Source organism: Lachnoclostridium sp. An138 (assembly GCF_002160765.1).
Taxonomy (GTDB): Bacteria; Bacillota; Clostridia; order Lachnospirales; family Lachnospiraceae; genus Laedolimicola; species Laedolimicola faecalis.
Genome location: NZ_NFLF01000009.1, coordinates 1 through 57671 on the forward strand (window position 1 = coordinate 1; position 57671 = coordinate 57671).

Below are 57671 nucleotides of genomic sequence, written 5' to 3' on the forward strand. Positions count from 1 at the left end.
TGCGATTCCGTGCGCTTATGCGGTATTAGCAGTCATTTCTAACTGTTATCCCCCTGTATGAGGCAGGTTACCCACGCGTTACTCACCCGTCCGCCACTCAGTCAAATATCTCTTCATCCCGAAAGAATCAAAGATAAGTGCTTCGTTCGACTTGCATGTGTTAGGCACGCCGCCAGCGTTCATCCTGAGCCAGGATCAAACTCTCATGTTAAAGTTTTCTCCAGGTCAGAAATCGCTTCTGGCAATCTCTTTCCCGTTTACTGTTATAAATAGGTTTTGTTCTTTGAACAATTCTCTTAAGAATTTTCAAGGATTCTTAGCACTGTTCAGTTATCAAGGTTCGCTGTGCATCTCTCAGACGCAACTTTGACATTTTATCATGTCCGTTCCTGTTTGTCAACAACTTTTTTAACTTTTTTGAAGTTTTTGTTGTTTCCTTTTCAAGAACTCGTTGTCCCTCGAGACAGCTTAGTTAATTTACCACACTGGGAAACAAATGTCAACAGTTTTTTTCATTTTTTTATTTTTTTATTTTGCAGGAAATATTGAGAACCGCCTGGCTTTACTATCAATCTCAAAGACTGAGAAATTATGATATTATTATCATTTCAAAGGATATAACTTAATCTTATTGATTTTAGCTTTAAACTTATGCAAATCACTGCTTTTAAATCGTTTTCCATGTGCCGGGTAAATATACTCTACGTTTTCGCTCAATAATACTTGCCATGAATTTTCAAACTCTTTTTTATTTTCTATCCATATCGTTATCCTGTGTAGACTTGGCACACCGTTCATAGCGGCATCTCCACAGAATATCATGTTTTTCACCCTTAAAGAAATAGAGTCTGTCGTATGTCCTGGCGTAAATAATATTTTGCCAGACAACATCCTTTCTATTTCAGCAATATTATCTTTTGTTATACTAATCAGTCTGTTTGCGTAGGTTTCATTTACTGCAGGAAAAAGATGTTTTCCTTTACCCACTATTTTCATAATGTAACAGAAGAGCAAAGCTAATCTGCTGCTGCACCCCCCATTGAAAGAATTTTGCCCTTTGGCTAAAACTGAAAATGCCTTATCGCTTATAATACAAGTAATATTTAAATGTTTATCCAATACTTCTTTCAAAAAGCCTGCGTGGTCATCATGAGCGTGTGTCAGAAAAATATATTTGACATCATCCCATGAAATTCCTTGTCGTTTCATAGATGAAGTACACTTCTGATAACTATTTTCATATCCAGTATCAATCATTACATACCCATCTTTAATTCGATAAAGATATGTATTCATAACTCTGTTCCCTACATTATATATTTTCATATATGTTCTCCTATGTTCTCCGGCAAATTCATACCTATCGCTTTTTACTTCCGTCCACGCTGTAGGTTTGGATTTTCCAGTAAATCCGACTTCTGTGCAATTCTTTTCCGCGCTCTCCCTCCCTGTCTGCCCGACAAATGGAAATTTGCCCAATAAGCAGAGATTATCTTACATATATTTCTTTTCGATTAAATCCAACACTTCTTTAAATTCCGTTTCAGTTAATAATTTGACCCAGCGCCCATAATGCATTTCTTCAAATCCGGCTTCGTACGTTTTCTCTGAATTTGGGCTATCTAATAAAAAGAGTGCTGGCACACTCTCTCCCATTATTCGCTCATATCCTGTTTCGCAAAGTACACCCTTATATACAATTTTCAAACCATCCCGCCCTTTCACCAATTACGATTTGTCTCTTTGCATTTATCATACTACCACAATTCCGAGAGCGTGGAAACAGCCTGTTTTCAGGCCGATTTCCTATCTTTCGGATATACGGGGCGGGCGGTCATTTAGGTGTAGACTTAAAGTAGTTCATCGATGGACAGCACCTTGAAAACAGAATATGGAGGACACTGGATTTAGGATCATAATAGTTCCAACCGCTGACACTCTGCAAAATATCAAAAGGCACTGACAGCTTTTGACCAATCACAATCTATGCTGTCAGCACCTCCGCTTTATGCTCTTATTTCTTTATACCTTAATTATTCATTCTTTTTCTCGTCCGGGCGCAGGATGTACAGCGTCTTCCCTTCCTTGATCGTCTCCAGCACCTGGATATCCCGGAGCTGCATTTTATCCGTCTTCAGCGGATTGCGGTCCAGAATTACCATATCGGCCAGCTTGCCCGCCTCCAGCGTGCCTTTCCGCTCCTCTTCATGATAAGCATAGGCGCCGTGGATAGTTACGCCTTTGAGCGCCTCATAGACGCCGATACACTGTTCCTGTCCGATGGGCTTCCCGCTTCTCGTAACGCGGTTTACCGCGCACCATACCGTGTGCAGCATATCCGGCTCCACCACCGGAGTATCCTGATGGAAGTTGTAAATCAGCCCCCGTTCCATGGCAGCCCGGGCCGGACTGATATGCGCGCCCCGCACAGAGCCCAGATTTTTCAGATGCACGTCTCCCCAGTACCAGGTATGCGCCACGAATATGGACGGAATCATGCCGAGCTCTTTCATTTCATCCAGCTGGTCGTCTCCCACGGTCTGGCAGTGAATCATGACAGGCCGCAGGGCCCGGATTTTCTCCGGATTTTCAGGGGTCTTTGCGGCAGCTTTTTCAAAGGCTGCCAGATACTGGCCGGAGGCCGCGTCTCCATTGCAGTGGGCCAGGAGCTGATACCCTTTCTCCACAGCCGTCTCCACCCAGCGGTCTGTCTCCTCCTGCGTGTGGGCCGGGTAGCCGCAATAAGTCTCTTCCCCCTCATAAGGCTTCCGAAGCCATGCGGAGCGTCCCTGGGGCGAGCCGTCAAGAATGAGCTTCGCTCCTCCGATTTTCAGCCTGTTATGGTACTTTTGATAATATTCCGGATACTCTTCAGCTGTCTTTTCCAGATCGTCCGCCAGCACATAAGACACCACATCCAAATGGAACACCTGCTCTTTTGCGCACTCTGCCAGCTTCTGAAAACCGGAGGCATTGGTGGAGCCATCCTGCACTGTGGTGATTCCGTATTTCAGGTAGATCTGCTGCGCCTTTTCCAACTGCCGCGCGAAATCCGCCTTCACTCTGGAGAACACCGGAATCAGAACCTTCACCATAGCCGGGACTTCCTCAATGTAGCCATTCGGCGTCCCATCTTCCTCCCGGCCGAATTTTCCGCCCTCCGGGTCCGGCGTATCCGCTGTAATCCCGCACTCCCGCAGAAGCACGCTGTTCGCCACACACATATGGCCGGAAGTATGCAGGATGCAGACAGGAATGGTGTCGGACACCCTGTCCAGGACCTCTTTCGTGGGATGCTGCTGCTCGTCCAGAAAATTATGGTCATATCCGTAGCCCACCAGAACCTCTCCTTCTGCCAGCCGCTTTTCTTTCAGCCAGTCAGAAAGCGTCACCGCCAGGTCCTTAAAGCTGGTGCATTTCCCCAGATTCGCAAAATCCGTATACTGGGCCAGCATGGCAATATGACTGTGGGGATCGATAAAGGATGGCATCAGCGTCTTTCCTTCCAGATCGATCTCTTCCGCGCCCGGCAGACACTGCCGCCGCGCCTCCGCAAGCTCTCCCACATAGCTGATTTTTCCGTCAGTGACCAGAACCGCCTCCGGCGCGTCCGTCTCTTCCCGCATGGTGACGATATCTCCGCCATAATATAATTTCTGCATGAAACCCGTTCTCCTTTCCCGTCATTCTGTCTGCGCTGTCCAAAAAGGCTGACGCAGGATCATCATCTTATGTATCAGTATACACAAATTTGGTCCAAAGACACAGTCTCTGGACCAAATTTTTAGAAAGCCGCAGTCTGCGGCTGAACCGGATTTATTTCAGCTCGGGCCAGTATTCCTTATTGGCCTCAATCATATCATCCAGGATCTCCTTTGCCACTTTCATGCTCGGCACTGTCTTGTTCAGGGTAAACGCCTGCAGCACCTTTTCATAGGAGCCTTCGATGCAGCCCTCTACCAGCAGTTTCTCGCTGTTTAACTGCTGCATCATCAGACCCTGCTGGAACAGCGGGATCTCATTCTGCGCGATAACCTCCGGTCCCTTCTTTCCGATATAGGCCGGAACCTCGACCATAGCGTCATAGGGCATGTTCGGGATCGCGCCGCGGTTCTCGGTGATAACCAGGAAACGGGCCTTCGTATCATTCTTCAGCGCAATCGCCAGATCGGCAATCCAGTCGCCGTGGCTTCCCGCGTAGAATACGCTCTCGTCGATCTCGCCGGTTGCCAGATATCTGTCGATTCCGTCAAAGAGATTTTTCTCTCTGGTCTCCATAACCTCGTTGGCGCGGGTATGGGTCGGATCGGAATGCTCTACGAATTCCTTCTGCTGCAGATAATAGTTCAGGTAGGTATTCGGCAGGGTCTCCGGGAAATTCTGCATGATCTCATAAACGCCCTTCCATACATAATACCAGCTTCCCTTTGTGTGGCGGTTTCCACCGCTGCTGCCGCTGCTGGTCAGAGCCTGCTTATCCTTTAAGTAAGCCGCCGGAAGCAGAATCTCCTGCTCCATAATGTAGTCGCGCAGCTTCGGCATCACATCCTCGCCCTTGTACTCGATGGAGGTAAACCAGCCAAAATGATTCAGTCCGTAATAATCATATACCAAATCCTTTTTATTCACCTCAAGCGCCGCAGCTACCACATCAATGATGGCAATAGGCATGTCACAGATGTTGATAATACGGGCGTTCGGACGCAGCTTTCTGCACGCCTCGGATACGATGGACGCCGGGTTGGAATAGTTCAGAATCCAGTAGGTGGGTTTCGCGTATTTCTCCACATCATCAATCACTTTGATCATGGGGAAGATGGTACGCATGCCGTATGCCATTCCGCCGCAGCCGCAGGTCTCCTGTCCCACACAGCCGTGCTTCAGCGGAATTTTTTCGTCCATCTCTCTCATGGCGTATTTTCCCACACGCATCTGGGCAAAGATGAAATCTGCGTCTGTGTATGCTTCCTTCTCATCATAGGTAACGGTAAGCTTGATTCCGCTCTTCAGATCCTCTTCCAGAATCCATTTTACCAACACGCCCAGCTTGTCCTGACGCTCTCTGTCAATATCAAAGAGACGGATCTCGTCTACTTCCAGCTCGTCCTTGCGGAGCGCGATTGATTTCACAATTCCGGGTGTAAAGGTACTTCCGCCGCCGACAATAGTAATAATCATTTATTTTTCCTCCTGACTTCTGTTTTAAATGGTTTTCAGGTAATCTTCCACTGCGTTCCGCAGCTCGGCAACCTGCAGGCCGATGATAATCTGGATATCGTCGCCCTTCTTTACAATACCGCTGTTGGGCACCTTGTTAATCAGCTCATCCTTTAAGAGAGAGGGTTCCTTCACATTTACTCTCAGGCGGGTAAAGCAGTTCTCTGTGCTGTTGATATTCTCCTTGCCGCCAAGTCCTTCTACCAGACTTGCCACATTGGCTGTAAGAGCGCTTGCCTTGGAGCTCTTACCGGTTTCCGCAGCTGTGGGAGCGATGCCTTCCGCTTCCGCAAGGGCCGCGTCCACATCCTCGCGTCCCGGAGTCTTCAGGTTGAACTTCTTAATAAGGAAAGTGAACAGTACAAAGTAAACAACAATCTGAATCACAGCAAGCACATACATCATGGGCCAGTTTGTCTTCTCCGTACCTGCGGCCAGGTTGGTCAGGAAGGAAGTGATAATATTTCCTCCGCAGAACGCAGTTACGTTAAAGATCTTCAGCAGCGCGATAAACAGGCCGGCAATCGCCGCATGCAGTACAAACAGCACCGGAGCCGCAAAGATAAACATGAAATCGATAGGCTCCGTAATACCCGCGATACAGGAAGTAATTACCAGCGGAATCAGGGTCGCGCGGACACGCTTCTTGTTTTCCGGACGGGCTGTGTGAATAAACGCCGCCACAATACCGATATATCCAAACATCTTGGTGAAGCCGATTGCCATATAATAAATGCTGTCGGACATCTGCGTCACATTCGGCATGTTCAGCTCTGTCATGGCGATGGCATAAGCTCCCGCCACAGTGGTATCGCCGAGCTGAAGGACTCCGCCCAGGTCAGAGAACTGGAACGGTGTGTAAACCAGGTGGTGAAGACCCGTCGGAATCAGCAGTCTCTCCAGGAAACCATACAGGAAGAGGCCGAAGGCTCCGCTGCCGCTGATAACATTTGCCAGCGCAGAGATTCCGGACTGAACTACCGGCCATACCAGGTTGCTCAGAGCGCCGAATACCATGGACACGAAAATCATAATCAGGAAAGAGAAGCGCACGCCGGAAAACATCTGCATGGCGCCGTTGAACCTCTTATTGTAGGTGCGGTTAAATACATACGCCGTCAGACAGCCCAGGATAATGCCGCCGAACACGCTCATATCCACGCACTGGATGCCCAGGATTTCAGTCTGACCCGTTCCCACAAGGCCGAGCATCTCATTGGGCTCTGCCAGCTGTCCCATGGTGCTCAGGAGCACGTTGGAAGTGGTCAGATACATCAGATAGGACATCAGTCCGATAATGCCTGCGTGATGCTTGTCTTTCTTCGCCATAGCCGCCGGAATACCGATGACAAACAGCACGGCCAGGTTGTTGACAATAACATAGATAGTCTGATACATCAGATTTCCAAGAATCTGAATCGGAGCCCATTTCAGGAACGGCAGAGCTCCCGAAATAGCTGAATTGGTGAGCAGCGCGCCGATTGCCAGGATCAGGCCGCCCACAGAAAGATACATCAGTGGCTGCAGCATGGCTTTGGAAAAGTTCTCCAAAGCTCCCATAATCTTTTTCTTCATAACAGTATTTCTCCTTTGAAACTTTTTTAACTCTTTAAAAGCTGTTTAAAAGCCATAAACAGCTAATAAAATATCTTGCTCAGATGTACCAGCAGGTACACCTCTTCCTGGGCGTTCAGGGTATAATCAAAATTATCCCGGATATACTCCTTTAGCCTCTCCATACACTTTCTGTTCTGCTTATGCTTTTTCAGAAGCATCTCATGAAGCCCTTCCATATCGTCGTCGGTCCACTGCACCTGCTGAAAAATGCGCTGTGCCAGAAATTTCAGATGAGTGGTCAGACGCACCGTGTCAATCTGGTCCGGGTCCAGCTCTACTCCGTAGGTATCACGGATAATATCCATGCATCCTTTGGTAAGCTTCAGAGTATTATAGGTCATCTCGCGGTTCATGGACGCGCTCGCGAGCTGCAGCGCAATATAGCCCGCCTCATAATCCGGCAGCCGCACACCGCAGCGGAGCTCGATCTGATCCAGGGCCCATCTTCCCGCTTCAAATTCCCTGGGATAGAGAAGCCGGGTCTCTGCCAGCATCAGATAAGGCAGGTCAATTCCCTGCTCATATCGTTCGATGGCAAAGCAGATGTGGTCAATCAGCGACACCAGCAGCTGATCTTTCAGCTCCAGCCCTTTCCCCCGCGCATATTTCAGAATATCTTCCGCCGCGCGGATCGCATCCGGTCCCGCATCCTTCATGAGCTGCAGAAACTTTGTCTGAAACTCACTCTGTATGTAATAGGTTTTTTCTATCTTCCGCTCATCGATGGTATCTCCGGGCTTTTTGGCAAAGCCTACTCCGGAGCCGACCAGAACGACCTCACGCCCGTCCGGCTGTACCGCCGACACAGCATTATTGTTATATACCTTTACGGCTTCCATCTCACTTAAAGTCCCCACTCGCTCAAAGATTTTACCGGCTGCATTCAATTACGGTATCAACATTCTTTTTCACCTGCTGTCCGCCAGCCAGCGTTTTAAACTGATACTGTCCGGGATTCAGAAGGATCAGCATGGTAGTCATATCGATTCCCTTCTTCTCCATAAACGCGGCGTCAAAACGAATCAGAGGCTCTCCCTTCTTCACCTGGTCTCCCTGGGAAACCAGAGCCTCAAAGCCCTCTCCCTTCAGAGCAACCGTATCAATGCCGATATGCACCATCAGCTCAAGTCCATCATCCCTTGTCATGCCAAACGCATGAAGCGTCTCCGCCAGCATGGACACTGTTCCGTCACAGGGAGCCGCAATCACACAGTCCTCCGGAACAATGGCAATTCCATCTCCCAGCGCCTTTCCGGAAAATACCGGATCGTTAACCTCCTCCAGGGGAATACAGCGTCCGTCCGTCATAGCTGTAAGCTCCAGACCTGTTTTTTCCAAATCAGGTTTTTTCTTAAAAAACTGAAACATTCTCATCCTCCCTTTTGCCTGCGCGCCTCCCTGTCCCTGGCAGTCCGGCCGAAACTGCCGCACAAAAAAGGCATGAATCCTCCTCCGTAGAGAAGAGAACTCATGCCTGATTTAACAGTAACACGCATCTCAAATTTTGTTATCATTATAGTAATTGCAGCAGTAAATGTCAAGTAAATTTTGTATCATTCTTCTTTTTGTCAGTTTTAACAATTTTATTTCCGTGTTTTTGTGCAATTTACCTTATACAATCGCAAGCACCCCGGAAACAATCAGAAGCACATACGTCAGTTTCAGGAACGTCTCCTGATCAATCCGCTTCACCAGTTTTGTCCCGGCCCAAATCCCGGCAAACAGCGGAATCATTCCCACCAGACACAAAAAGATCACCTGGGAATTGAAATAGCCGGACTGAATCTGATTTCCTGTAATATAGCAGCCGATAGTCACCCAAAGCATGGCCATAGTGGCCCGGAACTCCTCTTTCTTTTTCAGAGCGGAAGAAGCATAAATAACGAGCAGAGCTCCGCCGGACACAAACATTCCGTGAATCACGCCGGCCGCCAGAATCACGCACAGCATCCCCGCCGTTCGAAGCGGAAATCCCTTTTTCTTTACAGATACAGACGCCGCAGACGCAGGAAGCCCGTCCGCCTGTCCTGTCTCCGCTGTCTGCGGATTTGTCTGCTGATTTTCTTCAGTCTGCGGAGCTTCCGCCCCCCGCACCCGGGACAATCCGCTTTTCTTCATCAGCCTCTGTCCGAACAGCTTCCACAAGGCAATGCAGAGAATCATGACGCCATACAGTGTCAGAAGCTGCTGAATCGGGAACGCCTCAAAAATTTTCATTCCCGCAAACATTCCCACCACCATGAGAACCGCCATCTTCCCAAACTCTTTCCAGTTAATATGCCGGAAACCGGTCAGAACAATCAACAGGCAGGAAAGCTGATCAAGAACCGCCAGAACCGACTTGGCCTCGTCCACTCCAAGAAGCTGCATACTGGGCGGCATGGCCAGAAGCGTTCCCGCAAAGCCTGTGATAGCCTGAATCAGATTTGCCCCAAACAAAATCAGGAAAAACAGAATTTCTCTCCATGTCACTGTCATATCTTCTCCCTCCCGTGCGTCCCGGGCGGTCTATCGCCGCCCGCTTTTCGACAGTCTGTAAAAGCTCTGCCTTTTTGAAACACAGCAAAAAAGGCACAACCAAAATATATGCCTGCGCATATTTTCCGGTCATGCCTGATTTAACAGTAACACTCTGCGGTTAATGATAAACGGTTTCCCTGCGTTTGTCAAGAAGGCTTTTATTTTTCCTTTCCCACATACTCCCGAATCTTCTGATCCAGCTCCGGAAGAGCCTTCTTCAGCGATACCAGTTTTCCATCTTTTATAAAGCCATGGCGGGAAGAAGCCTTTGTGCAGATTTCTCCCGAATCCACATTCACGAACTCATACCCTAGTTCCAGAACCGCTCCGTTGTATTTGGTGACAAATACACGAATCTCCGCCTCATCGTCAAAACGGAAACTCTTCTTATAATCGACAGAGATGCCCGCCACGGGCGACTGAATCCCCTGCTCCTCCATTTCCCGGTAGCCCAGTCCCAGCAGGTCCATGAAGCGTACCCTCGCTTCTTCCATCCACTTTACATAATTGGAGTGATGGATGATTCCCATCTGATCTGTCTCATGATATTGCGCTCTTCTCTTGTAGACAAACATGTTTCTCGTCCTTTCCTTTTATCATACCGTACATTACAGAAGGCCAAACAAGATATTTTCCCGGTACAGCCATGTAAGTATCCGGCTGTCTGATATCATGGCAAACATTTCTTCTCCCCAGTTGGTAGGCGAAAAGACCGTAACCACAAAAAAGAAAATCCAGACCACCAGCAGACCTTCCCCAAATCCAAAGACCAGGCCAGCCAGCTTATTGATGCCGTGAAGCACCGGGAGCTTTGCCGCAAGCCCCAGCGAAAACGCAATGCCGCGCACCAGGACTCCCGCCAGCAGAAGTGTAATCAGAAACGCGAAGGTCTGCAGAATCTGTTCAGCCAGATATCCGCTCACCGCGTCTCCCAGCCCAAGCATCTGCAGCGTATCCAAAAGCTCTGCGTCGCTGGCATTGATGCTGTTCTGAAGCATGGTATAAATGCCGGTATGTTCCTTCAGGAACTCTGCCACAAGCGGCGATGCCACAGAAGTGAGAACCAGCGTAAGCACCAGGCTCACAATTCCCACCAGTTTTTTGATAAATCCCTTTCGATGTCCGTCCCAGGCAGCCAGTATCAAAAAGACCACCACTGCAGGCAGCAACCAATTCATATGTTTTTCTCCTTATTTCAGCTTGATAGTATCTGTCCGATCCGAAAACACAACGACATATCTCTGGAAGCCAGACGTTTTATACAAATCCGCAATAGCAGTGTCAAAGGCCCCCGCATATTTCAGCACTCCCTGCCCACTGTAGATCTCACACTCTGTATCTCCGTAAAGGATCAGCATATTTCCGGAGAATTTAGCCTGCGTATATTTTAAATCCGTCCGCAGAGACAGCGTCAGCCGTCCGGAAGTATCATATACATTTACCTGATATCGTCCTTCCTCTTCTTCTGTCTGCCGGCTCCTCTCCGTATTCTCCGTCTTTTCCGCATTTTCTGTATTCTCTGTACTCTTCCCGGTCTCCGTATCCTCTTCCTCTGCCGCCGTATCTTCTGCCGCCGCTTCGTCTCCAGAGCTTCCGGGGTCTTCCGTTCCCGCCTCTGCGTCTCCACTTTCGGCGTCTTCTCCGCTTTCAGCGTTTTCGGCGCTTCCAGTTTCTTCCGCGTCTTCTCCTGCGCTGTCGTTTCCCGTGTCTTCCGTATTCTCTGAAGCCGCCGCAGGCTCCTCCATCTCTTCCGGATTCTGGGATTCTTCTGTAATGATTCCTACCCGGTCCTCTCCGAAAAAGACGCTTAGTATCTCAGCATTTACCGCGACTGCGGAGGCTTCCTCCGGAATCTCCGCTCCCTCATAATAGATAATCCCCTGCTCGGAGACTGCCGCGCATACGGAGCTGCTCAGATACTCCACTCTTGGAATAATCATATCCTCATAAACCACAGAGGACACAATTTTATCTACAAAATTGGCTCCCACCGAACCAAAATTATAAAAAACGATGCAGCTTCCCGCTGTGCCCCCCTGCACCTGCAGATAAGATACAGCCAGCTTCGTTCCATCCGGGGAAACGCTGATGGAAAGAGGCTGCCCGGTTTCATCCAGGCTGCATCTGGATTCTGCCAGCATATTTCCCTGCGCGTCATAGAGATAAATCCAGGAGACATCACTGCCGTTCAGCAGCAGAGCCGTAACCCCCTGGGAAGACACGCTGACCTGCTGAATCGGGAGCAGTGTGGTAATCTGTGTCAGAAGTCCCTGCGTATTGAATACATAGACTTCATTTCCCTGCTGGTCCGCAACAGCCGCCGAATTTCCGCATATATCCAGAATCGGATACTGCATATTATAGGTCTGGCTCCAGACCGCTTCATTCCGGGAATCAACACATGAGATTCCATCCCGGCTGTATCTGAGAAGGCGTCCATTGTATTCCGCATACTGTGTATTGACCGAACTTGTCTGCTCCACGGAGGAAACCACCTCGTAATCTGTATAAGTCCGGTTTCGGGACCAGATCCAGACGCCAAGAACGATTACCGCCGCAACAACCGCGGCTGTCAGGAAACGGATTCCCAGACCCGCGCGGTGCCGAAACAGCTTTTTCTTATATTCATCCATTTCGCCGTCTCCATGGGGAGGCGTTTTGTAAAGCTGCGTAATATTTGCCATTCGCCCTTTATCCTTTGATTTTTTCCTATATGATAGCATAAATCAATCACGGAAGCAAAAGTTTTTGTCCCACCAGAATATGGTCGCTGTCTTCTATCCCATTCAGACTGCAGATGGCATCTATCTGGTCATCCCGGCCGTAAATCTTACGGCTGATCTTCAGAAGGGTGTCCCCCTGCTGCACCGTATAGGTTTCCGGCGCCGTATTCTCAGACGTATCCTCCACAGCTGTCTCAGACGCCGCTTCCTCATCCGTCACTTCTTCTGCCGGTTCCTGTACCTGCGTACTCTCTCCGGAATTTTCTTCCGCCGGTTCCTGTACCTGCGCACTCTCTCCGGAATTTTCTTCCGCTGGTCCCTTTGTCTGCGCGGTATCTCCGGATGCACTATCTGCGGTCTGGGCCGCCGTATCATCCGCCGATGCGTCTGCATCTGCACCGTCTGCCGCGTCTTCTGAATCTCCCGCACTACTTTCAGAAGTGTCCCCTGCTTCCGTCTCCGCCGCCGCAGAAGACGCTTCTACCGCCGCATCGGACAGTTCGCTTCCATCTGCTCCGTTTTCCATGCCCGCACCTGCCGCGGCCTCCTGGTTCTCCAGAGCCCGGGAAATATCGCTGAGGGCCATTTCCAGCCCCTCCATTTTTTCATAATTATTGATCAGAGTAATTCCTATCACCAGCACAACCATCACAAGAAAGGTGCTGGCCGTATAGAGAAAGGTCATGACTCGTTTCTGGCCCGACAAATCCTTCTTTTCCTGTACGATAGCCCGGAAACTCTTAATCGCCCGATCTTCAAACTGCTCCCGGTCGTCGATGCTTTCACCGTCTCCCGTGTCTATCATATAGCGCTGCATCGCCTCATTACGCTCATAAAAAATGTAGTAACCTTTCTGGCGCGTCAGCCTTCCATTTTCATAAGCAAAGAAATCCTCGTCTCCGTCTGTAGGCTCCGCCACCATCAGAACCTTGTCCACACCGCCAAAATAATTGACATGTATCTTCGCCAGCCCCGGGTCCAGATCCATGGGATAGCCGGGCACAGAAAGAAACCAGCCCAGAATATCCTGCGCCGGAAAATATTCTTTAATCGTGCTGTAAACTTCAGCCCAAACCTCATCCGTGAAAGGGATTCCCCCTTCGCTGTACTCCAGATCTTTCAGCGCAACCGCGCTCTTGATAAACAGATAGGGAATTCCTCCCATACGCTCCGAATCGCCAAGCAGCACCGCTATCCGGCTGTTCAGCGCTTCTTCTTTCGCAAACCGTTTCAGATATGTAATCACATAATCCTCTATATAGATTTTCCGGTTTTCTTCCGGCTCTCCAATCTGCCGGACATTCTTCGGCAGATCCAGCTTCCGTTCCGGGCCGGTTTCCTTTGCCTTCTCTTTATAAACGAATTCAATCATGCTTTCACCTCATCTGCCCTCCATATTTGCCGGCCATATCTGGACATGCCCCGGCTGATTATCTGAATCATAGCACAGAGGTTCCGCGTGATTTATCGTATTTCGTCGAAGGAAACGGAATTTTTTTCGACATATTTTCTTCTGTTCCGGACTCCGCAGAGAGCTTCCGGGCTTTCTGTATTCCTGCAAAGCGCTATACTTTTTCTGGTTTTAATGTTAAAATAGATTCCGGCATAAAAGCGGCAGTCTTTTTCCGCAGATCCTGCAGCCGCTCTCAAAGAAATAAAACATTAAAACATCCGAAAGAAGGAATTCCCTTTGCAATTTCATTTTAACAAAAAACAACTGATCCGATGGTTTTATTACATCATCGGTATGCTGATTCTGGCCATGGGACTGACCCTGAACGCAGAATCAAACCTCGGAAGCTCTCCGATCATCTCCATTCCCTACACCCTCTCGTTTCTCTGGCCTGTAAGTTTTGCGAATCTGACTCTGGCCCTCTATGTTCTCTTTGTAATGCTGGAATTTATTCTGAAGGGGAAAAACCGGCGCTGGACCGACATCCTGCAGATCCCGCTCAGCATTGTCTTCACTCGTTTTCTGGACCTGTTCACAGCATGGTTTGATTTTACAGATTCCAGCTTTGCTTTGCGGCTGGCTGTTCTGACGGCTGCAATTATCCTGACAGGCGCCGGAGCCGCTCTGACTGTGGATATGAACCTGATCGCCAATCCTGGAGACGGTTTCGTGCAGGCTGTGTCCATGCGGATCGGAAAAGATCTGGGTACGGCAAAAAATCTTGTGGATATCAGCTGCGTTATTGTTTCCACGCTCATTGGTTTTGCGGCCGCCGGAAGGCTGGTGGGCGTGGGCCTCGGCACTCTCATCGCCATGATTGGCGTGGGACGCGTGATTGCGCTGTTTAACCACCTGTTTCAGGAGAAACTGAAGCGGCAGGCATTTCCCGGCTGAGACATGGCGGTGCCTGCGGAAAACTTCACGCGCAAAAAGCTCCCGGCGGTCTGTTTTGTGCAGACCCGCCCGGGAGCTTTTTATTCTTACCTCTTTTTTCTCTTATATCCGCTGTCCGCCGGTTTTATTTGAGCCAGTCTTTGATCTGCTCGTATACGCCGTTTCCATCCAGCTTATACTTCTCAAGCAGCTTTACAGCGGGACCGGACTCGCAGTAGGTGTCGTATACACCGATCTTCTTCACCGGAGTCGGCAGCTTCTCGCTTAACAGATCGCATACTGCGCTGCCCAGACCGCCGATTACGGAATGCTCCTCAGCCGTTACGACCTTGCCGGTCTTCTTCGCGGAGTTCAGGATAATCTCCTCATCCAGAGGCTTGATGGTGTGGATATTGATAACCTCTGCGGACACGCCGTCAGCAGCCAGCTTCTCAGCCGCTTCCAGAGCGCTGTTGACACAGAGACCTGTAGCCACGATCGTCAGATCGGTTCCCTCTCTCAGGAGAATTCCCTTTCCAATCTCAAATTTATAAGTAGCCTCGTCATTGAATACCGGAACTGCCAGTCTTCCGAAGCGGAGATAAACCGGTCCTACATATTCTGCCGCAGCCTTTACCGCCGCTCTCGCCTCTACATCATCTGCGGGGCAGATAACGGTCATGCCGGGAATCGTGCGCATCAGAGCGATGTCTTCATTGCACTGATGGGTAGCTCCATCCTCTCCTACGGATACGCCTGCATGGGTAGCTCCAATCTTCACGTTCAGATGGGGATATCCCACCGCATTGCGCACCTGCTCGTAAGCGCGGCCTGCCGCGAACATGGCAAATGTGCTGCAGAACGGAATCTTTCCGGTGGTAGCGACGCCTGCGGCGATCGCCATCATATTGGACTCTGCGATTCCGCAGTCAAAGAAACGATCCGGGAACGCCTTTTTGAACACGCCGGTCTTTGTGGCTCCTGCCAGGTCGGCATCCAGCACTATTATATTGGGATTCTCTTCGCCAAGCTCTTTCAGAGCGTTGCCGTAGCTCTCTCTCGTTGCAATCTTCTTTACTTCTGACATAATGCTTCACCTACCTTCTCCAAATCTGCCATTGCCACTGCGTACTGTTCATCGTTGGGCGCCGATCCGTGCCATGCCGCGTTATTCTCCATAAAGGATACGCCCTTGCCCTTGACCGTCTTCATGATAATCACTGTGGGCTGTCCCTTTACCGTCTTCGCCTCTGCGAAAGCGGCTCTGAGCTCATCGAAATCATGTCCGTTCACATTGATTACATGGAAACCGAAAGCCTTGAACTTCTCGTCGATCGGATACGGAGAGTTAACCTCGTCAATGGTTCCGTCGATCTGGAGATTGTTATTATCCACGATCACGCACAGGTTGTCCAGCTTCTTCGCGCTGGCAAACATGGAAGCCTCCCATACCTCGCCTTCCTGGAGCTCGCCGTCTCCCAGCAGGGTATACACACGGTAGCTGTCGCCAAATACCTTCGCGGAAAGCGCCATACCCACAGCCGCGGAAATGCCCTGGCCCAGAGAGCCGCTGGACATGTCAAGTCCCGGTGTGTGCTGCATACAGGGATGTCCCTGCAGATGTGAACCGATCTGACGCAGCGTCGTCAGGTCTTCCTTGGGAAAGAAGCCCCGCTCAGCCAGCGCAGAATACAGTCCCGGCGCCGTATGGCCCTTGGAAAGCACGAAGCGGTCACGGTCCGGCTTCTTCGGGTCCTTCGGATCAATATTCATCTCCTCAAAATACAGATATGTAAACACATCTGCTGCCGACAGGGAACCGCCCGGATGGCCGGACTTTGCGCTGTGAACGGCAGTAACGATGTCCTTACGGACTTCGTTAGCCATCTTTTGCAGTTCTAAATTCGTCATGTTTGTCCCACCTTTTAATATTTTTTTCACTCTCCGCCACGCAGAAATACCTTCCTCCCCACGCCGGCGAAATAAGCTTCTTTTTATAGTATACCGGGAGAAATCAGGCTGGTCAAGCGGTTCTTTCCCCAAATATTTTCCGTCACCATGCCCTGGGCGTAAATCCCAGGCCCAGATAAGCAGCCGCGCTCAGAACGCTCCAAATCACAACGGCCGCCAGCACTCCCCAGAGGATTTTATACTGTCCTTTTCTTTCCGTCTCTCTTCTCTGTCCCTTGATAAAATCCATTACAGTTCTATTCTTCCCTCCAGCGCGCGCAGAAGAGTTACCTCATCGATATATTCCAGATCGCCGCCTACCGGCACGCCGCTGGCGATTCTGCTGACCTTGATGCCTGTGGGCTTAATCAGTTTGCTGATATACATCGCCGTGGTCTCGCCCTCCAGGCTGGAATTCGTCGCGATAATAACCTCATCCACATCTCCCTGCAGGCGCGTCATCAGCTCCTTCAGCCGGATATCGCCCGGTCCGATACCCAGCATTGGGGAAATGGCCCCGTGCAGCACGTGATAAACCCCATCGTATTTTCCGGTCTTCTCATAGGCCGCCAGATCCCGGGTGTTCTCCACCACCATAATCATCCGGTGGTTCCTCCTGGGATTGCTGCAGATAGGGCAGAGCTCCTGGTCTGTCATCGTAAAGCACTCCCTGCAGTAGCGCACATTTTTCTTCGCGTCAATAATAGAATCCGCCAGAGCCTGCACCTTTTCCACAGGCATATTGACAATGTGAAAGGCCAGACGCTGGGCGGTCTTGCTCCCGATCCCCGGGAGTGAGGAAAGCTGTTCAATCAGCCTGCTGAGCTGACTTCCATAGTAATCCATCAGAACGGAAAGCCTCCGCCCAGGCCCCCGGTCAGCTTCGACATCACTGCAGCGGAATCTTCCTCCTGCTGCCGCAGAGCCTGATTCACCGCAGCCATAATCAGATCCTCCAGCATCTCCACATCATCCGGGTCCACTGCGTCGGGATCAATTTTTACCTTTGTAAGCTCTTTCTTTCCGGATACAGTCACCTCTACCGCGCCGCCTCCCGCAGCCGCCGTATACTCCTTCTCCTCCAGCGCCTTCTGGCTCTCCTCCATCTGGCGCTGCATTTTCTGCGCCTGCTTCATCAGATTATTCATGTTTCCGGGCATTCCCATGCCTCCGGGGAATCCACCTCTTTTTGCCATCTTACAATCCTCCTATTCGTCTTCGTATTCGATCTCTGTATGGATCACCTGTTCTATATCGATCGCGCCCACGTCCTTATGAGGGTCCGTCTGCGCGCAGGCTACGAGGATTTCCATCTCTTTCCCCGTATCCTGCAGAATCACATTCCGTATCTCACGGAGATGCGCTTCTTCCTTTAAAAATGCCTCGCCGGTAGGCGTAGCCGCGATAATTCCCAGCTTTCCTCCTCCCAGCGCTTTCAGTCTGGCTCCCTTCAGATACGTGCGCAGAAGGGGATGGAGACGGTTCGTTACCTGATGCCAGTTTTTTACCACAGCCTCCACATCCTCCGGAAGCGCTTCCGGCGCAGGAGGCGGCGCTTCCGTCTCCACCTGTGCCGGAAAAGCCTCCCGTCTGTGTCCCTGCTGTCCGGAATTCTGATACAGATAAGCGCCGCCTGACGCGATTTCCTCCAGGCTCTCCTCCAGCTGCCGCTCCAGAATCCGGATTCGATCCAGGATTACATCCGTATTTGTCTCCATGGCAGGCCGGCAGAGCTTGATAAAAGCCACTTCCACCAGGACCCTTTTCTGGGACGCGTACCGGATCTGCCCCCCGAGCTCGGAAAAAATCCGGATATACCGCATCAGCGTATCCGTCTCAATCATCCTGGCCTCCTCCTGAAGCCGTTTCAGATTCTCCGTGGAGACGTCAAGCACATCTTCCATATTGTCTGAGGTCTTCAGCAGAAGCAGATTCCTGAGATACCAGGTGAAATCCGTCACAAACTGCGAAAGCTCCCGGCCCTGGACCACCAGTTCCTCGATCTGCTCCATGACTCCCGGCAGATCCTGGCTAAGCGTCAGGCGCAGCAGCCTGCTGTAGACTTCTGTGTCCACCGCCCCCAGCACATCCAGCACGTGGTCGTAAGTCAGCTCCTGGTCAAGATAAAAGGCGATGCACTGGTCCAGAAGACTTAACGCGTCACGCATGGAGCCATCCGCTGCCTTTGCGATATAACGCAGAGCCTTCTCTTCTGTCTGCACGCCTTCTCTTTCAGTCAGCTCCCGGAGCCGGTCCGTGATCACGTCCGCCGTAATCCGCCGGAAATCATACCTCTGGCACCGGGAAAGAATCGTCACGGGAATCTTGTGGACTTCCGTAGTCGCCAGAATAAAGATCACGTAGGACGGCGGCTCCTCCAGGGTCTTGAGAAGCGCGTTAAAGGCCCCGATGGAAAGCATATGCACCTCGTCTATGATATAGACCTTGTATTTCCCTTCTGTGGGAGAATAAGCTACCTCTTCCCGGATCTCGCGGATATTATCCACGCCGTTATTGGAGGCCGCGTCGATCTCTATCACATTCATGGAAGTGCCTGCCGCAATAGAGCGGCAGGCCGCGCAGGTTCCACAGGGATTTCCATCTACCGGGTGCTCACAGTTCACTGCCTTGGCGAAAATCTTGGCCACTGTGGTCTTTCCGGTGCCTCTGGTGCCGCAGAACAGATAGGCATGGCCGATTCTGTCTGCCTTTATCTGATTTTTCAAAGTAGTTACGATATGCTCCTGGCCCCGGACCTCGCTGAACTCGGAAGGCCGGAACTTTCGGTAAAGGGCCATATACGACATCGGTCAAATCCCCTTATCCGGAAGCCGCCGCGGAACAGGTTCCGCGGCAGTCTCCCTTTTTGCTGTCTTTTTAATCTCCAAAACTGATTCCAATCATCTTCGCCTCGGAAATGATGGAAGAATTCGGATCGATGAACTTCAGCTTGCCCGCGGATTCTTCCAGCGGAACTCTTACGCATTCATTGTTCACGATACCGATCATGTAGCCGTAATCGTCGTCCACGATGGCCTGCGCCGCTGCCGCGCCCAGTCTTGTGGAGAGCACACGGTCATAGGGGCAGGGGCTTCCGCCTCTCTGGGTATGGCCCGGAACCGTCACCCGGACCTCTGTGCCCAGGCGCTCTGTAAGCTGGGCCGCGATCTCGTAGGATACGGTCGGATACTGATAAGTCTCCATGAACTTCTTCAGTTCCTTCTTGCTCATCTCGGCCCGCTCCTTCGGGATGGCTCCTTCCGCCACCGCAAGGATGGTGAAGCCCTTCTTCTGCTTATTGCGGGCCTCTATCGCCTTGCAGATGCTGTCAATGCTGTAGGGAATCTCAGGAATCAGGATGATGTCCGCTCCGCCCGCGATTCCTGCGTACAGCGTAAGCTGTCCCACCTTATGACCCATTACTTCCACGATGAACACGCGTCCATGGGAGGCTGCCGTCGTATGGATGCAGTCAATCGCCTGGGTAGCGATGTCTACCGCGCTCTGGAAGCCGAAGGTCATATCCGTTCCCCAGATATCATTATCAATGGTTTTGGGCATATGCAGGATATTCAGGCCTTCCTCCCGCAGAAGGTTGGCTGTCTTCTGGGTTCCGTTTCCTCCCAGGATCACAAGGCAGTCCAGACGCAGCTTGTGGTATGTCTGCTTCATGGCCTCTACCTTGTCCAGTCCGTTCTCATCCGGGACTCTCATCATTTTAAACGGCTGACGAGAGCTTCCCAGAATCGTGCCGCCCTTTGTCAGGATTCCCGAAAAATCTCTGGGCGTCAGCATCCGGTAATTTCCGTAAATCAGGCCCTTATAGCCCTCCTCAAATCCATAAAGCTCCACCTCGTCCAGTGCGTTGCACACTCCCTTTACGATGCCGCGCATCGTCGCGTTCAGTGCCTGGCAGTCTCCGCCGCTGGTCAGCATTCCGATTCGTTTCATACAACATGCCTCCATCTCTTTATATTTCGTCCATGCAGTTTCTCTTCACGCACCGTATTCTTCCCCCGCCTGCATGGCATCCCGGCATCCGGCTTCTCCTTCCGTTTTCCCGGGAATTTTAATAATTGAATTTTATCATAAAAAGCCAGAGGGGGCAAGCCCGCATGTGGACTGAGAGTGGCGGGATTTTGCACTTCTGAATCATGTTCTTACGGTCTGCGCAGCATGTGCGCGGACCTGAACTGAACTGTTGCAGCAGCAAATACAGCAACAAATGTAAAAACCCGCAAGGGAATGTCTTGAAAATTTTCTCCGGATATTGTATGATAGATAGCAGTCTGGAGGAGTACCCAAGCGGCTGAAGGGTCTGGCTTCGAACACCAGTAGGTCGGTAACACGGCGCGAGGGTTCAAATCCCTCCTCCTCCGCTGAAAAAGGACGTCATTTCATGCCCTGAAGGGGGTGGAATGGCGTCCTCTTTTATGTTATCCTGAATGGAGAAGGCATACTCTTGCTGTATCAAAAATATTTTTGTATTTGGAGGGTAGCGTCGGCGTACCAAGGGACAATACGGTCAAAAATGGCTGAATTTGCGCCCCTGCTGCGTTACTTTCACTCCGCGTACGCCCTGTACGCGTCGTTCAAGTGCCTTGCAGGGACACAAATCAGCTCATTTTTGACTCTGCGGCCTCAGCCCTCGGAAATTCGCCTGTTTTCAAGGCAGACGATGGCGGCGTACTGAACGTACGCTAACTGAGGATAACGCAGAAAACAGGCGAATTTACAGGGCTGAGGCGTATTACCCCTTGTACACCGACGCTTCGCAGAATGGTAAAACTATATTCTACAAAAGACAGCCGTCAAAAGGAGCAGCTTCAAATGCTTTTCAGCCAGAACAATATTCCCTACAAACTCAAAACCAAAAGCAGCTCCCCTCTTCATGTGATGGATTCAGCCGTTCTGGGCAGTATGAAGCAGCCGCTTGAACTGAGCCACACGTTTCTTGTACCGGAAAAAGATGCTGACCGGGCCCGGATGCTGCTTCAGCATATCCAGGATAAACTCTAGTCGGCATCGCCCGTCTTCAGCCGCTCCAGATCCGCCAGCAGTTCCGCCGCAGTTCTGTTGTATACAGGATGGCGGGCGTAAGGCGCGATCTGGCAGAGAGGCTTCAGCACGAAATCTCTCTTACACATCTCAATGTGGGGTATATGAAGCTCTTCTTCATCCAGAATCAGATCGTCGTACAAAAGGATATCCAGATCCAGAGTCCGGGGACCCCAGCGGACAACGCGTTCCCTCTTCGCCTCCTGTTCAATCTCATGCAGCCGCTCCAGAAGCTCATGAGGCGTCAGCAGGGTCCGGATCTTCATAGCCCCGTTCAGGAAATCGTCCTGCTCCACCCCGCCATAGGGCGCCGTCACAAGGAAGTCCGAAACCGCCTCTACCCGGCATCCCCGGGTAGAACGCAGGCCTTCCACGCCAAGGCACAGATTGGCCTCCTTATCTCCCAGATTGGAGCCAAGAGCGATATAAACTGTATGCCAGCCCCGTTCAATCTCCACAGAGACGGTCTCCAGCGGCAGTCCCACAGGAGCCCAGGGCTTTTTGATCTCCAGGCGGATTTTCTCCAGATGTTCTGTGTTCAGAAGCAGTTCTTCCGCCAGGCGCTCCGCCGCAGTCTCCAGAAGCTGAAAGGTATTCTGTTCCATGAATTCAGTGATAAACCGGCTGACCTCCCCATAATGAATGGACTTCGCCAGGTCGTCCGCCCTCCCGGCTTCCCGGGTAGAGGTATAGAGTACAGCCGAAACCACAAACTTCTGCCCCAGCGCGTTTTCTTCGGGGAATACCCCATGTCTCGCAAATACTTCCAGATTTTTAATATGAATCTTATCCACGTTCCGGCCCCTCCTGTCCGGACACCTTGCGGCCCGCCGCCAGTATGGCCTCCGTCATGCGGATCGCCCGCAGATTTTCCTTTACGTCATGAACACGCACAAAGGCATAGCCCTTCATCACCGCCAGAACCGTCGTCACAAGGGTTCCTTCCAGCCGCTGATCTGCCGGAAGATCCAGAGTCAGTCCAATCACAGATTTTCGGGAGGCTCCCAGCAGCATGGGATAACCCAGCTCGTGAAAACGCTCCAGATAATGCAGCGTCTCCAGGTTCATCTCCAGTGTCTTCCCGAAACCGATGCCCGGGTCCAGTATGATTTTATCGTCCGGAATTCCCGCCGCCCTTGCAAGCTCCGCGCACTGGGCCGTCTCCCGCAGCATATCCGGGAAAAAATCTTCGTACTCTGTGGTGTTCTTATTGTGCATCAGACAGCAGGCTGTCCCGGTCCGGGCAATAAGCCCCGCCATCTCCGGATCGTACTTCAGTCCCCAGATGTCATTGACCAGGTCGGCTCCCGCCTCGATGGCCGCCGCAGCCACTTTTGACTTGTAGGTGTCTACCGATATGGGAAGATCCAGCTCCCGTTTTACCGCCCGAATCACAGGCACAATACGGGCAATCTCTTCCTCATCAGAAATCTGCTGATGGCCCGGCCGGGTGGATTCTCCTCCGATATCGATGATATCAGCCCCCTCTTCCGCCATGGTCCAGGCATGGGACAGCGCATCGTCCGTCTCATTCCATCTTCCTCCATCGGAAAAGGAGTCCGGCGTCACATTCAGAATTCCCATAATGTAGGTTTTATTTTTTACGTCAAATTCTCTGTTTCCTATTTTCATAATTTAATCTCCAGATTCTTTTTTGTCTCCGGCCAGTCGCATTTTTCCTGAACCGGACAGGAAAAGCAGTTCCGAGACAGCTTGTCCGCCCGGTAAAACAGAGCCGACAGCTCTGTTCCCTCCTGAGCCGTCCTGTGGCTGCGTATCAGATGAAGAACCATCTCCCGCCCGCCTTCCGAAAATCCGCAGTCCGAAAGGATTTTTTCCGCAATTTCGGCACTGGCCTTCTCATGGGGAATCCCCTTTTCATACTGCAGATGGCGTCCGATGTCATGAAGGAGCCCAGCCGCGTAAATCAGTTCCTTAAATTCGGAAAGCCTGTTCTTCCGCTCTGCAGAAGCTTCTGCCGGGATTTCTTCCCGCGGAATTTCTTCTTCCGGCAGGATTCCTTCCTCCAGAGCCAGCATGTAAGTCAGCCTGGCCACGTCCAGAAAGTGTTCCGGCGTGTGGCGGCAGAATTCCCTCGTCTCCTCATGAGCCCGGATTTTCTCCAGGCACTCCTGATAAGTCCTGTGGCGCCAGATCCGGTTCACCCGCTCCATTCCCATTGCGCCGCTTTCCGCCCTCATCCCTGTTTCACCATGGACAGAAAACGGTTCTGAAGCTCATAATTGTCCTGAAATACTCCTGTCGCTGTCATGGTCACCGTTTTGCTTCCCGGCTTTTTGATCCCCCGCATGGTCATACAGGTATGCTCCGCCTCCAGCATGACAATCACGCCCCGGGGATTCAGGTTTTCCTCCAGCGCCCGGGCAATCTGCGCGGTCATCTTTTCCTGAATCTGGGGCCTTCGCGCAAACACATCCACAGTCCGGGCGAGCTTGCTTAAGCCCACTACCTTTCCATCGGGCAGATATCCGATATGCGCTTTTCCATAAAAGGGGAGTAAATGATGTTCACAGACGGAATAAAAGGTGATATCCTTCTCAATCACCATATCGTTTCTTTCCACAGAAAACTGCTTTTTCAGATGCACGGCAGGGTCTTCGTACAGGCCGCCGTAAATCTCCTGACACATGCGGGCAATCCGGTCCGGCGTCTCCAGAAGTCCTTCCCTGCCCACGTCCTCGCCGATTCCCTCCAGCAGAAGCTGAACGCCGGCTTTGATCTTTTCATAATCCATCATAAAAAAACACACCTCCTTGATTGTGCGGCAGAACATATGCAGAACATATGCAGAACATATGACGAAATATCCCTTCACAATATGAGATGCGTTCTTATCTTATATTGCTGCAACGGGTGCGGTCTCCATATCGTAAGACTTAGCTTTTCGTTTCGGCGGCAACTCCCCATCCGCCGAACACTTGACGCATGAAAACCTATTTTGCATATTATTCTATTGTCTGGTATAATCGAATTATAGCACACTCCATGGAGTATGCAAGACAAAAGCCGGATTTTACACATATTTTTCAGGAGGAAAACATTATGCACCGACCTCTGTCACAGATGCTGGCCATTCCGGCCAGTCCCGATTCCCTGCACGACCCGGAAGAACTGCTGCGCCGCGTCCAAAATACCGGCGCTTTTCAGCTTCACTCTTCCCGGCTTGAGGATGAGACGCTCCACCTGGAAATCTCCTCAGACGGAGAGCTTTACCACGCGGAAATCTATCCCACAGAATTTATGATTCCGGAGCTTTACCGCTGCCAGCATCTGTTTCCCGATGTGGATGTGGAGGCCATCGAAAGAGCTCAGCTCGGCCTGGCAGCAGAAATGGAATTTGGGCCTGACGCCCTTGCTTCCTATCATCTGCAGCTGAAGCTTATCTGCACCCTGGTGCCGGATCTGCTTGCCGTACTGGACGACAGCTCGGAAAAGATTCTCTCCGGCCGCTGGGTCACCCTGGCCGCCCAGTCCCGGGTCGCTCCCGCGCCCCGGTATCTTTACACGGCCCAGGCCGTGTCCGGCGGAGACGACTGCGTCTGGCTCCATACCCACGGTCTGAACCGCTGCGGCTGTCCCGAACTGGAAGTCTTAAACTCCACAAAGGAAACATACCAGTCCCATTATAATGTACTGGAGACCCTGGCCAACCGGCTTCTGGACGAAGAAGAAATCCCCGGCTGCGGCGAACCTTTCTTTCTGGCTTATGTGGATCAGGAAATTCCTCTGATTGTCACCCTGATTCCCTGGGCTGACGCCGTGGAGAACTACCCGGAAGATATGACCGGCGGAAAGGCCGACCGTCAGGAGGGCCACAATGAAGATACCTGCGCCATCTTTGTCTACCCTTCCGAGGAGAGCATCGACAGGGGGCAGTATTCCTCCCTCGCCATTTACGATCAGCTCCTGCAGGACAATCCCATCTATATGATTACCACCGATGAGACGAACCGCATGCACGACCTGGCCGCAGAGCGCCTGTCCTATTTTAAGGCCGCCTTCCAGGACAGCCGGAATAAGCTTCTCGGCAAATTCGGACTGCTCATTGACGAAAAATACCGCACCGAGGACAACTGCCGGGAGCATATCTGGTTTGAGATTCTGGATATCCAGGGGGACCGCTTCAAGGCCCGTCTTACTCAGGAGCCTTATTATGTAAGCGGCGTCCACGAAGGATATGAGTGCGAATTCGGCCCGGAAGACTTGACCGACTGGCTGATCTTTACGCCGGAGCGGCGGATTTCACCGGATGATGTATATCTGATGGAGCTGTGAGGCGCAGTACCGGTGAATCCTGAAAAACCACTCTGAACAGTAATATAACGGCGCGCGTCAGACAGACGCGCGCCGCAGCTATTTCCGCAGCTATTTCCACACCACTTTCATCTCCCCATTCCGTACCACCGGAACAGGGCTGTATTTCTGAATATATCTTTTTATCAGCTCCGGCACCTCTTCGTTTCCCTGCCAGAGTACCGGGCAGTCCCGCAGCATCGGATAGCCGCCGGTGCCGGTGGCCCGGTAATTGCTGACACAGAGCCGGTAGGTCCTCTTTCCAAGGGGCGCGCCGTCCGGCAGCGTGAGCCGGACCAGCCGGCTTCCCACCGGACGGCGCAGGTCAAAGGTGTAGAAAAGCCCTGCATAGAAGTCATAATTGTAATGCTCTATCTTGGGCTTTAAAAACACATCGGAGATACAGGGCTGTCCGTCCCGGAGCTCCAGATAGGAGGCGCAGCGCTCCAGGCAGCCGCGCAGCACCTCTTCCGTCACCTCCAGAACCGTCAGTGTATTGGAGAAGAGATAGGCTGCCGCTATGCCCCGCATGGTTACGGAGGCAGACAGTCCCACAGGCTCATTGCTCAGGCTGGTGCAGGAAAAATCCGCGCCCGAAGCCTCCAGCTGTACCTGATTGAACAGATCTGCCAGCCGACTGCCCCGGAGAGCGGCCTCCAGCTTTTCTTCCGGCAAAATCGCCTCTTTCAGGCTGCCCACCGGCAGGTCCAGCCAGGCCTGCACCTGCTTTTCCAGCGGCAGAAGCCGGGCATACGGCTCCGCCGGGGTCCTTGTTCCTGTGTCGAGAAACTCCGAACGGAAACTTCTTTTTTTATCCCCAGGAATCTCACCCTGAATCAGAAGAAGCCTTCCCGCGTTCGCAGGCGGCTGGACCGCCCAGGTTCCCGCAAGCTCCACTCCCTCCACCGCCATATGCTGGTGTCCGGTCAGAAGAAGATCGAAATCCAGCTCTTCCCCCAGGCGGCAGGCGATGTTTTCCCTGCTGTCGGAAAGGCACTGGCCTGTCTCCAGATCCTTTTCAAAGCCACCGTGATATATGCACACGCGCACATCGCACCGGCCCTTCAGACGCTTACAGGCTGCCTTCGCGGCTTCGAAGGGATCTGTGATTCGAAGTCCCTCCAGATTGCAGGGCGCTTCCCAGACATTCACGAAATCCGTGACCACGCCTGTAATCCCTATCCGGAGGCCGTTTTCCAGCACATGCACGGTTTCCTTCTGAATTCCCAGCTCTCCCCTTATATCCTCCACATTGGCGCAGAGGCAGACAGCGTCTGATGCTTCCAGATATTCCTTCAGCGTCTGATATCCGTAATTGAAATCGTGGTTTCCCAGCGTAAAATAATCAAGGCCCATGGCCCGGAAGGCCTCTGCCACAGGATGGAAGGGCCAGTCTTCCCGGTGCTCCAGATAATATGCGGTAAATGGCGTTCCCTGCAGGGAATCTCCTCCGTCCAGCACCAGGGTGTTTCCGTCTTTTCTTATTACGGAAGCCATATTCAGCAGGCCGGAGGCCTCCGGTCCTCCGGAAGCATAATCGACCGGGAAAATGTGTCCGTGGGTATCGGAGGTATAATAGATAGTAAGTTCTTTTCCCATAATCAGCCTCTCGCCAGCTTCACGCGGATTTTTGTAGAGATCCATTCCACAATCAGGACCAGGACGATAAGGCCTGCCAGAATCGCTCCGGCCTCATTCCAACGGTAGCTGTTCATGGCAAAGATCAGGGGCGCTCCGATGCCACCCGCTCCCACCAGGCCCAGCACAGTGGCGTCACGCAGATTAATGTCAAAGCGGTAGATGGCAGTGGACGCAAAATTCGGCATAAGCTGGGGCAGGATTCCATAGCGGATCTTCTGCCAGGACGTGCAGCCGGCCGCATCCAGTGATTCCAGCACCTTTGTATCCAGATCCTCGATGGCTTCTATATACATCTTGCTTACCATTCCCACGGAGCAGAGGGACATGGTCAGAAGTCCGGCGAAGGCGCCCGGTCCTGTCACACGGATGAACATCAGCCCATAGACAAAGGCCGGAACCGTCCGGATCGCCATGATCGCAAGCCGGCCGATAAAGGCCACCGGCGCAGGCGTCAGATTGGAGGCGGACAGAAAGGCCAGCGGAATGGAAATCACCGCACCCACCACGGTACCCAGAAAGGCGATACAGATGGTCTCCAGAAGCAGATAAGGCACTCCCTGGGTGGTCAGATTGAACAGCAGCCCCGTATCCGGGTGAAAGATTCCGGCCAGAATGTTCCAGGCAATCTTCGCGCCGTTCTGGGTGGTGCCGCTGGTTTCCACGGCTGTACCGCTCCAGATCAGAAGAGCCACGGTGATCAGCGCAATGACCAGCTCAAAGACCCAGCGTCTCGGCCTTTTGGCGTAAGCCTCTTCAATTCGTTTATTCATCCTCTCTCCTCCTCCCTATACCAGGCGTCTGCGCGCCGCTCTGCTGATGGTCTCAATGATGAATACAGTCACAAACAACACCACCAGAATCATTCCCACGCTGGAATACTCGCGCCAGCCTATCTTTTCGTTCAGAATCAGTCCCAGTCCTCCGGCTCCCACATAGCCCAGGATCGAAGCGTAGCGGACGTTTCCCTCAAAACAGAACAGGCAGTTGGACAGATAGGAGGGAAGCACCTGGGGCACAATGGAGCTGACAAAGGCCCGGGCTTTCGTGGCCCCCATGGCCTCCATGGCTTCAAAGGCCCCCATATCCACCGTCTCAATTTCCTCGTAAAGGATTTTCCCGATATAGGCAAAGGTAAAAATGGCGATGGCTGTCGTTCCTGCCAGTGTACCCAGACCGAAAATATATGTGGCAATCAGGGCCGTCACCAGCGTGGGCAGGGTGCGGATGATGGAAAGAAGCAGACGCACGGCGCTCACCACAAGACGGCTGCGGATGATATTGGTGGAAGCCAGCATGGCAAAAGGGACCACCAGCAGGGAACCGATCACTGAACCAAGCAGCGACATTTTGATGGTGTCAAAAAGCGGCTGCCAGACCTGGGACAGATACCCCCAGTCCGGCGGGAACATTTCTCCCAGAATCACGAAAAACTCCCGGATTCTGGCTGCCAGGATTCCCATATCAAAACCTGTGACCTTTACGGAAAGGGCAGTCAGAAGCACTACTGCCAGCACCCCAAGCGGCGCTCTGGACCGGTATTTCAGCACCTGCTTTCCGTTTGAAAGCTCCAGTACTCTGGGCGGAAAGATTCTGTCATACAGCTTCATACCGCAGCCTCCTCCTTTCCCTGATAAATGCCATCCAGGATCTGCTGTGTCACCTGTGAAGACGGACCGTCGTACACAATCTTTCCTTCCCGGATGCCGATGACACGGGAAGCGTACTGAAGCGCCAGCTCCACATGGTGGATATTGATGATTACCGTAATATTCATATCCCGGTTGATACGCTGAAAATCATCCATAACCTGGCGGGCCGTCACCGGGTCCAGAGAGGCCACCGGCTCGTCAGCCAGAATAATCTGGGGGTTCTGCGCAAGTGTCCGGGCCAGGGCCACCCTCTGCTGCTGCCCGCCGGAGAGCTGATCCGCGCGGACAAACGCCTTGTCCAGAATTCCCATTTGATCCAGGGCTTCCAGGGCCGCGATTTTTTCCTCCTTCCTGAAAATACCCAGGAACGCCCGCCACCAGGGAAGCTCCGGCACGAATGCCGTCAGCACGTTTTTGATCACGGTAGTCCTTGTAATCAGATTGAAGGACTGAAAAATCATTCCGATTTTCCGCCGGAAGGCGCGGAGGCTCTTTCCCTGCAGTTCCATCACATTGACGCCGTCCACCGTCAGCGTTCCTTCTGTGATATCGTGCATGCGGTTGATCGTGCGGATCAACGTGGACTTTCCGGCTCCGGAGAGCCCGATGACCGCCGCGAATTCCCCCTGCTCGATTTTCAGATTGATATCCTTCAGGGCCTCAAAGCCATTGGGATACCGTTTGCTTACATTTTGAAATTCTATCATGTCTAACCTCTCACTTAAAAAGGGAGGAAGCTTTTTTCGCCTCCTCCCCGTCAGCTTTTTCTTTTCTCCCCCGGCTTACTGAGCCGTATTCAGGGTCTGGATCATTTCCTGGGCCGCGCGCTCGGAATCATAGTCAGAGGACTGGGCGGGCAGATAACCGTTGTGGCTGTAAATGGAGATAACCTCCTTGCCTGCCTCGGTATTTCCAATGTTGATAAACGCCTCAGACAGAGCAGCCTTGAAAGCTTCGTCCATAATCGGAGAGGTCTTGCTCACGCTGATGGTATCGTTGTAAATAGCCGGAGTCACGCCGATGACAGCCGTGTCATCCCAGATGCTGTTTGTCATGGCATATTCGCCGGTCCACTCATCCTCATAATCTCTGCGGGCGTCCGCATAGGTACACAGTACGTCTACCTGTCCCGACGCAAGTCTCGCAAATGCGCTTCCGTAGGAATCAGACTGCACTGCATGAGGCAGATCCGTAATGTTCATCTCATAATTCTCCTGCAGCCACAGGGACGGATAAATGTATCCCGCGGGTGAAGAAGAGTTTGCCACGCTCCAGTTGGCGCTGCTTACGTCCTCCCAGGTGAGCTCCTCGCCTGCGTTGACCTTTGCCGCCAGCTCCTGGCCCTTCTCAGAGGGACCTGCGATAATCAGGGCGCGGTAGCTGGTAACCTGCTCGGTGGTGGGCTCTGTGGGAGCATTGTCATTCCAGTCCTTCGGATTGTCGGAGTCGATGGACAGTCCGTCACGGGTGGCGGTCAGAAGCACGTCGCAGCCGTCATCATAGAGCACATAGGTTCCTCCCGGAATCAGGCCCACGTCAGCCGTTCCGGCAGACAGTGCCTCTCCTACTGCCTCATAACTGGTTCCCACCGTAATATCTACTTCCTTTACATCATAGCCAAGCGTCGCCAGTTCGTCTGTCAGAAGCTGCTTTAGAGGCTCTGTGGCAGTAATGATCTCTTCCGGCTCTCTGGACGGCACGAACGCAATGCGAAGCGTGTCAATAGTCTTGTTCTCTGTTCCTGTCTCTTCCGCGGCAGCCGTATCCTCCGCAGCGTCTGTTCCTGCGCTTTCCGTACTCTCTGTACTCTCTGTACTTTCTGTAGATGTACCTTCCTGCGTCTCAGAACCCTGTCCGCAGCCGGCAAGCAGACCTACACACATAAGTCCCGCAAGCAGCATAGTTGCAAGCTTTTTCATTTGATACTCCTCCATGTGATTGTGTTTGTTGTGTCGTTTGCATGCAAAGTCTAATCTATATTGTAAGGGGAGAGCTCCCCCTGCAATCTCTGTTATCTGTATTTCCGGGAGCAGCAGTTTCTTTTCCCGGAAGTCTCTTTTATCTGAATTTTCTTTCTCCTGCGGCGCTGCGGTCAGGCCGTGTCCCCGATTTTCAGGTGGGCGGGAACCAGCACAGTCACAGGCTGGCTGCGTCTCTGGCTGATCCTGCCAAACAGCAGCTCCAGCGCGTTCTCCCACACATAATCCGGAAACATCTCCAGACAGGTACCTGTGGGCCATTTGCTTTCCAGGGTCTGCAGGTCCTGGTAAATAACCACCGCCACGTCTTTCGGCACCCGGACGCCCAGTTCCCGGAAGGCCTCCAGGGCTCCTTCCGCCACTTCATCACTTCCCAGCAGCATGGCTTCCGCAAGTCCATGCTCCCGGTACGCCTTCATGGTCAGCTCATAGCCGCTTTCCCGGCTGATTTCTCCCACATGAATGGTCTCCGGCCGGTACTGTCCTCTGTCCTCCAGAATTTTCCGAAGCGCCTCCAGGCGGTGCACTCCTATCCGGAAGCCGTCGCCCTCATACAGTCCTCCGATGTAACCGATTCCCGTATAGCGCTTCCGGTCCAGCAGATAGGAAACCATCTGCTGGTGACCGGCGTCGAAATCCACCTTCACCTGATCAAACTCATAGCTGTATTGATTGGAATTGATAAAGACAATGGCGAAGGAAAGGGAGCGGAGAAAATCAAGCTCTCTGTCACTGAATTCTCCGAAGGCAATCACGCCGTCCACATCACGGGCTTCGCCGAAGGACAGCCGTACAAAGGATACCTCATACTGATCCGTCATCATCTGAACGATGCAGGACAGACCTGATAATCTCACATTCGGTCTGTCCGGCCGGATGATTCTCCAGTCGGCCACTCCTATCACCAGCTTTTTCTTCTGAGCAGACAGTCTTCTCTGGCGCGGAGAGACATACCCCAGCGCATGGGCCGCCTGAAAAATTCTCATACGCACCTCCGGACTCACGGAAATGCTGTCGTCCTTATTCAATACTCTGGAGACTGTAGCCGCAGATACCTGCGCGGCCTCCGCTACTTCTTTAATCGTTGCCATCTGCCGTCCTCCCTTTTCTGACTTCATTATAACCGGTATTTTTTTGCCGTCAATATATTTTACTGAAAATTTACTAAAAAATTACCCCCTGCTTACATCGCCGGAAACCGCTGCATCCCGCTCATAGCCGGCCTGTTTTCAAATTCTTGTAATAAACAAAAGACCGCGTAGGCGCCGATAATTCCAAGCGTCTCAACGGTCTTCTCTTCCTAATTATTCTCTCTGCGTCATACAGGCTCTGTTTTCTTTTCTATTTCCTTTTCCATTTACTGCAGACCCTTTGTCAGCGGAATCAGGCACAAAAGTACAACGATTCCCACAATTCCGATTACAATTCCCAGAATCATATTGCTCCACACCATGGTCAGGCACATTCCCACACCCAGAAGCAGGGCTCCGGCGATTCCCAGGAGCACCGTTCCTATAGTCTTTCCCGACACATGGATCGGCTCCTTATTTTCCATCTTTCTCCATACCAGAACCATAATCAGCAGCACAACCGCTCCAACGACTCCCATGATAACGCCTGGGCGGAACGCATTCCACTCCGGAATCAGCGCCATGCACATTCCAAGCGCAAACAGGATTCCTCCTATGGTTCCCAGAATCATTGCCACAAAACTGCTCTTTTTCATTTTTCCCTCTTTCCTTTCCTGAAAACAATTTATTTACTTGATGATAGGAGAATAAGCCTCCGTTGTTTTCGTTGTGTTTCTCTTTTGTTTCTGAAATATTAATTCGAGAGTTAAAATGTAGAGGGACCTTTTAAATGTATCATGATATCGCATCTACGGCCTGACCGGATTCGAAAAAAGATTTTGTCAATGCGTACAGAATTTCCGAAAAAGCGCAGAAAAAGTCCCCTCGCCACAAGCTATAGCGAGGGGAAAATAAAAAGCGGGTGATGGGAATCGAACCCACGTGTCCAGCTTGGAAGGCTGGTGTTCTACCATTGAACTACACCCGCAGATAAGCTTAAATGCCCAGAACCGGAATCGAACCAGTGACACGAGGATTTTCAGTCCTCTGCTCTACCAACTGAGCTATCTGGGCAGATGCTCTCACATATTCAGTTATTATGTATCGCAACGGTAATAATTTATCATGACTGGGAAGGTTTGTCAAGCTGTTTTTTTACTTTTTCGTCCCCGTATTATAAATAAAACAAGCCGAATATAAACCGACCGCCCCGAAAAACACCTCCTGACTGCAGAAAATGCAGCGGCTGTCATTTTCTCGCCGCTGCATTTTTGCTGATTGAAATCCGGTTTTATCGAATCTGTTTTATCCGCCTTTCCGCACTCTGGGGTTTTTAATTATTTCACAGCTCTTCGCCATTGGAGGCGATGACTTTCTTATACCAGGCAAAGCTCTTCTTCCGGTAGCGGGCGAAGGTTCCGCTGCCATCGTCTGCCCTGTCCACATAGATGAAACCGTACCGCTTGCTCATCTCGCCGGTGCTGGCGCTTACGAGGTCGATGCAGCCCCAGGGCGTATAGCCCAGAAGCTCGACGCCGTCCTCTTCCACTGCGGCTTTGAATGCCTCGATGTGTGCTTTCAGGTACTCGATGCGGTAATCATCCTCCACGGTGTAGGAACCGTTCCCGTCCGGAATCAGCTCGTCCCTGGCGCCCAGGCCGTTTTCTACGATAAAGAGCGGCTTCTGGTAACGGTCATAAAGGGTGTTCATCGTGATCCGAAGACCCAGCGGATCGATCTGCCAGCCCCACTGGGAAGACTTCAGATACGGGTTCTTCGTTCCCTTGAAGGCATTTCCGATGGTCTCCCCCACGTTTTCCTGCGTGGTGATGCAGCGTGAAGAATAATAGCTGAAGCTGATATAATCCACCGTATTTTCCCGGAGGATCTTCTCATCCTCCTCTGTCAGATCGATTTTGATATTCTTTTTCTCAAACAGCTTTCTGGCGTAATTCGGATAGTATCCTCTGGCCTGTACGTCGATGAACATCATATTTTCCCGGTCTTTTCCGAGGGCAGCCCAGACGTCCTCCGGCATACAGCAGTAGGGATAATAATTTCCGGCCGCCATCATGCAGCCTACTTTATTTTCCGGATCGATTTCATGGGCGATCTTCGAGGCCCAGGCGCTTGCCACCAGCTCGTGATGGGCGCTTACATATTTGGCCCGCTCCTGGTCTTCTCCTTCCTCAAACTGAAGCCCGGCTCCCATGAACGGAAGATGGAGAATCATGTTGATCTCATTGAAGGTAATCCAGTATTTTACCAGCCCTTTATAACGGGTGAAAAGCGTCGTCACGAGTTTCTTGTAGAATTCGATCAGGCGGCGGTCTTTCCATCCCCCATAGGTCTTAATCAGATGCATGGGACAGTCAAAATGCGTGATGGTCACCAGGGGCTCGATTCCGTATTTCTTGCATTCGCGGAATACTTCTTCGTAGAACGCGATCCCTTCTTCGTTCGGCTCCTCCTCGTCCCCCTTCGGGAAGATCCGGGACCAGCCGATGCTCATACGGAAGGTCTTGAATCCCATCTCCGCGAACATGGCGATATCCTCCCGGAAATGATGATAGAAATCAATTCCTTCCAGCGCCGGGTAATAATAGCCCTCTTCTATCCCGTCCATTTTTCTGACGCCCAGCATGACGCTGCGTCTTTCCGGTCCGTGGGGGATCACATCCACATTGGCAAGGCCGCGTCCGCCCTCCGCATACGCGCCTTCACACTGATTGGCGGCTGTGGCGCCACCCCATAAAAAGTCTTTGCTTAACGGCATGATTGTTCCTCCCTGCTGCTTCCTTTGTTACTTCATCACCTTGATAATTGTCTCCTGAGGCATGATATCTCCTTCCGAGACAGCGATTACCTCTCCGCAGTCCATGGTGTTTGTAACGATTACAGGAGTTATTATATCATATCCTTCGCTCTTGATTCCCTCTAAATTCACTTTCAGGATGGGGGTTCCCACCTCTATGGCATCACCGTCTTTTACAAGAGCTTCATAATATTTTCCATTCAGGTTTACCGTGTCGAGCCCCACATGAATCAGCAGCTCTACGCCCGTATCAGAGACGATACCGATGGCATGCCTGGTGCCGAAGACAGTCTGAACGGTTCCTTTGACCGGGGACACGAAGTTTCCATCCTCCGGAACGACAGCCGCGCCTTTTCCGAGAATCTCCTCTGCAAAGGTCGGGTCGTTTACGCTTGAGAGGGGTACAAGCTTCCCTTTCACAGGAGCGCAGATGTTGGTTACGCTTCCGGACATGGCAGAAGATGTCTTTTTCTCCTCCTCTGCATTTTCAGAAGAAGCAGTCTCGGGCGCAGCGCCGGAAGCTGCCGTCTCTTCCTCGTCCTTATCCCTGTAAAGCACAAAGCTGATAATAAAAGCAATTACAAACGCGATAGCCGCGCCGATGCAGGCCAGCATCAGATCTCTTAAGCTGTCGCCGCCGATATATCCGGGCAGGGTCATCAGTCCCGGAGAGCCGCCGCCATAATTCTTAACTGTGAACAGGCCCATAAACAGGCCTCCGCAGGCGCCGCCGATGCAGGCGGAGATAAGCGGTGTCTTAAAACGCATGTTGATTCCGTAAAGGGCAGGCTCCGTAATTCCGCACACAGCCGTAATACCCGCGGAAGAAGCCACCTGACGCACCTCATCCTTCTTCGTCTTGACCGCTACTGCAAAGGTCGCCGCGCCCTGAGCGATATTGGAAGCCAGGTTTGCCGGATACACAATGGTGTCAAAGCCTGTCGTCATACGGTTGTTGATACCGATGGGAATGATTCCGTAGTGCGTACCCGTCATAACAAGCAGCGGGAACACGCCTCCCAGAATCAGCGGAACCAGCCAGCTTACATAGGTATTCAGCAGGGTTACGCCAGAGGCGATCCAGCTTGCGATGATGTAGCCGACAGGTCCGAGCACAGCCAGACCGGCCGCCCCGGCTATCAAGGCAGTAATCAGAGGCTTCGTGAAGAATTTGACCGGCTTCGGTGAGACTCTGTCCGCAATCGGCTCTACCAAAGACATGAACCATACGGTCAGAATGATCGGAATAACCGATGAGGAGTAGCTTGCGTTGTAAATCGGAATGAAAAACAGCTTGATGGCATCTCCGCCCTCCTGAGAAGCAGTCACCATATTTACAAAATTGGGATGCAGAAGCATTCCGCCCAGCATCATGGCAAGGTACGGGTTGCAGCCGAATTTCTTCGCGGCTGAGTTCGCAAGCAGAATCGGCAGGAAATAGAATGCTGCGTCTGCCATAAAGTTGATAACCTGATAGGTGCTCGCGGTGGTGTCTACCAGATGGAAAGCTACAAGCAGGGACAGAACCGCTTTGAGCATACCGGCTGCCGTGATCGCAGGCAGAACCGGCGTAAAGATTCCGGTAATGGTGTCGATCAGCCTTGCGCCGATGCTCTTCTTCTCACCGTCATTTTTCGCCGCGCCTCCGCCCTGGGCCAGATTGCATTTCTCAGCAATCGGCTTGTAGACATGGTTCACATCATTTCCGATGACAATCTGGTACTGGCCGCCGCTCACCACTACGCCCAGCACGCCCGGCGTCTTCTTCAGTGTGTCTGTCTGCGCCTTGCTCTCGTCCTTCAGATTAAACCGAAGGCGGGTAGCGCAGTGGGTCAATCCGCTGACATTTTCCTTGCCGCCCACCAGCGTCAGGATTTTGTCGCCAAGTTCCTGGTAATTCATATACACTTCCTCCTTTTATCTCTTCACGTTTCCTCTGAGCGGAAAACGGATGATACATTATTTCGTAATTACGCGCCGGATATGGATGATCAGATACATGATCTCATCATTGGTCAGAAGAATCCCGTATTCCTTCCGTATGTAATCGTAGACCTTCAGGACACAGGCATATTCTTCCCGGTACTGATTCTTAATCATAATGAAGAACGATTCGTCATTCTCATCCAGCTCCTGCCCGGAAAACACCCGTTTCACAAAGAATTTCAGGTGGGTGATAAAGCGGTCGTAATGGATGGATTCCTCGTCCAGCTCCACATGAAAATGGTAGCGGACAATATTCAGGATATGCCGGATGATCTTCATCATCTCCTGGGTGCTTCCCATATCGTTGAATTCCATCTCCGCGTTGACGATGTGGGTCGCGATGAAACCGGCCTCATCCTCCGGCAGCAGACACCCTGTTCTCTTTTCCACAATCTGCAGCGCTTCCAGGCCAATCTGGTACTCATGACTGTAAAAACGCTTGATTTCCGTCAAAAGCGCGTTATGAATCGGCAGCCCTTCCTTCATGCGCTTTATGGCAAAATGGATATGGTCACACAGATTCAGATACAGATAATTGCTCAGGGGCTTTCCAAGAGAAACTACCGCATAATCCACAATCTCATTGGCTGCCTGGATACATTCCAGCGGCATCTCCGAGAGCAGTTCTTCCATGTGGCGTCCCTGCTCTTCCCCCTGGAGGATATAGATTTTCTCTATCTTCTCCTTCTCTATGGGATCTCCCGGTTTCTTCTTAAATCCCAGCCCGCTCCCCATCACCATAATCTCCCGATCAGCGTCGTCGTGAGAGCGGACAAGATTGTTGTTAATTACCTTATCTACCTTCATTTCACTGACACCCTGCCCTCCAATACAATCCAAAACCCACCATGATAAAAAAAAGCTATACCGCACACACATTCTTTACCAAATGTGTATAAGCGGTATAGCCTGCTTTACCAGTAACAATCCATTTATACAAGTGGAGTATAACATCAACACCTGCATTTGTCAATTATAAGCAAAAAGTTTTTCCCTACAGCAGCTCCTTCTGATGAGTCGCATAGAGATATTCGTCAATCGTGTTCACGATTCTGTCCTCCAGAAGCGCCACCGGATCATTCTCCAGCTGTCCCTCGCGGACCTTTGTATACTGAATCGGCATGAACTGGCTCATGAGATTCAGCGGAACACCCAGAGTTCTCAGATTGGAAATCAGACGGTCTGCGGCCGCTTCCACAGCCGGGGTCGGCATGTAGTATCTGCAGCGGTCAGAGAAGGAATATTTCCGTTTGATACGAAGCTCCAGCTCTGTTCCCTGATAGTGCTTTCTCCAATATTTATCGTCCTTCAGCATCTCCGCTTCCAGCGTATCCGCGAAATTGCTGGGCTCGATATCTGTGCCGTAAACCAGCTCTTTCTCGATATGCTCCAGAGCGAACATGCCCTCACGCATGGCAAAGGTCAACCCCGGTCCCACTTTCAGAATGCCCACGCCGTCCTCAATCAGCTCGCGCAGCTTAATCTTGGTCTGATAGTCTGTGGAATGTCCCTCAAATACCAGGTTCGGGAAATCCTTGATGGACGCCATCAGCTCTTTCGCCTTTTCACGGTCATACTCGGTGCAGCCGCTGTCCTTTTCCTCCACGCCCGGCTGAACTACAACCGCGATTACACGATCCCAGACGTCCGCGCCCAGGCCCGCGTCTTTGAACGCTTTCTCAAAAGCTGCCACCGTATTCTTGAAATCTTCCACCTTCGTCACCTGGACGCCGGCATCTTCGCTTCCCACTGCGCCGCCCGGAATGGGCACCTCGCTTCCAATGATGTAAACCGGAGGAATCGCGTCCGGTTCCTTCTCAAGAAGCTTTTTGTAGGTCTCCTCTGCAATCTCTGCCAGATGAGCGCCGCGGCCGGCAATGATCTCGTCAGAAAGACGTGTGTCCGGATCGTCGCTCTTTACCTTCATGCTGGTGTCAATATGGATCTTTGTGAAGCCTGCCCCCACATAATGGCGGATCAGCTCCTCCGCGTCAGCCATGGCCTCCGCCTCATCCTTTCCGGCAAAGGTCAGCGGTCCCAGATGATCTCCGCCCAGGAAAAGTTTTCCTTTCTCGAAGCCCACCTTGTCTGCGATGTCCAGAACAAATTTCTTGAAATCCGCCGGCTTCATCCCCGTGTAGCCGCCGTTCTGGTCGCACTGATTCGCCGTGCTCTCGATGAGTACGCAGGAACCGTCCTCCCTTCCTCTCTTCAGAGCAGCTTCGATCACGTACTTGTTGGCGCTGCAGACAGAATAGATCCCCACATTCTTCCCCTGCTTCTGAAGCTCTACAATTTTTTTCAATGGATTCTGAAGCATGATAAACCCCTCCTGACTTTATTTTCTTCCTGTTTTTTTATTCTCATTCTGGCTGATCTTTGCCAGCCCCACAAAATGAAGCACGCTGAAATACACTCCTATGACCGCGATGCAGCCGCTGAATATCATCAGCCCCGTGCCGTATTTCTGATCGAACGCGTTCAGCATCACCAGCACCGCCAGCAGAAGATAAAGCACTGCCAGCATCAGCACCCGTCCCTTGGATTTTTCTGTCACTATGTACTGAAGCCCGGAGACACGCTTTTCAAAATCCACATCCCGGACCGGTTCCAGCTTCTTCAGAAAAGAAAGCCGGAAGGTAAGTTCTGCCAGCACCAGCATCACCGCGCCTGCAATCACTGCCTGAATTACTGTCAGAAACGTGGCTCCAAACAGGATTGCCGCCATCAGGATTACCGCAAAACGGTTTTTATAAAACAGGGCTGCCTTTTCACTCTTTTTCTCAATCAGATACCCCTGTTTCGTGACCCAGTCATAATAAATCGTGCGGCCCTGTTTGTCTGTATAAATATTTCTGCCGGACAGACGGATAGACTCCCTTGCCTGTGCCTTTTCTTCTGCCGGCTTCACTAATTTTCTGCTCATTTATCTGTCTTCCACATCTTTCACTGATATCATACAAAATTAATTGGATACTACATCCTGAATTCCATAGCGGGAAATCTGTATTACAAGCCCCTTGCTGAGCTCCACATCAATCACATCTTCCTTGATCTTTACGATCTTTCCGTAAATACCGCCGCCAAACAGGATTCTCGCTCCGATCTGAATCTTGTTCTGGAGCTCCTGCATCGACTGCCGGTTCTTCTTCATGTTCCGCGCAGAGATAACACTCAGGATGATCGCGAAAATTCCAAGCATTACAATCACGGTCACACAGCTCAACATAACAACGTTCCAATTCATAATTACATTTTTCCTCCGTATTAAGAATGTCTCAAGGACTGCCAGACTCTGGCGAATCCGGCTTCGGCCCTTGAGACACCTTTCTTTTAGTTACAAATCACGCCCTGACCGCCCCCACATGCGCACTCGTCGCGCTCACGCGCTCCAGTTCCGCACTCCGTGCTAAGACTGCTTATGTGGGGGCGGTTACAGGGCTCTGCCCTGTCCCAGCTTCAGGAAGGCAGTTGCTTACATGCAAGCATGACGCACCCTGCCTTCCTGAAGCTGGTCAGGGTGTGCTCTGTAACCTATTTTAACAGCTTTTTATTTTCTTGTATAGGGGTAAAGTGTCACGCCCTTTACAACTCTGTTTACCTCTCCGGTCGGGCAGGGATTGTCCGGCGTGATGGAAAGGGACAGGGATTTCAGAACAGCCAGCGTCTGGGCAAACAGAATATAGTCCAGGCCAAGCTGTACGTTCTCATGATTCTCTTCCAGTCCGAATACCACAGTGTAATCTACGAGAGCGGCCACTGCCTCATCTGTCTTGCTCATCACCGCCACGATCCTGTTGCCCTTGCGCTGTCCGCTCATCTCTTTGATCAGGTCAATCTCATACTGTCTTGTATAAGCGTCGTCGCTGAGATATACAACAGTCAGTGTATTGTCGTCGATGATGGACTTCGGGCCATGACGGAAGCCCAGCGGTGTGTCGTACATGGTCACAACACGTCCCGCTGTCAGCTCCAGCATCTTCAGCGCGGACTCCTGGGAGGTTCCCTTCAGGGTGTTGCTTCCCAGGTAAACAATGCGGTTGAAATCATACTCATTTACGATGGTCTGCGGAATGCTGTACTGATTGTCCAGGAAATTCTGGCCTGCGGCAGCAATCTTCCGAACCTCGGCAACTACCTTGTCCAGCTCGTTCAGGTGGAAGCACAGGTAGGTAGCCAGATACATATTGGAGAAGCTGGAGGTCATGGCAAAGCTCTGGTCATGGGTCTCCGGCGTCAGATTGATAGCGTAGCAGTGCTCTGTGCTCTCTGCGCGCTTGGACAGCGCTCCGTCCTTATTGCAGGTCACAAACAGGTGATAAAGGTTATCGCATACGCTCTCTGCCGCGTCCACAGCTCCGATGGACTCCGGTGAATTTCCGGAACGGCCGAAGCTGATCAGAAGGGTCGGCTTCGTGCGGGAAAGATATGCCTCCGGCGTCGCCACGATATCGGTGGTGCCGTAGGATTTCACCTTATAGTTCAGAAGGCCGGTCAGATGGGGGAACAGGGCATTTCCCACGAACTCGCTGGTTCCGGCTCCGGTCAGAATCACATCGAAATCCTCCTGTGTGATAACCTGGTCGATAAACTTCTGAATCTCATCCTTGTGCTCTTCGATCTGTCTGCAGGTCTTCTCCCAGGTCGCCGGCTGCTGATAAATCTCCTTTACCGTCCAGTTTGAAGATGTCTCCTGCATTTTTTCCTCTGTAATTCCAAAAATGCTGCTCATATGATCTCTTCCTTTCTCTCTGTTTTATCGTAAATAAGGCATTTAGATACCGTCTTCGTCTTCCGGCTCAGTCTGTTCCGCCTTCTTGATTTCAAATTTTGCAACCTGCTCTTTTCCCGTCTGAAGAAGGGAATCTACCAGTCCGTCCAAATCATCCATGAATTTTCTGGACATTACCACTTCCACAAGCATCGGCAGATTGGTGCCAGCCAGAATCCGGACATTCTCCTTGTCCCGTCCCAGCTGAGCCGCTGTGTTGAACGGCGTTCCGCCCATCAGGTCTGTAAAAATAATAATTCCTTCACAGTCCTTCAGTTCATCCATAGCCTTTGTAAGTTCGCCGGCCAGATCCTCTGTACTGTAGGTCGGAAGGAAATCCACATACTGGTATGCTTCCTGCTCTCCCGCAATCAAATTCACGGAGCTCGTCATACCTGAACCAAAATTTGCATGTCCTGTCACCAATAAACCAATCATACTATCTCTCCTACTCTTTGGACTGTATGCATGTCCGCATACGTTTTTATGTGCCTCTATGCCTCCAGCTCTTTCAGCTTCTTCTCAACCAAAGGCATATACACGGCCCTTGGATCAAAACACGCCTTTGCGCTCTGATAATAAACCAGCTCATTCTCTCTGCCCTGCAGATACGAATACTGCTTTGCAATCATAACCAGAATCGCACCGAGCGCAAATCCATAATATTTCTTTGAATTGATATCTTCTTCCATTACATCAATCAGATCGCTTCTCTTATCCAGCATTACGCCATACGACAACTCATTGTAATGAATAAAGGTCTCGTCATCTGTTTTCCTTATCGCTTCCAGAAGCCAGTCTGCATACTTCCGGTTTTCTTTCAGTAAAAAGGTGTGAAAATAGTTTTCCAAAAAGCTTTTTTTATCTGCCGAACCCTTGTACTGTGTATTTATCATATGCAAAAGCGTTTTTTCAAATTTCTCTGTCTCTTTCGCCACATAATAGCCGCGAAGCTTATACAGATCGCAGACGTAATTCCCCAGCAGTTTTCGGGATATTCCCATATCCGCAAGTCTTTCCAGCATATCGCTGTCTTTTTTTTGGAGTGCCGTGTTCATGCTGCCAAGCTGAAAACGCTTGATTCCCTGGAAAATCACATATCCCGCAAACACAAGCAGAATGATGGTAAATGTAATTTTGTTCAAAAAGCCACCTGATTTCGTATAATATAATAGGGAGGGGGGATTTTCATCCTCTCCCCTCCCTTTTGTCTGACGTAAATTTTACCTCAGAATTTTACTTTCTCCGCCTTATTCCTCAGGCGTGGGATACTGATACCACTCAACAAGCGGTGTGTATCCGCCCGGAAGAGCGTTTCCAGCCTCGTCCTGAACCTTGGAGTCTCCGGACCAGATACCGAAAGCACAGCCCAGGATACCAACTACCAGAATCAGAACGATACACTTAACCGGAGTCCAGCCCTTCTTAATCAGAGCATAGATTCCAAGTGTGATCAGCAGCGGGATCAGCTTCGGCAGTACGCCGTCCAGAAGGCTCTGAACATTGATCTGAGTCTCGCCAACGATCAGACGAAGTGTGGTGGAACCATAGTTTGCAATCAGAGCGCCTACTACGAAGATACCCAGGATGCTTGCTGCACGGGTAAACTCTTTCGCATTGGAGGTCAGCATGGTAACTGCCTTGGTTCCCAGTCCGTAAGACCAGTACATCAGTCCGAAACGTACAATAAACTGCACTGCGTTGAAGATAACCAGGAAGAGAATCGCGCCGACAAGGCTCTTCTGCTCCATAGCCATGTTCGCGGTCAGACCTGCCGTAATCGGAACCAGAGTCAGCCAGAACAGAGCGTCACCGATACCGCCCAGGGGGCTGGCAGCGGAGATACGTACGGAACGGATGGTCTGTGTATCAGCCTTGTTCTGCTCCAGGGAGAGAACAATACCCATTACGAATGTTACCAGGAACGGATGTGTATTCAGGAAGTCCAGGTTGTGAGCCATGGAGGCTTTCAGGTCTTCCTTGTTTGTATGTATCTTCTGAAGGCCGGGAAGCATGGACCAAAGCCAGCCGCAGGCCTGCATTCTTTCATAGTTGAAGGATGCCTGTAAGAAACAGGACAGCCAAACCATCTTATTCAGGGTCTTCTTGTCAAGCGGCTGCGCCGGAGTCAGATCCTGATACTTTTCGGGAATATTATATGCCATCCTCGTCACCTCCTGCAAAGCCTGAACCAGCGTTCTGTCTAATCTTTGTCTGAGTCGTGAAGTCATAGATAGCAATTGCTGCACCTACGAATGCACACAGAATCAGAGTAGCTCCGGATGTGGTGGAGTTTGCGCTGCAGAGCAGAGACATAGCAAATCCTGCCAGAAGGAATCCCCACATTTCTCCGGACATCATAACCTTCATCAGAATAGCAAATCCGACGAACTTCATAGCGCCGCCGGCTGCGTCCAGACCAGCCATTACCCAAGAGAAGGACTTGGAGAACTCTCTTAAGCTGTCGCCGAGAGCTGTACCGCCGTACAGACCTGCTACTGCGATTACACCGAACAGAACTCCCAGGAATCCCATCTCCAGAAGGTTGATGTTGCGGATGCCCTTTACGTTAGCTTCTTCCGCGTACTTGTCAGCCTTGGTCATCATACCGGAGAACAGTGTAAAGGTCAGGGTAACTACGTACTGTCCGAATACCGCGAACGGAACCGCAAGGCCAAGGGCCGCGCCTACTCCGTCTGCTGATGCTTCCATGTTAAGAGAAACCGCGAACACGGTCGCCATGATACCACCCATGATGGCGTTCGGCGGCTGTGCGCCTCCGATCGGCATACTACCGATCTGAACGAGCTGATAAGCTCCGCCCACTACGATACCAAGCTCCAGATTTCCGAGGATTGCTCCGATAATCGGGCAGGTAACGATGGGCTGATACAGAGATTCCAAAAAGCTGAACTGGTCAATGCCCATGATGAAGGCAACTACGAAGACCAGCAGAGCCTGGATAATTGTAATATCTCCCATGTTTTCTCCTTTCCAATAAACACATATCAGTTATTTGAATAATTTGTCGATGCTTTCTGTCGGCGTATCCGGAACCCGCTTGATCTCCAGCTCTACGCCCAGCTCCTGCAGTTTCTTAAAGCAGGCCACATCGTCATCGTCAACCGCAACCGAAGTCGCAACCTGACGCTTGCCTTCAGCCATGTGCATGTTTCCGATATTTACTTTCTTAATCGGTACTCCGCCTTCTACCAGCTTAAGCACATCCTGAGGTGTCTCACAGATAATTGCAATATGCTGATTCGCAGAAGCCTTGTGGATGATATTGATTGTTTTCTCCAGAGTGAAGAACCGCGTCTGCGCATAGGACGGCGCAGCCATGTTCATCAGTCCCTGGCGGAACTCATCCTTGGCAACCGCATCGTTTGCGACAAGCAGAAGGTTTGCGCCTACTACGCCGCACCACTGTGTCGCAACCTGACCATGAATCAGCCGATTGTCAATTCTCGTCAATCGAATATCGGGCATGTTCTAAACCCCCTTTCTTAAATATTTCAGCATAACCCGGGCAGGCAAGCCCGCTCCCTCATGCTTTTGTACAAGCGCTTCCCAAATATATCCTATGAGAGGCAGCATATATCTACAAAGGATATTATATCAAATTTATCCAAAAAGAAGTTGCACTTTTTACTTTTTCTCTTGCACTTTTGACTATGTTGTTTTCGCGCGGCAAACCACAAAAGGCAAAACATTCCAGCGCCGCTATGCGCACAAAAACAGGAGCCCCTGCTTTTCCAGTCAGAGACTCCTTCTGTTCTTCCGCGTATATTTCTGATTTCTGCAGCGTCGGTGTACAAGGGGCCATGCGCCTTGGTACACCGACGCTGCGTTTTTTCCCTGCTCAGGCTGTGTAATTCCAGGTATAGGAAAAGATATGAGCTCCTATGACAAGACCGCTTAAGGAGGGATAATTCGCATATGTCCGGAAGAATACCCGGTTTCCCACGTTGGATTCCCCGGCAATAGCCCGCCTGGCCGCCGTATAGCAGGACTCTGTCACCGAATCCAGCCCCTGCTCCAGCATCAGATCGAAACGGCCCGAGGTTACGGGCGAGAACTGTCCGGAGGCCCGGATAACACTGATGATATCATTCTGGGCAAAACGGGAATCCCGGATGCGGTTCATGACCACAGCTCCGACCGCCAGCTGTCCCTCCGCGCCCTGATTTCCCGCTTCGCAGTAAATCAGAACCGCCAGGGCCGTCACCTCTTCTTCCGTGGCATTGTAAGCGCCATACTGCACATACTCCAGCTCTGTGGTCCGCACGCCGGTCACATCACCCAGAGACGCCTGAATCTCAGCCGCTTTTGCCGCCTCGATCTGGGCCTCAATGGCGCGCTTCTCAGCAATCAGCTGCTCAAGAACCTCTTTCTGATTCTCAAGCGTATTATTTTTTCCTTCAAGATCCGCCTGAGCCTCCGCGATCTGCGTCACATGCTGGCTGATCTGGCCGGAAGTGCTGCTTGCCAGCGCCGACACCTCATCCTGCTTTTTCTCCACAGAGGCCTGAAGCTCTTCCAGAGCCTCCATTTCACCCTGAAGCTGTGCTTCCTGCTCCTCGATGGCTTCCTTCTGCGCCACGTACTGCTCGAACATCTGGCGGTCATATTCCGTGATGCTGGCTGCGTAGCCTGCCTGGTTCAAAGCCTCCGCGAAGCTTCCTGACGTCAGAAGGATTTCCAGAAAAGAGCTCTGGGGATGCTCATACATGTACTGGATGCGGGCCTTCATGTCCGCATACTGCTGTTCCTCCACAGCCTTCGCCTCTTCCAGATCCGCCTGGGTCTGTTCAATCTCCGCCTGCTTGTCCGCAATCTGGCTGTTCAGATCCGCAATCTCCTCTTCCAGAGAAGCGTACTGGCTGTTCAGATCCGCCAGATAATTTTCCATATCTTCTTTGGCCTGCTGCAGCTTCTGCTTTTTCTCCTCTGTCTCGTCAATCTCCTGCTGAGTCTTATCGATCTCCTGCTGCTGATTGTCGATCTCGTTCTGAATCTCCTGTACGTCGCTCTCATCCGGCGTCTCCGCGGCCAGGGCCCTGTAAGGCAGATGCGTATAGGACGGAAGCCCCAGCGCCAGAGCCAGGGCCGCCGCCGCGGTCCGCCGTATGATTTTCAAGCCTCGTACCTTTTTCATCGTCTCACCTGTATTCGCAAAAACTGCGGCATCCACTATTTCCATGCTCCGTCAGCCTGCTGCGGGTCTTTACTTCCAGTCGTATCTGGTCAGATGTCCTTCCAGCTTCATACCCGGAAACTGATTCTGCCGCAGGGCCTCGTAGAGCACGACCGCCACAGAATTGGACAGATTCAGGGAACGCGTCTCCCCCACCATGGGAATCCGCACTGCCCGCTCCTGGTTTTCCAGAAGCAGCTCTTCCGGGATGCCTGCGCTTTCCTTGCCGAACATGATATAACAGTCCGGCTCATACGCAGCTTCCGCATATACCCTGGGGGCCTTTGTGGTAGCCATCCAGGGATTGGCGCCGGGATTCCGGCGCAGAAAATCTTCATAATTGATATATGTGGCCACATCCAGCTGCGGCCAGTAATCCATGCCGGCCCGCTTCAGCTCTTTTTCACCCAGACGGAACCCCAGAGGCTCAATCAGATGCAGACGGGTACCCGTGGCCACACAGGTCCGTCCGATATTTCCGGTGTTCGCCGGAATCTCCGGCTCCAGAAGCACAATATTAAAAGCCATACTCAAGCTTCCTTTTCCGCTCTCAGCCGCGCCACAAAATGACTCAGGCGCCCCAGAGCCTCTTTTAACTGCTCCAGAGAGTAGGCGTAGGAAATCCGCAGGAATCCTTCTCCGCAGGCTCCGAACGCGGTTCCCGGAACCACCGCCACCTTTTCCTCTTCCAGGAAGCGGGTCGCGAACTCGTCCGAACTCATTCCGAACTCTTTGATACTCGGGAAGGTGTAAAAAGCGCCATAAGGCTCAAAACAGGAAAGGCCCATCTCCTGAAACGCATTCATCAGAAAGCGGCGTCTCTGATCGTAGGACTCCCGCATCATGGCCACATCCTCGTCTCCGTTGCGGAGAGCCTCCACAGCCGCGTACTGGCTGGTGGTCGGCGCGCACATGATCGCATACTGGTGAATCTTCGTCATCTGGGCAATGATGTCCGCAGGTCCGCAGGCATAACCCAGACGCCAGCCGGTCATGGCGTAGGCCTTGGAAAAGCCGTTGATCAGGATTGTGCGCTCCCGCATTCCCGGAAGGCTGGCAATCGACACATGATCGCCCTTATAGCTCAGTTCGGAATAGATTTCGTCCGAAAGCACAAAGATATCCTTTTCTATACAGACCTCAGCGATGGCTTCCAGATCCTCTTTCTCCATAATGGCTCCCGTCGGATTGTTCGGGAAAGGAAGCACCAGGATCTTCGTCTTATCTGTAATGGCCGCCAGCAGTTCTTCTTTCGTAAGGCGGAATTCATTTTCTTCCTTCAGCTCGATGATGACCGGAACTCCGTCCGCCAGCACCGCGCAGGGCTCATAGGACACGTAGCTGGGCTGGGGAATCAGAACCTCGTCCCCCGGATTCAGCATGGCACGAAAGGCCGCGTCGATGCCCTCGCTGCCGCCTACGGTAATCAGCACTTCCCGGAGCGGATCGTAGCTCACATGAATACGGCGCTCCAGGTAACGCACAATCTCCTCTCTCAGCTCTTTCAGTCCTGAATTGGAGGTGTAAAAAGTGCGTCCTTTTTCCAGAGAATAGATACCTTCTTCCCGGATATGCCAGGGCGTGTCAAAATCAGGCTCTCCCACACCCAGGGAGATGGCGTCCGGCATCTCGCTCACAATATCAAAAAACTTTCGGATGCCCGACGGTGGAATCGAAACTATTTTATCTGATAATGGATTTCTCACGGCGTCACCAGCATCCTTTCATCTTCTGTCGTATGTACCATAATAGAACCATGGTCCTTGTATTTTTTCAATATGAAATGAGTGGCAGTGCTCAGCACAGACTCAATCGGAGAAAGCTTGTCGGAGACAAACTGAGCCACATCGCGCATGGTCTTTCCTTCAATCATCACCATGAAGTCAAAGCCGCCGGAGATCAGATACACGCTGTCCACTTCCGGATAGTTGTAAATGCGCTCCGCCACCTTGTCAAAGCCAAGGCCTCTCTGGGGCGTCACCTTTACCTCAATCAGAGCCGTCAGCTTCTCCGCGCTGGTCTTATCCCAGTCAATCAGGGTATGATAACCGCAGATGATTCCTTCCTTTTCCATATCCGCGATCTCATTGGCTACCACCGCTTCTTCCACACCCAGCATCACCGCCAGATCCTTCAGGTTTACACGGCTGTTCTTTTCAATAAATGTAAGTATTTTCTCTCTCACAACAATTCCCTCCCATCAGTTTTTATGATAAATTTTATATAACTCATCCGTCTTCGGCCGTTCCAGATAGCTTTCCTCTCCGCCGTTCCAGATACGGCGGGCCTTTCCGTCTGTGGCCTTCCCGATGACCGCCGCCGGTATCCCGGCCGCCTCAAGCTTTCTCACCAGATCATGTCCCTGATCCGCCGCCATCAGCATGCAGCCGCTGGAAATCAGATAATAGGGATTCAGCTCAAAATATTCGCAGATCTCTATGGTCTCCTGGCGGATCGGTATGGCCTTCAGATCGATCTCCAGGCCAATCCCTGAAGCTTCAGCCACCTCCCAGAGCGCTCCATAAATGCCGCCCTCTGTCACATCATGCATGGCGCTCACCCCATGCTCCACAGCGATTCTGGAATCCGGGAGCACCGAAAGATATTGATCAAAGCCCTTCGCCGTATCCACAAAAGCCTGCGAAAAACGCTCCAGCAGCTCCTTTTCCTTTTCCTTTGCAATGATCGAAGTTCCCTCGATTCCGATCCATTTGGTCACAAGAATGTCCTGACCGGGCTTCGCGCCCGCCGTGGATACCAGCCGGTCCTCCCGGACCTTTCCCACCCCCGTGACGCTTATCACCGGCTGGGTCACAGCCCGCGTGACCTCCGTATGGCCTCCCATGACCTGAATATGAAAATGAGCGCAGGCTTCTTCCACCTGGCGCATCATTTCCCGGATATCCTCTTCCTCGATTTCTTCCGGCAGAAGCACGGTCAGCATGACGCCCACCGGCTCCGCCCCGCTGCTGGCCAGATCGTTCGCCGTGATCTGAATCGCCAGCATTCCCACATCCTTCACGGTTCCCGTGATCGGATCTGTGGAAATCACAAAAATCTCCCCGGGAGAGAGTTTTACCGCCGCGCAGTCCTCGCCTACGCCGGCTCCCAGAAGCACCTCGTCCCGCTTTGTATGAATCTGTTTAAATATGCTTCTCTTTAAGACGGTCTCCGAAACCTTGCCAATCTTCATGCCGCGCTCCCCTTCTGCACTTTTTAAGTCTTCCGCCTGCGGGGCGCAGAAACTTCCGCTCCCCGCAGAGGCTGCCGGACCTTTACTGCATCCGCTCGATGCAGGACGCCAGGGTAGCGTTCACCAGCGCCTCATCCTGGGTGGCAATGGCTGCCTGAAGTTCATTGGACAGAGACTCTTCTCCCGCTATTCCCACGGTAATCGTTCTGGGGAACATCCGGTATGTGGTCTTATTCACCTTTGTCACTTCCTGCTCTACGCCGTCAATATAGACATGTTTGTAGAGTTCCGCCACCACGCCTGTATTTCCATTTGTCGCCACGATGTAGCCGATGGGCTGGCCCGCGTCCGCCACAATCTGCGTAGTCGCAGGCGTGGTGCTCACCGTCGTGCTTGTGAAGGCAATGGTCCGGTTGGAGGCCCGCGTCTCCTCCCCGTAGATCGTAAAGGTAATCGTCTTATTCGACGTATACGCCTCAATATAAATGGGCGCATCCGTATTGTTTGTAAATTTCAGATCCTTGTAGGTTCCCGCAATCGCCGCGTCCGCCGCCGGGTCCACATAGGATACGGGCATGGAATGCCCGGAACGCTCCGTCACTTCCAGCTCCGCGCGTATCACCGCGTTGTAAAGCGTCGTGGATACCTGGCAGATGCCGCCGCCCATACTGTCCACAGTCTCTCCGTTCAGATAAGATCCCGCCATGTAATACCCGTTCGCCGTAGTAAAGGGGCTCACCGCCTCATAAGCGGAGAAGGTGTCGCCCGGATACAGCACTGTGCCGTTGATCAGCTCTGCTCCCCGGGCAATATTTCCGGAGCGGTTGCTGTTCGACGTCTTATAGCTTGTGGTATAGGTGCCGAGCTCATCCTGAACCTTGCTCAGCTCCTCTTCTGTGCCGCGGGGCTCATCGATTTCCACCGGAAGATCGACGCTTCCCTCTATGTAATCCCACTCATTTTCAATATAATTCAAAATGGCCTCCACAGAGCCGTCCACATCCAGCAGAAGGCCTTCCTCGCCCGCCACGTAGGTAAAGGTGCTGCCATTCTTCTCAAGAGAAGCGTCCACCGCTTCCTGATCAAACTGGGTACATTCGCTGTTCACATACTCTGTAACCAGATCGGAATCCAGCGTCCACTCCAGCTGATAATTTTTATTCTCATGCTCCAGATCCTTGCGGTCCTTGTAGCGCTGAATAATATTTCCGGTCTTTCCAAGCTGAACCGCTTCTTCCACCACATCCATATTCGTGCAGCTTAAGCCCAGATCTCGCAGGGTCGTCTGAAGCTGGTTGTCTCCGATGTTCAGGGTCAGAGTCTCTGTCCCCATTTCCTCTACGTAATCTTCGACCTCTGCCCGCGCTTCCGCCTCGGTCATGCCGGATACGTCAATTCCGTCAATATAGACTCCCGTATGAATCACGCTGCCGGAAGAAGTGTCCGCCGCCAGAGCCTCCGCGCCGCCGGCTGTCAGCGTAAGACCCAGAGCCAGCCCGGCCAGCCATGTCATTTTTCTCATAATATCTCCTCTTTTCCCGTTCACAGTTCACAGATATGCCGTCCTATGACAGAGCGTAGCTCAGCATCGGCACTACCATGGCAATTACCAGAATCACAATGATGATTGTGGATATGATTTTTCTTGATTTCTTGTCATAAAAATTCATCTTATTATCCTCCCGTGTGTGGAAATAATTTTATCAATCAGTCTCGAAGCTTCATTTTTCGTAAGAGTGTCCACAGACACATCTAACGCTATTTTATGATATTTTACCAGATCATTCAAGTATCCTTTTTGCGCAGGTGTCACCGGCCCCTGTTTTTTCACTTTGTATGTCAGCGGAAACGGTTCAAAAAGCTCCGGCGGACTGTCCGGAAAGTCCCGGCTCAGGCGCAGGTACAGCTCCATGGCCGCGCAGGCGTCATCCACGGCCCGGTGCGCATGCTCATGAACAATGCCGTAATGGCAGCAGAGCGCCGTCAGGCTTTTATGCTCCATGTCCGGCAGCAGCTTCCGGGCAATCTTCAGCGTATCTATTCCCGCCTTTTCAAACTCCAGTCCGAAATTCACGGCGTTTTTCTTCACAAAGCTGTAGTCAAACAGAATATTGTGGCCCAGAAGAGGCAGATCGCCACAGAACTCTGCCAGTTCTCCCACAGCAGTCCGGGTATCCTTCCCTCCCGCCGCCATCTCGTCTGTGATTCCGGTCAGTTCCTGAATTCTGGGGCTGATTCGGATGCCGGGATTCAGAAGCGTCTCATATCTCTCCAGAATCCTTCCGCCTTCTACCCTTATCGCTCCGATCTCAAGAATCCGGTCTTCCGCCGGGCTTAACCCCGTCGTCTCCAGATCCAGCGCAATATAACTGTCCGTCACTCGTCTCACCTCTTTGGTTCTTCTTCCCACCAGCTTAAGCCTGCGTCCCCGGTCAGAGGACTTCTCTTTTCGTAGTCAAAAATCAGGTATACCGGTCCCCGGTTTTCTCCGGCCTCTGCCTTTTCTCCCCGCAGCAGCGCCGCTCCTTCTCCGGTCAGCGCTTCCACATGGGTCTCTCCCGGCGCCAGCCGGCGGATTCTCCGGAGCTCTTCCTTATAGGGAGTCTCATCCGGCGCAAAGGAAGGCCGGGCCTTCGCCCGCTCTCTCAGGTAATAGTCTACCGTCAGAAGCTCCCGGTACATGTCCTTCTCCTCCGGGAAATATTCCGCCGCAAAATCCAGCAGCAGCTCGTATTTGCGGACCCGGGAGGATTTCTGGCCCGACTGCCTTTCTCCATAATAGACAGCCAGGTTTTCAAAAAACGCAAAGGCTGAAGAAAAGCGGGGAATCAGCTGCTCCAGGGTCTTCCCGAATTGAAGACTATTATAATAGATTTCCACCATTTCTTCAATCATCTTAAGCCGTAAAATATCGGAAAAAGGAAGCCATGGGGTGGAAAGTACCTCGTAGGGAGGCTGGAATCTCCACTGAAGTCCGTATTTCCGCGCGTCTTCCTGCATGGGAGCGCCTTTGAGCACCTTCAGGAAGCCCAGCTGAAGCTGTTCCGGCTTCATGGCAAAGACCCGGTCAAAGGAATGGCCGAAGCTCTCATAATTCTCAAAAGGAAGACCCGCTATCAGATCCAGATGCTGGTGAATATTTCTTCCGCTCCGGATCTGTCCCACGATTTTTTCCAGCTTATCCAGATCCGTCTTTCGGCGGACCGCTTCCAGAGTCTTTGGATTCGCGGACTGAACGCCGATCTCCAGCTGTACCAGCCCCGGCCTCATCCTTCCCAGCAGCTCCAGCTCCTCTGCGTCCAGGAGCTCTGCTTCTATCTCAAAATGAAAATTCGTGATCCCGTTGTCATGCTCCAGAATGTAGGTCCAGATGGCCATGGCATGGCTCTTCCTGCAGTTAAAGGTCCGGTCCACGAATTTCACCTGGGGCACTCTCCGGTTCAGAAAGAACTGAAGCTCCCGGCACACCTTCTCCGCGTCCCGGAAACGCACGCTCTTATCTATGGAAGAGAGGCAATAGCTGCAGGAAAAAGGACAGCCCCGGCTGGATTCATAATAAATGATCCGGTTCTCAAATCCGGCCAGATCCGCATAGGGAAAGGGCAGGCTGTTCAGATCCGGCAGCGGCGCCGGCGGATTCACGCGGATAGGACGGCCTGCGGCCGCCTGCGCTGTCTGCTGTGCTTCCCCGAGAACCGCCGCCCGGCCTTCCGGCCGGCGCTCCGCGCTTCCCTGCGGCTCCCGGAATACAAGTCCCGGGATTTCCGCAAGGTGCTCCGTATCAGCCTGTCCGGCCGCACAGCACTCTGCCAGCAGCCGGAAGGTCTCTTCCCCTTCCCCGCATAGAATTCCGTCCACAGCCGGATTTTCTCGGAGAGTTTCCTCCGCGTCGTAGGAGACTTCCGGCCCGCCCAGCCAGATGGGAACCTCCGGCATGATCTTTCTGCAGTTCTCCGCCAGCTCCCTCACATATACGATATTCCAGATATAGCAGGAAAATAACAGGACGTCCGGTTTCCGAAGATAAATCTCCCGGAGAATCTCCTCTGTGCGGTGGTTGATGGTGAATTCCGCCATCTCTATGACCGCCTTTCCCTGGAGGGCCGGAGGCTCTCCGAAACCGGGCGGCGCGGATGCGGTGCCAGGGGCAGGCTGAGCCTGCGCCTGCGCCGGAACTCTGCGGCCTGCAGTCTGCGCAAGCGCTGAAGCGCGCAGGCTGTAAACGGCCAGGTTGGAATGGATATATTTTGCGTTGATTGCTGTTAATAAAAATTTCATGGCTTTTTCATTTCCTTCTTTTCCTGCTTTATTACCCTCAATGGACAATTCTGTGCATGTTCACTTCTCTTTGATAACTCTTCCATACATATATAATATTCCAGCAAACGCAGAACATAGTCTGGAGCATGTCTGCCATCACGCTCCCATTCAGAAACTGTTCGATATGGGATCTGAAAATATTCACAAAACTCCCGCCGATTCATTCCTGTACTTTCTCTGAGTTCTCTGATCTTTTTTGCTTTATCCATCATTTTCCCTTTCACGAAAAAGAACACGTTGTGTATATATTAGCGTAAATCCTCTGAAAACACAACATGTTCTTATATTTTTATCAGCCGGCCAGGGGACGTACAGTCCGTTTACCTGCAGACTGCTGTCTGGCTTACGATATCGGAATACACTTCTACCCCCGGCGTCCGGCAGACATACAGGGTATCCTGATGCTCGCCGCCGTGAGTCAGAAGCCGCGTCAGCAGATTTTCATTTTTCAGGAAGCGCTCCGGACAGAAGCCCACATCCTCCTTCTCCGCAAACAGCGCCGCATAGAAGATGCCCGTCTCCACAAGATCCTGGAAGAAGTGGCTACCGTAGGACAGCTCCGGCATCAGTCCCAGCGCGGATGAGGAATATTCGCACATGACCTGCACCCTGTTCAGCTCTGTGAAGTGGACCGGCACGCCCAGGGAAGGCGTCGTGGTGCCGAAACGGCCGGGGCCGATCAGCATCAGATTTTCGTCTCCCAGCTTTCGGTTCAGCTCGCCAATCAGCCGGGCGATGGTGTATTTCTCCTGCTCGCTCTTTCCCGCATAGCCCCTGGCGTCCACGTAAATCACATAGTCGATGGGAAGACGCACATTTCCGCCCATGAAATTCCCCTTCGTATAGAAAATGCAGTCGTCTTTTCCGGTAATCTTCGGAAGCTCCACCGTTTTCCCAAGCCCCTTTGTCTGCAGGGGCCGGCATTGAAGCAGGTTGATGCGGAAGCTTCCGTCTCGCCGGAAGTTCGCGGTAAATTCGATATCCACCGGATAATCGTATTTCCGGGCCAGGAGAGCCAGCACGTCCCGCATCAGCCCCGGAAACGGCGTATCCTTAAGAAGTTTCCGGAAGTTCAGGGAATAGGGCGGTTTCCGGTTCCGGTAACCCAGCTCCCGCAGCCTCTGATACTCGTCATAATCCATCTGAGCGAAAATGCTCTTGTCTGTCTTGATATCCAGAGCCAGGGCGTCGTCCAGATCAATGCTCATAAACCTGTTTTCTCTGAGGTTCAGCACATCTACATAGTGCTGAGAAAACTTCCGCTCATCGCCGGCCTGTACAAGCGGCGTGCGCAGGGGATCGTCCAGGGTCACAATGCGCGCGTAGTCTCCGATAATCCGATCCACGGCCCGGGTTCCGAGACCGAATACCAGGCGCAGCATTCCCGCATTCATGTCGATATCCTTATCCCACACATAAAGGTTTGAGGAATTCCCCATGCCAGCCAGGTGGGGAAAGAAATAATCCCCGAAATAGTCTCCCGACACCCGCTGGACCAGCACTGCCATCTGCTCATCTTTCTGAGCCAGCCCGCGGCTCACACGGTACTGGAGCGCATCCTCATTCATGGTGCTGGCATAGACCGTTTTCACGGCGTCCTCAAAGGCCCGCAGCCGCTCCTCCGGAGAACCCTGGTTCGGGCAGAAGACACTCTCATATTTTCCCGCAAAGGCATTTCCGAAATTGTCCTCCAGAAGAGAGCTGGAGCGGACGATAATCGGCGACTGGCCATAGTATTCCAGCATCCGCACGAAATGATCCCGAATCATCTCCGGGAAGCTTCCCTCCAGGATTCTCTGCTTCAGTTCCGGCGCATAGGTAAAATACCCTTCCTTCGTCTTCTGCCTGGTCCGCAGGCCCCAGCAGCCGTTCTGCACGATGTAGGTGTAAAAAATGTCCGCGCCCAGATAATAGGAGTCATTAGGCTCCAGAAGGGGCTGAAAACGGGCCGCGTCCTCCGGGTCCTTCACCAGCATCCGGCGGGCCAGAAGCATACCCACGCTCTTTCCGCCGATATAACCGCTGCCAATTTCCCGGTAAGCGACCCGGACCACGTCCTCCAGTGTAAAATAATCCACACAGAGGTCGTAAATCCGGGAGTTTTTCCCCACAAGAAGCTCCAGAAGCAGGCGCTTTTTCTCCTCCCGCAGCTCTTCGCCTCCGCTGCGGGCGTCCGCGCAGCTCTTTACGATCTCCTCCCAATAATCCCGCTTTGTCTCCCGGTACACCAGATTGGAGAAAAGCTCCGCCGTCTCCGCGGAGGCCGTGATGGAGACAGCCTCCTGTTCTTTTAGAAGATGAGGCAGAAACATGGTCGGCGAATACCGCTGCCACACCTTCAGCGGATGCACATAGTAATTTCCTTCAATGTGATAGAGCTCCAGAAGCAGCTGAGTCGTCTCCCGAATCCGGGCAATCGTATCATAGGTGTGAGCGTTCCGGATCAGCGCAAAATAGGCGACAGTATTCAGCTCATACAGATACGGGCAGGTCACCTGAAAGAAGTTTCCAATCATCAGATCCGAATGCCAGGCATCCAGAAGAAAGGTCAGGCTGTCGAACACATAGAAGGCGTCCAGCCCCGCCTCTGTGATAATATCCCGGATCTGGGAAGCAAACGCCTCAAAGCCCTGTCCCGAATCCACCCTGCAGATCCGGATTCCTTCCGTATCCCGCAGGACGGGTTCATGGGAAGCAAACCGGATGTAGATCAGGTTTCTCCGATCCCGCTTTGCCTGTGCGATATAAGCTTCCGTCATATACCGGTAATCCTCGATGGAATCCACCTGCCATACCACGTTGTCTCCCATGCGGAGCATATCGATCATCTGATCAAAACCTTTGATTCCCGTACTTGCCCGTTCATGCATTCTCTTCATCCTCCTTCTGCATCCTGTTTCTCTGAATTCTGCTCCTACGAATTCTGGTCCTACGAATCCTGCTTCTGAACGAAACCGGAATCGGATCTTCTGTGTTTCCGCGGCTTCCCTGGATTTGGGGCAGGACAGATTTTCTGCCTGACGAAAGAAAACGGCGGTCCCGGCGGACGCCCCTCAGGGCATCCGCCGGAAACCGCCTCTTCGCGTTTTCCCTTTTTTATGCACTTTTCCATGCCGGCCGGGATTTTCCCGCCGCCCGGTCATTCTGCGCCGCGCTGGCGGCTGGCCGGTTGGAGCGGGGTCTCCCGCCTTGGCACACTTTCTTTACTGAATACCAGTCACCTTGTAATCCTTATCTTCTACCGCTTTCTTCAGCACATCGTCCGCCACCTCAGCGTTCAGCGTCACAACCGCCGTTCCCTTTTCATGGCTTACTACAGCTCCGC

The 57671-nt window shown here is 52.0% G+C and carries 56 protein-coding genes, 3 tRNA genes, 1 rRNA gene and 1 riboswitch (1 of these 61 running past the window's edge); of the genes, 4 read left to right on the forward strand and 56 right to left on the reverse strand.

Translation table 11 applies throughout. The features are described 5' to 3' along the window. From B5E82_RS08930 to B5E82_RS08990, 13 genes are all read right to left on the reverse strand, one after another. Positions 1–211, reverse strand: a 16S ribosomal RNA gene (locus B5E82_RS08930); the annotation flags it as partial. A 392-nt stretch (positions 212–603) separates the two neighbouring features. Then, positions 604–1326, reverse strand: a complete 723-nt coding sequence (locus B5E82_RS08935; RefSeq protein ID WP_242966285.1) for an MBL fold metallo-hydrolase — start codon at positions 1324–1326, stop codon at positions 604–606. Positions 1327–1494: 168 nt separating this feature from the next. After that, positions 1495–1707 carry a hypothetical protein gene (locus tag B5E82_RS08940; RefSeq protein WP_140393109.1) on the reverse strand — a complete coding sequence of 71 codons (213 nt, stop codon included), beginning with the start codon at positions 1705–1707 and terminating at the stop codon, positions 1495–1497. A gap of 326 nt (positions 1708–2033) precedes the next feature. After that, a complete protein-coding gene (locus B5E82_RS08945; RefSeq protein ID WP_087307226.1) occupies positions 2034–3662 on the reverse strand; it encodes an amidohydrolase in 1629 nt (542 codons plus the stop codon). A gap of 154 nt (positions 3663–3816) precedes the next feature. Then, positions 3817–5178, reverse strand: coding sequence for a 6-phospho-alpha-glucosidase (locus B5E82_RS08950; protein ID WP_087307227.1), 1362 nt, complete (start codon positions 5176–5178; stop codon positions 3817–3819). 24 nt (positions 5179–5202) lie between these two features. Beyond that, complete coding sequence (locus B5E82_RS08955) at positions 5203–6792, reverse strand: PTS transporter subunit EIIC (RefSeq protein WP_087307228.1); 1590 nt, start codon at positions 6790–6792, stop codon at positions 5203–5205. Positions 6793–6854: 62 nt separating this feature from the next. Continuing rightward, on the reverse strand, positions 6855–7673 hold the full coding sequence (locus B5E82_RS08960; RefSeq protein ID WP_087307229.1) for a PRD domain-containing protein: 819 nt from the start codon (positions 7671–7673) through the stop codon (positions 6855–6857). Between the two features lie 31 nt (positions 7674–7704). Beyond that, positions 7705–8202, reverse strand: coding sequence for a PTS sugar transporter subunit IIA (locus tag B5E82_RS08965; protein WP_162610748.1), 498 nt, complete (start codon positions 8200–8202; stop codon positions 7705–7707). Between the two features lie 243 nt (positions 8203–8445). Then, a complete protein-coding gene (locus tag B5E82_RS08970; RefSeq protein WP_087307231.1) occupies positions 8446–9312 on the reverse strand; it encodes a sulfite exporter TauE/SafE family protein in 867 nt (288 codons plus the stop codon). 200 nt (positions 9313–9512) lie between these two features. Next, entirely contained in the window at positions 9513–9929 is a 417-nt protein-coding gene (locus tag B5E82_RS08975; protein WP_087307232.1) for an acyl-CoA thioesterase, read from the reverse strand. Between the two features lie 33 nt (positions 9930–9962). Then, positions 9963–10532 carry a CvpA family protein gene (locus B5E82_RS08980; RefSeq protein WP_087307233.1) on the reverse strand — a complete coding sequence of 190 codons (570 nt, stop codon included), beginning with the start codon at positions 10530–10532 and terminating at the stop codon, positions 9963–9965. Positions 10533–10544: 12 nt separating this feature from the next. Next, positions 10545–12038, reverse strand: coding sequence for a DUF5711 family protein (locus B5E82_RS08985; RefSeq protein WP_087307234.1), 1494 nt, complete (start codon positions 12036–12038; stop codon positions 10545–10547). Between the two features lie 46 nt (positions 12039–12084). After that, positions 12085–13449 (reverse strand): LysM peptidoglycan-binding domain-containing protein, encoded by a 1365-nt coding sequence (locus B5E82_RS08990; RefSeq protein ID WP_087307235.1) that lies wholly within the window; start codon positions 13447–13449, stop codon positions 12085–12087. Positions 13450–13767: 318 nt separating this feature from the next. Between B5E82_RS08990 and B5E82_RS09000 the strand changes: the two genes are divergently transcribed. Continuing rightward, entirely contained in the window at positions 13768–14424 is a 657-nt protein-coding gene (locus tag B5E82_RS09000; RefSeq protein ID WP_242966286.1) for a YczE/YyaS/YitT family protein, read from the forward strand. 124 nt (positions 14425–14548) lie between these two features. On the opposite strand, the gene B5E82_RS09005 is transcribed toward B5E82_RS09000, so the two are convergent. The 7 genes from B5E82_RS09005 to B5E82_RS09030 form a co-directional block, all read right to left on the reverse strand. Beyond that, entirely contained in the window at positions 14549–15490 is a 942-nt protein-coding gene (locus B5E82_RS09005) for a transketolase family protein (RefSeq protein ID WP_087307237.1), read from the reverse strand. After that, positions 15478–16314 carry a transketolase gene (locus B5E82_RS09010; protein WP_087307238.1) on the reverse strand — a complete coding sequence of 279 codons (837 nt, stop codon included), beginning with the start codon at positions 16312–16314 and terminating at the stop codon, positions 15478–15480. The genes B5E82_RS09005 and B5E82_RS09010 overlap by 13 nt, the downstream gene beginning before the upstream one ends. A 142-nt stretch (positions 16315–16456) precedes the next feature. Beyond that, positions 16457–16603, reverse strand: a complete 147-nt coding sequence (locus B5E82_RS18115; RefSeq protein WP_162610749.1) for a hypothetical protein — start codon at positions 16601–16603, stop codon at positions 16457–16459. Beyond that, positions 16603–17199, reverse strand: a complete 597-nt coding sequence (gene recR / locus B5E82_RS09015) for a recombination mediator RecR (RefSeq protein WP_087307239.1) — start codon at positions 17197–17199, stop codon at positions 16603–16605. The genes B5E82_RS18115 and recR overlap by 1 nt, the downstream gene beginning before the upstream one ends. Then, positions 17199–17549 (reverse strand): YbaB/EbfC family nucleoid-associated protein, encoded by a 351-nt coding sequence (locus tag B5E82_RS09020; RefSeq protein WP_087307240.1) that lies wholly within the window; start codon positions 17547–17549, stop codon positions 17199–17201. Before B5E82_RS09020 ends, recR begins: the two co-directional genes overlap by 1 nt. Before the next feature lie 12 nt (positions 17550–17561). After that, a complete protein-coding gene (dnaX, locus tag B5E82_RS09025) occupies positions 17562–19160 on the reverse strand; it encodes a DNA polymerase III subunit gamma/tau (RefSeq protein WP_087307241.1) in 1599 nt (532 codons plus the stop codon). 70 nt (positions 19161–19230) lie between these two features. After that, complete coding sequence (locus B5E82_RS09030; RefSeq protein WP_087307242.1) at positions 19231–20304, reverse strand: 6-phosphofructokinase; 1074 nt, start codon at positions 20302–20304, stop codon at positions 19231–19233. A 340-nt stretch (positions 20305–20644) separates the two neighbouring features. Here B5E82_RS09030 and B5E82_RS09035 point away from each other — a divergent pair. Both B5E82_RS09035 and B5E82_RS09040 read left to right on the forward strand, forming a co-directional pair. Beyond that, positions 20645–20732, forward strand: a tRNA-Ser gene (locus tag B5E82_RS09035). Between the two features lie 451 nt (positions 20733–21183). Further along, complete coding sequence (locus B5E82_RS09040) at positions 21184–21372, forward strand: hypothetical protein (protein WP_087307243.1); 189 nt, start codon at positions 21184–21186, stop codon at positions 21370–21372. Here the strand turns inward: B5E82_RS09040 and folK are convergent. From folK to folE, 4 genes are read right to left on the reverse strand one after another with little or no spacing between them, the layout of a single operon-like run. Next, positions 21369–22205 carry a 2-amino-4-hydroxy-6-hydroxymethyldihydropteridine diphosphokinase gene (folK, locus tag B5E82_RS09045; protein WP_087307244.1) on the reverse strand — a complete coding sequence of 279 codons (837 nt, stop codon included), beginning with the start codon at positions 22203–22205 and terminating at the stop codon, positions 21369–21371. The genes B5E82_RS09040 and folK overlap by 4 nt on opposite strands. Beyond that, positions 22198–23043 carry a dihydropteroate synthase gene (gene folP / locus B5E82_RS09050; protein ID WP_087307245.1) on the reverse strand — a complete coding sequence of 282 codons (846 nt, stop codon included), beginning with the start codon at positions 23041–23043 and terminating at the stop codon, positions 22198–22200. Before folP ends, folK begins: the two co-directional genes overlap by 8 nt. Beyond that, positions 23040–23612 (reverse strand): HD domain-containing protein, encoded by a 573-nt coding sequence (locus B5E82_RS09055; protein ID WP_242966287.1) that lies wholly within the window; start codon positions 23610–23612, stop codon positions 23040–23042. Before B5E82_RS09055 ends, folP begins: the two co-directional genes overlap by 4 nt. Beyond that, positions 23609–24169: a GTP cyclohydrolase I FolE gene (gene folE / locus B5E82_RS09060; RefSeq protein ID WP_087307246.1), complete on the reverse strand. Its 561-nt coding sequence runs from the start codon at positions 24167–24169 to the stop codon at positions 23609–23611. Before folE ends, B5E82_RS09055 begins: the two co-directional genes overlap by 4 nt. A gap of 108 nt (positions 24170–24277) precedes the next feature. Next, positions 24278–24375: riboswitch (THF riboswitch) on the reverse strand. A 99-nt stretch (positions 24376–24474) separates the two neighbouring features. Here folE and B5E82_RS09065 point away from each other — a divergent pair. Beyond that, on the forward strand, positions 24475–25707 hold the full coding sequence (locus B5E82_RS09065) for a DUF4026 domain-containing protein (protein ID WP_242966288.1): 1233 nt from the start codon (positions 24475–24477) through the stop codon (positions 25705–25707). Between the two features lie 90 nt (positions 25708–25797). Here the strand turns inward: B5E82_RS09065 and B5E82_RS09070 are convergent, their stop codons facing one another. The 32 genes from B5E82_RS09070 to B5E82_RS09230 all read right to left on the reverse strand — a co-directional run. Beyond that, the gene (locus B5E82_RS09070; protein ID WP_087307248.1) at positions 25798–27324 is read right to left on the reverse strand and encodes a bifunctional metallophosphatase/5'-nucleotidase; all 1527 of its coding nucleotides are present in this window, start codon (positions 27322–27324) and stop codon (positions 25798–25800) included. A 2-nt stretch (positions 27325–27326) separates the two neighbouring features. Continuing rightward, positions 27327–28136, reverse strand: coding sequence for a phosphonate ABC transporter, permease protein PhnE (phnE, locus tag B5E82_RS09075; RefSeq protein WP_087307249.1), 810 nt, complete (start codon positions 28134–28136; stop codon positions 27327–27329). A 15-nt stretch (positions 28137–28151) separates the two neighbouring features. Then, a complete protein-coding gene (gene phnE, locus B5E82_RS09080; protein WP_087307250.1) occupies positions 28152–28973 on the reverse strand; it encodes a phosphonate ABC transporter, permease protein PhnE in 822 nt (273 codons plus the stop codon). Continuing rightward, positions 28970–29722: a phosphonate ABC transporter ATP-binding protein gene (gene phnC / locus B5E82_RS09085; protein WP_087307251.1), complete on the reverse strand. Its 753-nt coding sequence runs from the start codon at positions 29720–29722 to the stop codon at positions 28970–28972. Before phnC ends, phnE (B5E82_RS09080) begins: the two co-directional genes overlap by 4 nt. A 75-nt stretch (positions 29723–29797) precedes the next feature. Then, positions 29798–30934, reverse strand: coding sequence for a phosphate/phosphite/phosphonate ABC transporter substrate-binding protein (locus B5E82_RS09090; RefSeq protein ID WP_087307252.1), 1137 nt, complete (start codon positions 30932–30934; stop codon positions 29798–29800). A gap of 173 nt (positions 30935–31107) precedes the next feature. Then, positions 31108–32085: a LacI family DNA-binding transcriptional regulator gene (locus tag B5E82_RS09095; RefSeq protein ID WP_087307253.1), complete on the reverse strand. Its 978-nt coding sequence runs from the start codon at positions 32083–32085 to the stop codon at positions 31108–31110. A 266-nt stretch (positions 32086–32351) separates the two neighbouring features. Further along, positions 32352–32720: a hypothetical protein gene (locus tag B5E82_RS09100; RefSeq protein ID WP_087307254.1), complete on the reverse strand. Its 369-nt coding sequence runs from the start codon at positions 32718–32720 to the stop codon at positions 32352–32354. 261 nt (positions 32721–32981) lie between these two features. Then, a tRNA-Gly gene (locus B5E82_RS09105) sits at positions 32982–33052 on the reverse strand. A gap of 13 nt (positions 33053–33065) precedes the next feature. After that, a tRNA-Phe gene (locus B5E82_RS09110) sits at positions 33066–33138 on the reverse strand. A gap of 268 nt (positions 33139–33406) precedes the next feature. Further along, a complete protein-coding gene (locus B5E82_RS09115) occupies positions 33407–34840 on the reverse strand; it encodes a 6-phospho-beta-glucosidase (RefSeq protein ID WP_087307255.1) in 1434 nt (477 codons plus the stop codon). A gap of 27 nt (positions 34841–34867) precedes the next feature. Beyond that, entirely contained in the window at positions 34868–36781 is a 1914-nt protein-coding gene (locus tag B5E82_RS09120; protein WP_087307256.1) for a beta-glucoside-specific PTS transporter subunit IIABC, read from the reverse strand. 57 nt (positions 36782–36838) lie between these two features. Continuing rightward, complete coding sequence (gene licT / locus B5E82_RS09125) at positions 36839–37672, reverse strand: BglG family transcription antiterminator LicT (RefSeq protein WP_087307257.1); 834 nt, start codon at positions 37670–37672, stop codon at positions 36839–36841. A gap of 187 nt (positions 37673–37859) precedes the next feature. Continuing rightward, a complete protein-coding gene (locus B5E82_RS09130; RefSeq protein WP_087307258.1) occupies positions 37860–39185 on the reverse strand; it encodes a class II D-tagatose-bisphosphate aldolase, non-catalytic subunit in 1326 nt (441 codons plus the stop codon). An 18-nt stretch (positions 39186–39203) separates the two neighbouring features. Then, positions 39204–39791, reverse strand: a complete 588-nt coding sequence (locus tag B5E82_RS09135) for a hypothetical protein (RefSeq protein ID WP_087307259.1) — start codon at positions 39789–39791, stop codon at positions 39204–39206. 39 nt (positions 39792–39830) lie between these two features. Beyond that, a complete protein-coding gene (gene yajC, locus B5E82_RS09140) occupies positions 39831–40112 on the reverse strand; it encodes a preprotein translocase subunit YajC (protein WP_087307260.1) in 282 nt (93 codons plus the stop codon). A gap of 303 nt (positions 40113–40415) precedes the next feature. Further along, a complete protein-coding gene (locus B5E82_RS09145) occupies positions 40416–41597 on the reverse strand; it encodes an SIS domain-containing protein (RefSeq protein WP_087307261.1) in 1182 nt (393 codons plus the stop codon). A 42-nt stretch (positions 41598–41639) separates the two neighbouring features. Then, a complete protein-coding gene (gene agaF, locus B5E82_RS09150) occupies positions 41640–42074 on the reverse strand; it encodes a PTS galactosamine/N-acetylgalactosamine transporter subunit IIA (RefSeq protein ID WP_087307262.1) in 435 nt (144 codons plus the stop codon). A gap of 56 nt (positions 42075–42130) precedes the next feature. After that, positions 42131–42781, reverse strand: a complete 651-nt coding sequence (locus B5E82_RS09155) for a hypothetical protein (protein ID WP_087307263.1) — start codon at positions 42779–42781, stop codon at positions 42131–42133. A 105-nt stretch (positions 42782–42886) separates the two neighbouring features. Continuing rightward, positions 42887–43801 carry a PTS system mannose/fructose/sorbose family transporter subunit IID gene (locus tag B5E82_RS09160; protein WP_087307264.1) on the reverse strand — a complete coding sequence of 305 codons (915 nt, stop codon included), beginning with the start codon at positions 43799–43801 and terminating at the stop codon, positions 42887–42889. Next, on the reverse strand, positions 43791–44618 hold the full coding sequence (locus B5E82_RS09165; protein ID WP_087307265.1) for a PTS mannose/fructose/sorbose/N-acetylgalactosamine transporter subunit IIC: 828 nt from the start codon (positions 44616–44618) through the stop codon (positions 43791–43793). The genes B5E82_RS09160 and B5E82_RS09165 overlap by 11 nt, the downstream gene beginning before the upstream one ends. Before the next feature lie 30 nt (positions 44619–44648). After that, positions 44649–45125, reverse strand: a complete 477-nt coding sequence (gene agaB / locus B5E82_RS09170) for a PTS galactosamine transporter subunit IIB (protein ID WP_087307266.1) — start codon at positions 45123–45125, stop codon at positions 44649–44651. Between the two features lie 373 nt (positions 45126–45498). Continuing rightward, positions 45499–46839 carry a cell wall hydrolase gene (locus B5E82_RS09175; protein ID WP_087307267.1) on the reverse strand — a complete coding sequence of 447 codons (1341 nt, stop codon included), beginning with the start codon at positions 46837–46839 and terminating at the stop codon, positions 45499–45501. A gap of 24 nt (positions 46840–46863) precedes the next feature. Further along, positions 46864–47361 carry a tRNA (cytidine(34)-2'-O)-methyltransferase gene (locus B5E82_RS09180; RefSeq protein ID WP_087307268.1) on the reverse strand — a complete coding sequence of 166 codons (498 nt, stop codon included), beginning with the start codon at positions 47359–47361 and terminating at the stop codon, positions 46864–46866. Between the two features lie 2 nt (positions 47362–47363). Next, the gene (locus B5E82_RS09185) at positions 47364–48539 is read right to left on the reverse strand and encodes a pyridoxal phosphate-dependent aminotransferase (protein ID WP_087307269.1); all 1176 of its coding nucleotides are present in this window, start codon (positions 48537–48539) and stop codon (positions 47364–47366) included. Next, complete coding sequence (locus tag B5E82_RS09190; RefSeq protein WP_087307270.1) at positions 48536–49018, reverse strand: Lrp/AsnC family transcriptional regulator; 483 nt, start codon at positions 49016–49018, stop codon at positions 48536–48538. The genes B5E82_RS09185 and B5E82_RS09190 overlap by 4 nt, the downstream gene beginning before the upstream one ends. Positions 49019–49033: 15 nt before the next feature. After that, positions 49034–50026: an AIR synthase family protein gene (locus B5E82_RS09195; RefSeq protein ID WP_087307271.1), complete on the reverse strand. Its 993-nt coding sequence runs from the start codon at positions 50024–50026 to the stop codon at positions 49034–49036. 82 nt (positions 50027–50108) lie between these two features. Then, positions 50109–51548 (reverse strand): VanW family protein, encoded by a 1440-nt coding sequence (locus B5E82_RS09200; RefSeq protein WP_087307272.1) that lies wholly within the window; start codon positions 51546–51548, stop codon positions 50109–50111. A 144-nt stretch (positions 51549–51692) separates the two neighbouring features. Next, the gene (locus B5E82_RS09205; RefSeq protein ID WP_087307273.1) at positions 51693–52406 is read right to left on the reverse strand and encodes a 3'-5' exonuclease; all 714 of its coding nucleotides are present in this window, start codon (positions 52404–52406) and stop codon (positions 51693–51695) included. 5 nt (positions 52407–52411) lie between these two features. Next, on the reverse strand, positions 52412–54304 hold the full coding sequence (locus B5E82_RS09210; RefSeq protein WP_087307274.1) for a B12-binding domain-containing radical SAM protein: 1893 nt from the start codon (positions 54302–54304) through the stop codon (positions 52412–52414). Further along, a complete protein-coding gene (locus B5E82_RS09215; RefSeq protein ID WP_087307328.1) occupies positions 54301–54558 on the reverse strand; it encodes a helix-turn-helix domain-containing protein in 258 nt (85 codons plus the stop codon). The genes B5E82_RS09210 and B5E82_RS09215 overlap by 4 nt, the downstream gene beginning before the upstream one ends. A 108-nt stretch (positions 54559–54666) precedes the next feature. Continuing rightward, positions 54667–57216 (reverse strand): PEP/pyruvate-binding domain-containing protein, encoded by a 2550-nt coding sequence (locus tag B5E82_RS09220; protein ID WP_087307275.1) that lies wholly within the window; start codon positions 57214–57216, stop codon positions 54667–54669. A gap of 333 nt (positions 57217–57549) precedes the next feature. Beyond that, a protein-coding gene (locus B5E82_RS09230) for a heavy metal translocating P-type ATPase (protein ID WP_087307277.1) crosses the window boundary here: on the reverse strand, positions 57550–57671 show its final stretch. The gene runs 2437 nt beyond the window's last position; the window shows 122 of its 2559 coding nt (coding positions 2438–2559); its start codon lies off the right edge, out of view — the gene reads right to left on this strand; its stop codon occupies positions 57550–57552.

What these genes read in the sequence shown, in the direction of transcription:
- B5E82_RS08990 (WP_087307235.1), bottom strand. Translation starts at nt 13,449, where the DNA reads ATGATTGAATTCGTTTATAAAGAGAAGGCAAAGGAAACCGGCCCGGAA.
- recR (WP_087307239.1), bottom strand. Translation starts at nt 17,199, where the DNA reads ATGGATTACTATGGAAGTCAGCTCAGCAGGCTGATTGAACAGCTTTCC.
- B5E82_RS09130 (WP_087307258.1), bottom strand. Translation starts at nt 39,185, where the DNA reads ATGCTTCAGAATCCATTGAAAAAAATTGTAGAGCTTCAGAAGCAGGGG.
- B5E82_RS09010 (WP_087307238.1), bottom strand. Translation starts at nt 16,314, where the DNA reads ATGACGAATTTAGAACTGCAAAAGATGGCTAACGAAGTCCGTAAGGAC.
- B5E82_RS09175 (WP_087307267.1), bottom strand. Translation starts at nt 46,839, where the DNA reads ATGGAAATAGTGGATGCCGCAGTTTTTGCGAATACAGGTGAGACGATG.
- folE (WP_087307246.1), bottom strand. Translation starts at nt 24,169, where the DNA reads ATGATGGATTATGAAAAGATCAAAGCCGGCGTTCAGCTTCTGCTGGAG.
- B5E82_RS08960 (WP_087307229.1), bottom strand. Translation starts at nt 7,673, where the DNA reads ATGGAAGCCGTAAAGGTATATAACAATAATGCTGTGTCGGCGGTACAG.
- B5E82_RS09200 (WP_087307272.1), bottom strand. Translation starts at nt 51,548, where the DNA reads ATGAGAAAAATGACATGGCTGGCCGGGCTGGCTCTGGGTCTTACGCTG.
- B5E82_RS09145 (WP_087307261.1), bottom strand. Translation starts at nt 41,597, where the DNA reads ATGAGCAGCATTTTTGGAATTACAGAGGAAAAAATGCAGGAGACATCT.
- folP (WP_087307245.1), bottom strand. Translation starts at nt 23,043, where the DNA reads ATGAAAATAGGAAACAGAGAATTTGACGTAAAAAATAAAACCTACATT.
- B5E82_RS09210 (WP_087307274.1), bottom strand. Translation starts at nt 54,304, where the DNA reads ATGAAATTTTTATTAACAGCAATCAACGCAAAATATATCCATTCCAAC.
- licT (WP_087307257.1), bottom strand. Translation starts at nt 37,672, where the DNA reads ATGAAGGTAGATAAGGTAATTAACAACAATCTTGTCCGCTCTCACGAC.
- B5E82_RS09030 (WP_087307242.1), bottom strand. Translation starts at nt 20,304, where the DNA reads ATGAAACGAATCGGAATGCTGACCAGCGGCGGAGACTGCCAGGCACTG.
- B5E82_RS09135 (WP_087307259.1), bottom strand. Translation starts at nt 39,791, where the DNA reads ATGAGCAGAAAATTAGTGAAGCCGGCAGAAGAAAAGGCACAGGCAAGG.
- B5E82_RS09040 (WP_087307243.1), top strand. Translation starts at nt 21,184, where the DNA reads ATGCTTTTCAGCCAGAACAATATTCCCTACAAACTCAAAACCAAAAGC.
- phnC (WP_087307251.1), bottom strand. Translation starts at nt 29,722, where the DNA reads ATGATAGAATTTCAAAATGTAAGCAAACGGTATCCCAATGGCTTTGAG.
- B5E82_RS09180 (WP_087307268.1), bottom strand. Translation starts at nt 47,361, where the DNA reads ATGGCTTTTAATATTGTGCTTCTGGAGCCGGAGATTCCGGCGAACACC.
- B5E82_RS09115 (WP_087307255.1), bottom strand. Translation starts at nt 34,840, where the DNA reads ATGCCGTTAAGCAAAGACTTTTTATGGGGTGGCGCCACAGCCGCCAAT.
- B5E82_RS09195 (WP_087307271.1), bottom strand. Translation starts at nt 50,026, where the DNA reads ATGAAGATTGGCAAGGTTTCGGAGACCGTCTTAAAGAGAAGCATATTT.
- B5E82_RS08975 (WP_087307232.1), bottom strand. Translation starts at nt 9,929, where the DNA reads ATGTTTGTCTACAAGAGAAGAGCGCAATATCATGAGACAGATCAGATG.
- B5E82_RS09020 (WP_087307240.1), bottom strand. Translation starts at nt 17,549, where the DNA reads ATGGCAAAAAGAGGTGGATTCCCCGGAGGCATGGGAATGCCCGGAAAC.
- B5E82_RS08965 (WP_162610748.1), bottom strand. Translation starts at nt 8,202, where the DNA reads ATGTTTCAGTTTTTTAAGAAAAAACCTGATTTGGAAAAAACAGGTCTG.
- B5E82_RS09165 (WP_087307265.1), bottom strand. Translation starts at nt 44,618, where the DNA reads ATGGGAGATATTACAATTATCCAGGCTCTGCTGGTCTTCGTAGTTGCC.
- agaB (WP_087307266.1), bottom strand. Translation starts at nt 45,125, where the DNA reads ATGCCCGATATTCGATTGACGAGAATTGACAATCGGCTGATTCATGGT.
- B5E82_RS08970 (WP_087307231.1), bottom strand. Translation starts at nt 9,312, where the DNA reads ATGACAGTGACATGGAGAGAAATTCTGTTTTTCCTGATTTTGTTTGGG.
- phnE (WP_087307249.1), bottom strand. Translation starts at nt 28,136, where the DNA reads ATGAATAAACGAATTGAAGAGGCTTACGCCAAAAGGCCGAGACGCTGG.
- B5E82_RS08935 (WP_242966285.1), bottom strand. Translation starts at nt 1,326, where the DNA reads ATGAAAATATATAATGTAGGGAACAGAGTTATGAATACATATCTTTAT.
- B5E82_RS09215 (WP_087307328.1), bottom strand. Translation starts at nt 54,558, where the DNA reads ATGATGGATAAAGCAAAAAAGATCAGAGAACTCAGAGAAAGTACAGGA.
- B5E82_RS09005 (WP_087307237.1), bottom strand. Translation starts at nt 15,490, where the DNA reads ATGTCAGAAGTAAAGAAGATTGCAACGAGAGAGAGCTACGGCAACGCT.
- B5E82_RS08950 (WP_087307227.1), bottom strand. Translation starts at nt 5,178, where the DNA reads ATGATTATTACTATTGTCGGCGGCGGAAGTACCTTTACACCCGGAATT.
- B5E82_RS09100 (WP_087307254.1), bottom strand. Translation starts at nt 32,720, where the DNA reads ATGAAAAAGAGCAGTTTTGTGGCAATGATTCTGGGAACCATAGGAGGA.
- B5E82_RS09070 (WP_087307248.1), bottom strand. Translation starts at nt 27,324, where the DNA reads ATGGGAAAAGAACTTACTATCTATTATACCTCCGATACCCACGGACAC.
- dnaX (WP_087307241.1), bottom strand. Translation starts at nt 19,160, where the DNA reads ATGTCGTATATGGCCCTTTACCGAAAGTTCCGGCCTTCCGAGTTCAGC.
- B5E82_RS09120 (WP_087307256.1), bottom strand. Translation starts at nt 36,781, where the DNA reads ATGAATTACCAGGAACTTGGCGACAAAATCCTGACGCTGGTGGGCGGC.
- B5E82_RS09090 (WP_087307252.1), bottom strand. Translation starts at nt 30,934, where the DNA reads ATGAAAAAGCTTGCAACTATGCTGCTTGCGGGACTTATGTGTGTAGGT.
- B5E82_RS09160 (WP_087307264.1), bottom strand. Translation starts at nt 43,801, where the DNA reads ATGGCATATAATATTCCCGAAAAGTATCAGGATCTGACTCCGGCGCAG.
- B5E82_RS08955 (WP_087307228.1), bottom strand. Translation starts at nt 6,792, where the DNA reads ATGAAGAAAAAGATTATGGGAGCTTTGGAGAACTTTTCCAAAGCCATG.
- B5E82_RS09220 (WP_087307275.1), bottom strand. Translation starts at nt 57,216, where the DNA reads ATGCATGAACGGGCAAGTACGGGAATCAAAGGTTTTGATCAGATGATC.
- B5E82_RS08945 (WP_087307226.1), bottom strand. Translation starts at nt 3,662, where the DNA reads ATGCAGAAATTATATTATGGCGGAGATATCGTCACCATGCGGGAAGAG.
- B5E82_RS09065 (WP_242966288.1), top strand. Translation starts at nt 24,475, where the DNA reads ATGCACCGACCTCTGTCACAGATGCTGGCCATTCCGGCCAGTCCCGAT.
- yajC (WP_087307260.1), bottom strand. Translation starts at nt 40,112, where the DNA reads ATGAATTGGAACGTTGTTATGTTGAGCTGTGTGACCGTGATTGTAATG.
- B5E82_RS18115 (WP_162610749.1), bottom strand. Translation starts at nt 16,603, where the DNA reads ATGGATTTTATCAAGGGACAGAGAAGAGAGACGGAAAGAAAAGGACAG.
- B5E82_RS09055 (WP_242966287.1), bottom strand. Translation starts at nt 23,612, where the DNA reads ATGAGGGCGGAAAGCGGCGCAATGGGAATGGAGCGGGTGAACCGGATC.
- B5E82_RS08985 (WP_087307234.1), bottom strand. Translation starts at nt 12,038, where the DNA reads ATGGCAAATATTACGCAGCTTTACAAAACGCCTCCCCATGGAGACGGC.
- B5E82_RS08980 (WP_087307233.1), bottom strand. Translation starts at nt 10,532, where the DNA reads ATGAATTGGTTGCTGCCTGCAGTGGTGGTCTTTTTGATACTGGCTGCC.
- phnE (WP_087307250.1), bottom strand. Translation starts at nt 28,973, where the DNA reads ATGAAGCTGTATGACAGAATCTTTCCGCCCAGAGTACTGGAGCTTTCA.
- B5E82_RS09095 (WP_087307253.1), bottom strand. Translation starts at nt 32,085, where the DNA reads ATGGCAACGATTAAAGAAGTAGCGGAGGCCGCGCAGGTATCTGCGGCT.
- agaF (WP_087307262.1), bottom strand. Translation starts at nt 42,074, where the DNA reads ATGATTGGTTTATTGGTGACAGGACATGCAAATTTTGGTTCAGGTATG.